This window comes from Chthonomonas sp., assembly GCF_035294165.1.
Lineage (GTDB): Bacteria > Armatimonadota > Chthonomonadetes > Chthonomonadales > Chthonomonadaceae > Chthonomonas.
The window spans coordinates 57,130-100,954 of sequence record NZ_DATGLN010000256.1; the positions used below are offsets into that span (position 1 = coordinate 57,130).

Sequence of the window (43,825 nt, forward strand, 5' to 3'; positions counted from 1 at the left end):
TTCCGTGCTGTTGATTTGATAGAGTAGACGTTGTTATTGCGCGAAGCGTTTCACGGCAACTCGGCATACCGACAAAAAAACACAATAATACCGTTTCAATGCACGGTTTTTGCGCATTGGAGGCCGTCGGGAACAGGTTACAGACGATTAGGCACTTACATAGCCGCCTCCTCAAGGGTTATATTGGGAAAATGGCAAACCTTATTCTCTATGGCCGCCTCCTCAATAAGCTCGGCTACAGTAGTGGAACGAAAGGCCTCCTCGATGAGGGCCACGGCGCCATCAATGCGCCTATGTAGCGGGCACAGGTTCTCCCCATGGACGGCCAGCTGCAGCGGGCAGGTGCGTATGCGCGGGATGGGGTCTACGGCATTGACTACCTCGTAGATGGTGATTTCGTAGGGGGCTTTCAAGAGGCGTGAGCCACCATAGAGGCCGCGTTGCGAGCTGATAAGCCCCACCCGACTTAGGTTTTGCAGCACCTTTGAAAGGTAGCCTACCGGTACTCGAGTAGCCTCTGCAATCTCTTTGGTTGTTTTGGCGACACTCGGCTCCTTTGCGAGATAGACAATGGCACGCAGAGCATATTCAGCAGTCTGTGAGATCATGGTCGTCCAAATCGTTCTCCAAAAATTTTTTTACCAAAAGGTTGACATGTAGTGTACCCCAAAGCGTATAATATTGATAACTGGATAAAAATATCCATAAATAAGTTGCTCATCATCCAAATACGGAGGTCATTGATGCGTTACGCGAGGTTATGGACTGTTTTAGGGCTTGTTGTCGCGGGATCGTTTGCCGTTTTAGGCCTGTTAGGACGTGAGATATATCAGCAAGCGCCACCGCGCCCTAAGCGTGTGATAACGACAGATGGAAAACTGCTGTTTACACGTCAACAGATTCTCGACGGTCAAAACGTTTGGCAGACCATAGGAGGGCAGGAGCTTGGAACGGTATGGGGACATGGAGCTTATGTAGCGCCTGACTGGACAGCAGACTATTTGCATCGTGAATCTATGTGGATTCTCAATACCTGGGCACGGCAAGAGCATCAAAAACTTTACGATCAGCTGACCCCGGAACAGCAGGCCGGGTTACGGGCACGTTTGCAGACGGTATTGCGAACGAACGGTTATAACCCACATACTGGTGACCTTATAGTGCCGCCTATCGTTGGCCAGGCGATAGAGGCCATGAACAAATACTATGCAGAGCTTTTTGGAAAGTACCCGGGGCTTGCCGGCGTTCGGAATGCCTATGCTATGCCCGCCGGAACGGTGGACAATGCGGTTCATCAGCAGGAATTGAATGCGTTTTTCTTCTGGGCTACCTGGGCTTGCGTCGCCAACCGGCCGGGGCAGACGATATCCTATACAAACGACTGGCCTCCAGAGCCTTTAGTGGACAATCGGCCTACCGGCTCAATGGTGGTATGGTCGGTTGTTAGCTTCGTCCTTCTGCTTGCCGGAATCGGAGGGCTGGCCTGGTACTATGCCATTCAGTATTATCATGGAGATGAAGAGGCCTTAGCCAGCATTCCCAATGAAGACCCCTTCCTCCGCATGCCATTAACGCCCTCGATGAGGGCCACTCTCAAATACTTCTGGGTTGTCATAGCCCTATTCGTGATTCAGGTTATCATGGGCGGGATTACGGCACACTACGGAGTGGAGGGATCGGGCTTCTATGGGATTCCATTGGCGAAATGGATACCTTATGTCATTACCCGCACATGGCATCTGCAACTCGGCATCTTTTGGATTGCGACAGCATGGCTTGCAACAGGTCTCTTTATTGCTCCGGTCGTATCTGGAAAAGAGATGAAAGGCCAACGATTCGGAGTTAATCTTCTATTCGTCTGTCTGCTTATCATCGTGGCTGGGTCGCTATTTGGGCAGTATTTGGCGGTTCATCACGATCTGGGTCTAAAGACCAATTTCTGGTTCGGACATCAGGGCTACGAATACTTAGATTTAGGCCGTTTTTGGCAGATATTCCTTCTGATCGGGCTATTTCTATGGCTGTTTCTCATGGTGCGAGCGTTATGGCCGGCCCTCACTAGGCAGGATGAATCGCGTGAGTTGCTTACGCTCTTTGTGCTTTCCGCCGTGGCTATTGCGGCTTTCTACGGGGCGGGGTTGCTGTATGGCCGACAAACAAATCTCGCCATAGAGGAGTATTGGCGATGGTGGGTTGTGCATCTGTGGGTAGAGGGGTTCTTCGAGGTCTTCTCTACTGTAGTCATCGCATTTCTGTTTGCACGGATGGGGCTTATTCGAGTTCGAACGGCCACAGCCTCTGTGTTGTTCACAACGATCATCTTCTTGGCTGGCGGAATTATCGGAACGTTCCACCATCTTTACTTTACCGGAACTCCAACCGCCGTTTTAGCTTTCGGGGCCACGTTTAGCGCACTGGAGATCGTTCCTTTAGTGATGATAGGGTTTGAGGGCTACTCCAATATTGCGCTACATAAAACGCTCTCCTGGGTGCAGAAATATCGCTGGCCTCTCTACTTTCTCGTGGCTGTCTCCTTCTGGAACCTCGTCGGCGCCGGTCTTTTTGGGTTTCTCATCAATCCGCCGATTGCGCTCTACTACATGCAGGGGCTTAACACAACCCCGGTGCATGCGCATACCGCCCTCTTCGGGGTTTATGGGATGCTGGGATTGGGTCTGATGCTCTTCTGTTTTCGGGCTTTTACGGCACGGAAGACCTGGAACACACAGGTGCTCGGTTTCGCCTTCTGGGCTATCAACATAGGACTCATGCTGATGGTGATCTTGAGCCTATTGCCAATAGGCTTGATACAGACCTGGGCGAGCGTTACTCACGGCATGTGGTATGCACGCTCGGTGGAGATCACCCAGATGCCGGTGATGCAGACGCTGCGGTGGATGCGACTGATAGGAGATACCACATTTGCCGTAGGCGCTCTGGCACTTGGATGGTTCGTGCTAGGTTTGAAGACCGGTTGGTCGTACGTAAAGGAGGTTGCCTAAAATCGCTTTCGGCACTCACGGAGTTGGGGTTTGACCTTAAACCGAATCTCGAAGGAGGTAAGAACATGGTTGAGATTGATGTGCAAAAGACGATAGGGCAGCTTGTAGCCGAGCAGCCAGATAGAGCACGTGTGTTCGAGACATTTGGCCTGGACTACTGCTGCGGGGGTAAGAAGACCATCGGCGAGGCCTGCGCCGAAAAAGGCAAGAATGCGGACGAGGTAGTTGCAGCCCTCCGAGAGCACGATGCGGCGACACCATCAACTACAGAGAGGGATTGGAGCCAAGCTTCTTTGGGCGAGTTGGTGGATCACATCGTTACAACCCATCACGAGTACCTACGCCGAGAGCTTCCGCGTCTGCAAGAGATGGCTGCGAAAGTGGCTTTGGTACATGGCGATCGGCACCCGGAGATGGTGCAGGTGCACGAGCTTTTCGAACGTTTTAAGCCCGAGCAGGAACTGCACATGGCCAAAGAGGAGGCCGTGCTCTTTCCGATGTGCAAGCTGCTCGATACCGCTACGGAGGTGCCACGCACCTTTTGCGCCGGCACATTGCGACATCCCATCGAGGCTATGGAGCGTGACCATGCCATCGCCGGAGACGATTTGGCCGAGATGCGCCGATTGACGAACGGTTTCACTCCGCCGGAAGATGCCTGTAACACATTCCGCGTGTTGCTGGCCGGGCTTGCCGAGCTAGAGGAGGATATGCACCTGCATATCCATAAAGAGAACAACATTCTCTTCCCACGGGCGCTGGCGAAGGAGGATAGTCTTCGAGCGGCAAAAGCCGACTAAACCGTTATGCAAAGAGGGCTGGAGGGTTCCCCTTCAGCCCTCTAAAGAGAGTAGAATCTTTGTGAGGAGATAGAAGATGGCAATACAGATTGGGAGGAAGGCCGAAGGCAGCTTCCGCGAGCCGCTGCAACTGCTAAGCGATTGCCATCGGCGCATCGAGCGGTTTCTGCAAGAGCTCATTCATGTGGCCGAACAGACACAGGGCGATGGATTGAACGAGGCCTATCGGGATGAGCTCGATACGGCTTTACGCTATTTTGAAAACGCCGAGCCGCTTCATACGGCCGACGAGGAGGTCTCTTTGTTCCCCCGTCTGCGGGCAAAAAAGAATGAGGAGGCCGATCGCATTATCGCAACGTTAGAGGCCGATCATGACGTTGTAGGAGAACTGCAGAGGAGGATAGGGCAGATCGGGAGAAAGTGGCTGGAGCAGGGATACCTGGAAAAACAGGAGTTGAGGGAGCTTCTGGAAAAACTCTATTTTCTGCGCACCACCTATCACCAGCACATCGGAATAGAGGATCGGGTACTTTTCCCGGTAGCGGCAACGTTATTAAGTGCGGAAGAGTTAGAGGCAATCGGGCGTGAGATGGCCGACCGACGTGGAGTGTCGTTTGATACGCCGCCGGGGACGCGCTGCGCAAGCCGCAGAGCAAAACAGGGGTCACCAAAATAAGGCAGAAATAAAGGAGGAGTGTTCTCTTGCGCGAACGTGTGTTATCTATTCGCCTGACGCCTGAAGAGTACGAGTGGTTGCGACGGCGAGCCTATTGGGAAGGCTGCTCCATCGCTTCTTTGGTGCGAAGGGAGATTCATCAGCGGATTGCAGAGGAAGGGTATCTACGCCCGCCGGATGATGAACCGCAAGACTTCGGCTACGAAAAAGAGATGATGCAGTTTGTGTTGGCCGTCCAAAATGGGGAGTTATCACCCTAAGGCTGCTGGGCATTAGGGACGGTTTCCAACTCGGGTTTGTCGCATGGGGTTAGAAACATCGCCAGCGGCCGATTGCCAACCCGGGCTAGTGCAAGCGTTACCGGTCGGGCTGTGCAGTCGGTTACGGCACGCAGTTGCTTGAGCAGCGAGCGCGTGTCGAAGGGCAGTCCCCGCTGTTTGATCTCTGCTATGTACCAGTGTTGTTGGCGCAAATAGGCTTGCACGTGTTTTAGGTTGTAGGGCGTCCAGTTCACTATGCGATAGCAGCGGGCAAAGGGAGTATTCACCTGTCGTGCTGAGGTGATGTAGGCGATATGGGGATCGAGTAGATGGCCGCTGAGTTGGCAGGCAAGCTCCTCGACCAGTCCGGCGCGTATTATCGTTGGGGCGGGTTCGTAAAGCCATTCAAGAGGGTTTGAGCAAGCTGCCGCAAACGGCTGCCTACACGAAGGTTTCGAGGTAGGTAGAAGCGTAGATGCAGCGCCCGTTTTATGAAGCACGGTGGCGCAGGTGAAAGGAGGCATGTAATCCGTTTGATCGCATAGTCTGCTTATGGCCTCTCCCCACCATAAAGTCGCCTCTGAGCATTCTCCAATTTCTCCGACATACTCCACGATGCAGTGTTCATCGAGAAGAGGCGCGAGATCGGCCGTAGGCGGAAGCTTCATCGCACCCCATTCAAAGTACTTCTTCAGCTCCTTAAGCCAGGGTAGAGAGGGGCTAAGAGCCTCCAGATGGCGAAGACGGTGCGTTCCCTGTAAAGTTGAAATGCGACGTGAAGGATCGCAGAATACCGTAGAGACTCCTTTGCGACGCAAGCGCACCAGATCGAGCGTGCCGACATCCTGGCATAGGAAAGTAGCCGGTGCCTTTGGAGCTACCGCGGCGAGGTTGGCATGGGCACATGTAAGCCGTAGCAACGAACGATCCACAGCGATAACTGGCCCACGTCGAGCGAGCGCGAGGGTATCGCTGCCGATGGAGCAACAGGCGTCAAGTATGAGAGTGTTCTTTGGAAAGTGGGAAGTGCGCCAGGTCGCCAAGACTTCTGAGGTGGCCTGTTCCAAAGCTTCAGGGGTAAAGAACAACACTTCGGAATTTGAGAAGCGCTGCTCGGCACGCCGACGCAACTCCAAAAGCTCAACTATCGCGGCAGCAAGGGCAGGCTGACAAAACCTTCGCAAACGCGATAGGCGCGTGAGGCGTTCGGAAGGTAGAGTGCTGGCGAAGTGTAATAATGCTTGCCCTTCGCCCGTGGCGAGAAAGCGAACAATCTCAGGGGTGAGTGCGCTCCCTTCTTCCACCGCTAGCCTTTCAAACCGGTGACGGCGATTCCTTCAATGAACTGTTTTTGGGTGAAGAAGAAGAGCACGATAACCGGAGCTACCACAATGGTGGAGGCGGCCATAAGGAGGTTCCATTGGGTACCCCCATTTTGACTTTGGTAGTTTTGCAGGCCTAAACCGAGTGTATACATGTTCTGATGTGCTAGATAGATAAGAGGGCCGAGGAAGTCGTTCCATACTCCCATGAATGTGAAGAGGGCTACAACGGCCAGGGCCGGCTTTGCCAAAGGAAGAATGACCTCGCGGAAGATGCCCCATTCGGAACATCCATCTATTTTTGCGGCCTCTGAAAGCTCGAAGGGAATAGTGAGAAAGAATTGGCGCAACAGAAAGATATAAAAGGCGCTCCCAAACCAGGCCGGCACCCAGAGGGGGCGATAGGTGCCTGTCCAGTGAATCTTTTCAAAAAGCACGAACGTGGGCACCATGAGGACGGGGAAGGGTATCATCATGGTGGCAAGCGTGAGCTTAAAGACGATGTCGCGACCAGGCCACCGAAGCCGCGCGAAACCATAGGCTACTAGGGCATTGGAAAAAACGGTGCCGCTGACCACAAGAATTTCAAGAATGAGGGTGTTGCGACCATAGATAAGGAAGGGGATATAGTGTAACTGGTTGCTTTCGTAGGTGAAGGCGGCAACATAGTTTTGCCACTCGATGGGATGCGGTATCCAGATGGGGGGCATGTGCATGGTCTGATCAATCGGCTTCAGCGATGTTGAGATCATCCAGAGCAGAGGGAAGGCGAACACAAGGGAAAGCGCGATAAGCACCATATGAATGAGAAACGCGGTGAGATAACGTTTTTTGTGCATGGCGAATGACGTTCTCCGTGTATTAAACAGATTTTGATTTGGCTGCATCTAGAATTTCGCGCACTCTGCGGGCTAAAGTGGAGGGTGTAAAAGGCTTTTGTAAGAAGGCGATGCCCTCATGGACGAGGCTCTGTATTTTGGTGTGCTCTTCCGTATAGCCGGATATGTAGAGCACCGGCAGGTTGGGGCGAAGGCGATATGCCTGAGACACAAGTTCAAGTCCGCTCTGTTCGGGCATAACCACATCGGTGATAAGCAGGTCAATAGGTTTTGGATATTTTGCGAGAATTTCCAGAGCTTCCTTAGGGTTTTCGGCGGTAAGAAGATGGTAGCCTTTGCGGGTTAGGGAAAGCGTTAAAGTCTGCAGCACAAGCGGCTCGTCCTCAACAAGCAGAATCGTCTCGGTGCCACTTGCCGGTGGGGAGGAAGCAGTAACAGACGACGCCTCCGGCTCCTCTTGGCTGCGCGGCAGGAAGATATGGAAAGCGGCTCCCTCTTGAGGGGCGCTATCTGCGGCGATGTATCCACCCGCTTGCCGAATGATGCCATAGCAGGTAGAAAGCCCCAGCCCGGTTCCCTTACCTACCTCTTTCGTAGTGAAGAAAGGCTCAAAGATGCGTGCCAGCACATCGGCGTTCATGCCCTCGCCATCATCTCGGAATAGGATATAGACATACTCCCCAGGTGGAATCACGGTTTGGGCGAAGGTGAGCTGGTCGGAAACGATTCTATTGTGAGTCTCGATAAGGATATGTCCGCCGTGTGGCATGGCGTCACGCGAGTTAACGGCCAGATTCATAAGCACCTGTTCCATTTGACTCCGATCCGCTTTAACCGTCCAGAGGCTGCTGCTAGGTCGAAAAGTCAGTTCGATATCCTCACCGATAATGCGTCGCAGGAGTTGCCCGATGTCTACAATAAGACGGTTAATGTCGAGATTTTGCGGACGAGTGATCTGTTTCCGGGCGAAGGCGAGAAGCTGGGAGGTAAGTTGCTTTGCGCGTTCGGCTGCTTGCAGGGCATGGTGCAGATGGGTTTGCGCTTGGACATCCGTTTGGACATGGTCTTCTAAAAGCTCTAGGTATCCTACAATGGCTGCGAGGAGGTTGTTGAAGTCATGTGCGATGCCACCGGCAAGTCTCCCGATACTTTCCATTTTCTGTGCCTGCAGCAATTGTGTCTCGAGGCGCTTACGTTCGGTGACATCGCGGGCCAAAACGATGCGGGCTTCTCTGCCGGCATAGATCGTATCGTGTGAGGTGATCTCCACGTCAAAAATAGTGCCATCTTTGCGTTTATGCCTCCAAAGGGTGGGGGGAGAATAGCCTGGTTGCAGGTGTGCAAGGCGCGCTTCCAATGCCTTCCAATCTTCCGGAGGGCGAATATCGCGGATGGTCATGTTGAGGAATTCGTCCCGACTATATCCATAGTGAGCGATCGCCGCATCGCTTACATCGAGGAACTGAAGGGTGTGGGTGTCGTAGACCCAGACGGGGTCTGGAATGCTTCTGAACAAGGAGCGATACCGCTCTTCGCTCTCTTGTAAGGAGAGTTGAATTTCCAGCCGAGTAAAGAGATGGCCGAGAGCGTTGGCGTAGAGACAGAGCAGCTTGAGGCGCTGCGGAGTAAAATGCTGCCCGGAAAGCAGGTTATCGGCACTCAGAAAGCCTATACAGCGGTTATGATTCCAAATGGAGGTAAAAACCAAAGTTCCATGACCAACCGGCTCCCCAAGAGCATTATAAAGAGTGGTATTTTCGATGACGGCGATGGCTTGGGGGCTATGCCGTATTTGATCCACAGCCTCCAGGGGAGGAATGGGGCGTCGAACGGAACGTTCATCTATGGTCTTACCTCCTTCATCTGTGCCAAAAGTGCCATGGATGAAGTTCTCTTCTTTTAGGCACCAGATGCCCAGCCTGTCGAAGCCAAGTTGTTCTCGTCCCAGCTCCACGGCAAGTTTATAGAAGGTCTCTTTATCGGGTGCAAGGGCGAGTTGATTGGTTATCTCTTGAAGGGCGGTGAGTTTCTGAGTGAAGAGGCGATCCTCTTCATGCGCTCGTTGCAGAAGCTCTTCCACGCGTTTTCGGTCGTTGATGTCGCGAAAATAGACGGAAAGCCCGTGGGAGTAGGGATAGGCGTGGACTTCAAACCAGGTTTCTAAAGGAGGGTAGAACTCTTCAAACGCGACAGAGCATCTTTCTTCAATCGCCCGATGATACTGCACATGAAATGTGGAACCGACCGCTTCGGGAAAGACCTCCCAGATATTTTGCCCAAGCAGCTGCTGGCGGGAACGGCGGAGGAGCTTTTCTGCATTGCTGTTAACGTACACAAAGCGCCAGCTCGTATCCAATGCGAAAAAAGCATCGGTGATGCTGGCCAAAATAGCCTGAGCCTGCAGGCCATCTTTATCGAGAAAGCCTTCCAGGGTTTGATGGTTTGCGGAGGTATTGGGAGCTTGCTGTTCGTTCATCCACAAACTCCTCTAATTACCGCCGTAATGCACGTGGCGTTCGCTGAATTTAAGGGCGATAAGGGTGAGGATGAGGATGACAACAAAGAGTATCCACCCCATAGCGCAGGCATAACCCATTTTATGGTAGATGAAGGCGTTATCGAAGAGGTACATGGCATAGAAATAGATAGAGCGGGCCGGAGCGCCTTGAGGCGAGATGACGTAGGGCACGGTAAAAATTTGGAGGGTACCGATGATTCCCATGATGACGTTGAAGAGGATGACCGGGGAGATCATGGGAAGGGTAACGTGAATCGTTTTTGCCCACCAGCCCGCTCCATCGAGGTCTGCGGCCTCGTAGAGTTGTCGGGGCACGTCCTGCAATCCGGCCAAATAGATCACCATGGCGTTGCCAACGCCCCATGCCGAAAGCACGACGAGCGCCGTTTTTGACCAGGCGGGGTCACCCAACCAGTTAGGCCCTTTAATGCCCAAATCCTGCAAGAAGGCGTTGAGGATGCCGTATTGTCCGTTAAATATCCATTGCCAGAGAATGGCGAGGGCTACCATGGGCACAAGGGAAGGAATGAAGAAAATAGTTCGATAAAAGGCCATCCCACGCACTTTTGTGTTTAGTAGCAGAGCCAGCGAGAGCGCCACCAGGGCGCTGATGGGCAACGCCCAAAGGGTATAGACGATCGTGTTTTGAACGGTTTGCCAGAAAATGGCGTCGTGAATGAGGTCACGATAGTTGGCAAGCCCGATGAAGACGGGAGGATGGAGAACGGAATAGTCGCAGAAGCTGAAGTAGATGGAGGCGACCACCGGGTAGAGCATGAAGGCAGTAAACCCGATGAACCAAGGTAAAACGAAGAGAAGCGCTGTACGCGTTTCGCGTCGGCTCTGTTTCATCGGTTGTCTCCGTGTGCTAGGTTGGACTGAGCCTCATACATGGCTTTTTGGCGTAAATGGAGGCGTCGAAGGTACTCATCCAATTTCGGCTGCATCTCTTGTTGTACCTCTTCGAGGGCCTGTTCGGGCGTTTTCTCCATGAGGGTTACCTCGTCTATTGCGTTAGAGAGGGCGCTGCCGTACTCCGGCCATATGCCCATCTTTGGCGGAGTGATCACGTTTTTACTATAGGCTAGTCGTACGAAAAGCTTGATATAGGGATTGGGGTGGGTCGCATAAAACTGGGGGTCTACGTGGCGAAGGGGAGAAAACTTTCTTTGAAGGCCACACAGCATTTCACTGCCCTTACGCGATTCGATGAACCGAATAAACGCAAATGCAGCGTTCGGATGTTTTGCACCACGCGGGATCACCAAAACATCCTCGTCAGCCACAGAGGTATTGGCCAAATCCGGGCGGTCGGCGGGATAGGGGAACGGCACAACGCCCCATATACGCTTTGGTTTTTCCATTTGGGGGGCAAAGCGACTTATAAAGTTGTACATCCAAACGCCCTGCAGTTCCATGGCGACCTTTCCATCGAGAAAACCGTTCTGAGGAGAGGAAAAGGTTCCGAGGCCACTTCGGAACGACTGCAGATTGCCGGGCCCATATTTTTTAGAATACGATTGTATCCATTGATAAGCGCGAACGTTACCGGGATCGGTTGCTGTGATTTTATCCGTTCCGTTCCACAGTTTTCCACCGAAGAAATAGCCCCAAGCCCAGTTCCACCATCCGGGTTCCGTGGGCAGAAAGCCGACCTTCTGTATGTTGCCGTTTGCATCACGAGTGGTGATTTTGGCGGCATCGGCATCGAGTTCTTTTATGGTCTGAGGTGGGTGGGTGATGCCGGCAGCCTGAAGCATCGCCATATTATAGTGCAGAGCGGTTGTTGCAGGTGTGCTTGGCAAAGCGTACTGATGGCCGTGATAGTGCCCCATGTCCCAGAAGACGGGGATAAAATGGTTTCGATCAAGACCGTAGCGCTTGCAATAGCTATCGAGGGGAATAATTGCGTTATCATCGGCATACTGGGCCACATTAGGGCCGTAGAGGCCGGCCACGTCGGGTGGGTCGCCACCGGCTATTGCCAGCAGCGTTTTATTCTCAATGCCACTGACGGTGAGGAGGTCTACATGAATGCGATTTTGAGATCGGTTAAACGCTTCGACCGTCTTGCGGATGGCGTCGCCCTCGAAATCGGTCCACTTCTCCCAGTAGATGACGTGGATTTTACCGTCATGGTAGGTAGGATGGGCGATCATCTCACTATAGATGGCCGTCACGACGATCAGAACGGCCAGGAGAGGCAGCCCGAAGCGATTCAGCGATAGCGGCGAACGTTTCAAGCGTGGAATTTCTCCTCAGAAAGTTTCAGACATAATGCTATTGTACCCTTCACACGGTATAAATCGGGCGTGCTTTGCGTTTGTGTGCGCCTCCTATGTCACAATGTTAGGGACGTTTGGATGGGAGGGACGCCATGCAGCAGGTTGCGCGCCTTGTGGCGCCGGATGAGCGTTTTTGGGCCGATATAGCGGCTATTGAGAGGGCTTCAACCGGAGTGCTCTGTTTTGCCGCCGAAGATTTGCAGACTGGGACCGTTGTGCACCGCAATGCAGAGCATAAATGCCGCACGGCCAGCGTCATCAAACTGCCTATTTTGGTGCATGTGGGGTTGAGCATTGAAGAGGGAAGGTTGGCGTGGGATGAGCCTTTGGTGCTGACCGACGAGGAAAAGGTGCCCGGTTCGGGCATTCTTTCGCAATTAACGGCAGGCCTACAGCTAACTTTACGCGATGTATGTGTGTTGATGATCGTCCTTTCAGATAACACCGCCACAAATATGATTATCGAGCATGTGGGCGGAGTGAACCCCATTAATGCGCGGATGCGAGCTATTGGGCTGGAGATAACAACTTGCTTTCGCAAAGTGTATGCCAGAGATGCCCTGCCCAATCCCTACGGATTAGGCGTGACGACGCCTTGGGAGATGTTGCGACTTCTTAAGATGATCGCGACCGGCAAATTAGGAAGTGAGGACTTGTGTGAAGAGTTTTTAGCTATCCTTTCCAAGCAGCACTATCGCGATTGCATCCCACGCTATCTGCCGGAGGAGTGGCGTTATGCCGGCAAGACCGGTTCGATAGACGAGGCTCGCAACGATGTGGGCATCGTGAGCGACGCCGAGGGCAACCGAGTTGCTTTGGCACTGTTCTGTCAAGACCTGCAGGTGGTACGCTGGACGGCAGATAATCCGGGTGAAGTCGCTCTGGCGCGTTTGGCAAAGCGGCTTCTTTTGGAGTAGCCAGTTCGGCTCATAAAACATAGGCAGCAGACACCCATCAGGCCATGGTGTGATCTGCCGTACATGCAGAGGCTTACACCCACGCATCGTTCTTTAACAAACCTAACAAAGAAGGGCTTTCGCCAGCGGCGAAAGGCTAGGCATCGGTAGAGATAGGTTAGGCACAAGGCCTACCCTACTATGTTTGTTTAGTCCGCAGGCACCTGCGAGAAGCCGCCGGGTTTTAGACCTTACGGAGTGTCATTGATTTTATTCGGACTTCGTTTCGACATGCCAAGGGGTATCTGCAACAGGTGCATCTTTGGGTGGAGGTGGGACAAGGTCGTAGCGCGCAAGCAGAAGGCAGGTGGCACGCGTGACAAGTTGTAGAGGAAGTGCGGGGTAAAGCAGTATCCAAGCGATGCCGGTAAGAAAGCAGAGCAGCACGAGCAGCGCGGTGATGCAGAGAAGGCCTACAGTATAGAGCGGATTCCCTAGGGTGAGAAAAAAGGAGCGGCGGATGGCAGCTAACGCTCCACGACGCGCACGTCGGCTCTCTTCGTCGAAGACCCCATTCTCCTGCAGAACCAGCAGTGGGTATTGATAGAGCAGAAGTAGCGACCAACATAGGAGAATGTAGGCCCAAAAGAGGGAAAAGAGAGAACCGAAAGGGTGATGCCAGTAAGTATAAAAAAGAAGATTTGCAAGTAATCCAAAGGTAATGACCAGCTGAAAGAGACCGAGGCGAACGGCCGCCCAGTAGTGCTGACGGAAACCTTGGAGCAAATAGACCCAAGATACCGAGCGTCCTAAGCAGATACGGTAAGCAACAAAACAGTAGCCCGCAAAAAGAGGCGGAAAAATAGGGAGTGCAAGTAGGGTAAGCAGCAGGTAGCCCGGTTTAGGTGGGAGGTGAATAAGCTTCGTGAGACTGAGGGGAACGGAGAGCAGTAAGGGGATAAGCAGACTGTGCAGGAGGCTGAAGGAGATGACAAAGCCCAGATGATCCCAAAGATCGCGCATAGCAAGGCGCAGTGCACGAAGGAGCGTGGGTCGAAAAGGGGCTTGTCCGGTTGAGGCGATCATTGTTGACTTCATCTGTTCCTTTTTGTGTGCGTTTCTCTTGACAGCGACCTTTTTTCATTGTATCATATAGGCATGTAAGGAGCGTGACAGGCGTTAGGTAAATAATAAAGAAAAGGTGACAGAAAGCTATGGGGGTTACGATTCGCGAGCTGGCAGAAGCAAGTGGGGTGGCACCATCCACCGTATCCTACGTTATCAACAACGGCCCACGTCGCATTAGCGCTCGCACACGAGCGCGTGTAGAAGAGGCCATGCGCCGCCTCAACTATACCCCCAATGCCCTGGCGCGTGGCTTGGTTCAGAAGCGCATCCACACCATTGGGGTCGTCTATACGCACTACGATCATCTGATTCCAAGCCTCTACTTTTTGGAAGTGCTGCAGGGCATTCTCGGAGCGACGATGGAGCACGACCAGAGCGTGTTGTTATTCACCGAGAGCTTGCAATGCGACGTTACAAAAAACCTCATGCGCTGGTGTGATGGGCGCTGTGATGGACTTTTAGTAGTGGCCTTGCCCCACAACACAACCGTTATAGAGGAGCTGCGTGCGCGCGAAGTGCCTTTTGTGCTGATCAACTATATGAGCGATCGCAAGGATGTGACATGCCTGGATGTGGACAACGTTTCGGCTGCACGCAATGCAGTGAACTATCTCATTCAGATGGGGCATGAACGGATTGCTATTTTTTGCGGTCAGGACAATCTAGATAGCACCCATCAGCGGCTGGCCGGTTACCGCCAGGCGATGGCAGCGGCGGGCCTTCCGGTTTGTGATACGTGGGTATTTCCCGGCAAGTATTTTGAAGAGTTCGGCTACCAGCAGGCGGAAAAGCTCCTGGCAATTCCCTTTCATGAGCGTCCCACTGCTGTGTTTTGTACCAACGATGTGTTGGCCATTGGGGCTATGAAGGCCTTTATGGAGCATGGAGTGCGGGTACCCGAGGATATTTCTCTGATCGGTTTTGACGATATTATCACGGCCTCGACCATTCAGCCTCCGCTAACAACGGTGCGGCAGCCGTTAGCTCAGATCGGTGCCCGCGCAACGGAGTTGCTTTTGGAGCAGATCGAGCAGAAGCGTGCGCCCGGCATTAAGGAGCTTCTCCCTACAGAACTGGTCATTCGGGCGACGGTGGCCAAGCCTTCATGTCGTTAACGCGCTACAATTGTGCATAACATCGCCTCGTGAAGTACCACACTGACGAGCCATGTGGCTTCCTGTTTCATCGCAGACTGCTTGACGTGTCAAGTCTACCGTTTGCTCCACAGGCATTTCGCGTGTCGGCACGTCCTGCCGCCAACATTATCGAAAACGCAACCTTGTTCGTAGGGGGCGTGGCACACCGTCACCTCGAAAGGGCAACCAACCTTGTGTTCCTAGCCCTGCTTGGTGCTCGCAAAGCGCAAACACAGGAAACTTTGCCTTCGCAGACCGGTTTGACCACTCAAACGAACAGAGCCATTCTCCCGCAAACGAAAGGAAAAGTCCTGCTAAGCAGGACGCGGTTTTTTATCCCAACGGACAAGCAGCGGGGTTTTCAAAGCGTAAATTACTATAAAATTGCGGTGTGAGGCCCCCCTGCCTTTAGGCGGAGGTATCTAACTCATAGGCTAGGGGGGTTATCGTCTTTAAGTAGACAGTAGCCGCCATCTGTGTTATAATGCCTATCAATCGGTTGAAAAACGCGGATGTGGCTTCTGTCTAATATGCCCATCTCAAGGAGGCGATGGTGAACAAAAAAGTCTTTTTTCAGGTGGCCTTTTTCTTTTCGGTCTTTTTCCTCCTCACAGGTTGCAACAGCAACTCCAACCCGTCAGGCCCGACCGTTCGAGGGGCATCGGCATTGGGGAACCACACCCTGGTTATTGCCTGGGCCCAGTGGAAGCCTTCCGACTATTTACAGACTCTCTCGGAAGATTTCACACGACAAACGGGTATCCCTGTGAAGGTTGAGCAGATTCCTTGGAGCCAGTATCAACAGAAGATACAAACGGATGTTTGGGCGGGAAAGAGTGACGCCTACGATCTCATCGTCGGGGATAGCCAGTGGTTGGGACACGGGGCAACCGAAGGCCACTATGTAGACCTAACCGATTGGTCTAAAACCAACGTTCCCTGGCAGGACTACACGGACAATATTAAGAAGTTCTATTGTGAATACAACGGCAAAATTTGGGCGCTGCCTTGCGAGGCCGATGCGCTTGGCTTTGCCTATCGCAAAGACCTCTTTGAGAACCCCACCGAGCAGGCCAATTTTAAAGCGAAATACGGGTACCCGCTTGCACCGCCTAAGACCTGGCAGCAGTTTCGTGACATTGCCGAATTTTTCACACGCCCTCAACAACACCTCTACGGTTGTGCCCTCTTCTATGCCGGGCCGGTCTCTTACGATGGGGTAACGATGGGATTTATGCAGGTTCTGTGGTGCCTCGGAGGTGAGTTCTTCGACCCAAAGACGGGCGCAGTTGAGGGCTATGTCAATTCCCCTGCCTCGGTAAAAGCGCTAGACTTCTATACCCGCGAGCTTAAGCAGTTTACGCCCCCACACTCGGAGAACTACTACTTTAACGAAACATTGGATGCCTTCAAGTCGGGCGAGGTGGCTATGGCGCTCGATTGGTTCACCTTTTTCCCCGCCTTAGTAGATAAATCTCAAAACCGCTATGCGGATGTCACCGGGTTTTTCGAATCGCCTGCCGGTCCGGCCGGACACTGGATCAGCCTTGGCGGCCAGGGCATCTCCATCTCCGCCTACTCAAAACACATTGACGAGGCAAAAAAGTTTCTGGCATGGTTCTCCAGTGAAGATACCCAGCGAAAGTGGGCCTTGCTTGGTGGTCTTACCTGCAATAGCAAAGTCCTCAGCAGCCCAGAGTTTCTAAATGCCACTCCCTTTAATAGGGTGTTTGCCGAAAGTGTGCCTCTATTACGCGATTTCTACAACAACCCCGCCTATGCAGACCTCCTCAATGTGACACAAGAGGAGTTTAACGCGGCTGCCACAGGCCAAGTAACAGCGCAACAGGCGATGGATATCGTGGCCCAGAAACATACAGAGATACTGAAACGCGCCGGTTTGTTGAAATAGAGGCGAGGAGATAGGTGAAAGCTCTTATAAAGGACGGCATAGACGCGCAGGCTCGTTCTTTGAAAGGCCGATTGAGCGATCGCACCGTGGCGAATCTCTTCCTGATTCCTACGGTGATTCTGTTGTTGGCCATCAACATCTTTCCGCTACTCTGGTCGCTCTTTCTCTCGTTTTGTGAATATGTGGACACGGCTAGTATTCCCCCACGTTGGGTAGGGACGGCCAATTATCATCAGATTCTTCATAGCACCGATATTTGGAACACTTTTCAGGTTACAGCACGTTTCACGCTGCTCGCCATTGGGGTAGAGTTAGCTGTCGGGTTTGGAATGGCGCTACTGCTGCATCGTACGTTTCGTGCACGTGGCATGATAACCACGCTTCTTCTGGTGCCGATGATGCTTTCGCCCGTGGTGGTGGGCCTGTTTTGGAACTATATGTTTCAGTCGTCGAATGGCCTAATCAACTGGCTGTTACAGCAAGCGCACCTTCAAAACCCGCTTGCGCCAGCAGATTGGCTTAATAATCCACAAAATGCGCTTTGGTCTCTCGTCATCGTAGATGCCTGGATGTGGTCGCCCTTTGTCATGCTCATCGCGCTGGCCGGGCTACAGTCGGTGCCACCCCATCTCTACGAGGCCGCCGATGTGGACCGAGCCTCGCCCTGGTTCAAGTTCCGTTATATTACACTGCCTATGGTCGGTCCACTCCTGCTCATCGCACTGCTCTTCCGAACCATTGACTGCTTCAAACTGTTTGACATTGTGTATGTGCTAACAGGGGGCGGGCCGGGAACCTCAACTCAGACCGTCTCTTATCGGCTGTTTAAACTAGCTTTCGACTCGCATCGCACCGGCTTAGCCTGCGCCCTCGCCTATGTCATCTTGCTGCTGATCATCGGGTTGACGAATCTGTTCATAAAGTACCTCGGTCGCCTTCGTGGAGAAGGCATCGCAGATGCGGAGAGTCTCTGGCAACTACTTCAGGTCAAGGCCGCTCCCATCCCCGGATTACGATGGCTACTGGAGACTCCGGGGCGATCCATAACGATAGTAGTGGGAATGGGAGTTCTATGGTATGGTCTGATGGCCCTTCGAACACACCAATGGCCAACTCCATTGCTCGTATTTGTAGGCCTGGTTGCCCTTGTTGGATTTGTGGCGTTAGGCGTAAGTAGACTGCCGCAACTGTTACGCAATCTGCTGGCGTACGGGGCTATCGGGATCGTGGTGGTGGTGTATCTTCTTCCTATCTACTGGATCGTTGTAACGAGCATTACCCCTCCGAGCCTCATAGCCGCACTCACTCCACGACTTATTCCAACCCATTTGGCAAGGCCGGATGAACCGTTGACGAAAGAGACTGTGTTCTTTGGAGCGACCTTTCAAAACTACAGTATGCTGATTTTTCAACATGAGGGCAACGAACCATCGGGCCGTATCTTAGGGTTGTCGGATTTTCCTCTGCAGATCGGCAACAGCCTCCTCATAGGCATACTATCCACTCTATTTTCAGTGGGGCTGGGAACGATGGCGGCCTATGCGTTCGCCCGTTTTCGGATCAAAGCCGGTGGCGATCTGTTGTTTTTCGTTTTAAGCACGCGCATGCTACCTGCCATTGCGGTGGTGATACCGATTTTTCTTATGTATCGTGCGCTTGGGCTGCTTGGCACGCGCACCGGCCTCGTGCTGCTCTACACGGTTTTCAACCTCTCTTTTTCGACATACCTGTTAAAAGGATTTTTCGACGATATCCCCCACGAATACGACGACGCGGGGTTGCTGGATGGGTATACGCGGCTACAAGTCTTTCGCAAAATCTCTTTGCCGCAGGCTGTAACGGGGATTGCGGCAACCGCCGTGTTTTGTTTTATAACCGCCTGGAATGAGTTCGCGTTTGCACAGATACTCTCTACCCAATCGCCCCTTACCGCGCCTCCTTCTATTGTGTCGCGTACGGGGGCTGGGGGAACCGATTGGGGGCAGATCGCAGCGGGAACGGTTATCTTTCTCATCCCTGTGACGCTCTTTACGTTTGCGATGCGAAAACATCTACTGCGAGGGGTTACGTTCGGGGCAATTAAGCGATAAACGAAAAGATAAGCGTTTAACTAGAGGAGTCGGTATGGCTTCGGTTGAGGTGAGGAATCTCGTAAAGCGGTTCGATCAGAACGTTGCAGTCAATCGGGTCAATTTATTGGTTCCAGATGGGACGTTTCAGGTTTTTCTGGGACCGTCGGGCTGTGGCAAGACGACGACGCTTCGCTGCATTGCGGGCTTGGAGCTGCCCGATGAGGGGCAGATATTTATAGATGGGCAGGATGTTACCAAATGGCCGCCGTCGGCAAGGGATATTGCGATGGTCTTTCAGCAGTATGCCATTTACCCACATATGACGGTCGCGGAGAACCTTGCCTTTCCCTTGAAGGCTGTAAGAACGCCGCGGGAGGTGATTCGGGAGCGTGTGCAGGAGACGGCGCGTAAGCTACACATCGAGCGCCTACTCGACCGCAAGCCTGGAAAACTTTCTGGCGGAGAGATGCAACGGGTAGCCATCGGCCGTGCTATCGTGCGGCGGCCAAAGGTGTTTTTAATGGATGAACCGCTTTCTAACCTGGATGCGAAGCTAAGAACGGAGATGCGAGCCGAGATTAAGCGCTTACAGACCGATTTGGGGGCAACGACTATCTACGTAACGCACGACCAGTTAGAAGCGATGAGTATGGCCGACCGCATTGCCGTGATGTATGGAGGCATCATTCAGCAGAACGATACTCCGGCCAACGTCTACAACCATCCGGTCAATCTCTTTGTGGCGGGTTTTATCGGTTCTCCTGCAATGAACTTCGTGCCCTGCTCTCTCTCTGATGACCGCAAGGCTCTGATTCTGAAGGGCGGAATCGCATTGGGGATACAGGCAGAGGCTCGCTTACGGTTTCGTGAGGTGCCTACGCAGAAGCCGCTCATCCTTGGGGTGCGCCCGGAGGATGTTCTCTTACGCTCCGATGCTCCCCCTGACTTCGAGCCGGTGGAGGTCTATTTAGTGGAGCCTTTAGGAGCCGAGACCATTGTGGATGTAAGCCTTGGGCCGCATATTTTTAAAGTGCGAGGTGGCCCCACGTTTCGGGCGCAGATAGGGCAGCGCCTCTATATGCGTATTGAGCAGTGCCGAGCGCACCTGTTCGATGCAGAAACGACGCTTTGCCTCACCAATTCCGGGGGGGTGGAGAGTTAGATGCTTGCGGGGCGCTTCGCACAGTTTATGGAGTTCCTCTCTCTGTTGCTCATCGTTTTTGGCATCTTTGCGCTTTGCCAATGGTTTTCTCTGGCTTTGTACAGCCATGGCTTGGCGATACTTTTTTTAGGCTGGGTAGGCTACTCCATCTGGTCGCATCGAAAACCGGTACGACCGGACTTTGCCGAGGGCAACCCGCAAAAGACCATTGACGGCCGACCGCCTTTAGAAGTAACGATAGCCGGAGGGGTGGGCAGTGATCAAAGTGAAACGTGTGTATGATCCAGAAGAGCCAGATGACGGGAAGCGTTATTTGGTGGAACGCTTGTGGCCGCGAGGGGTCAAGCGAGATGCGCTTCATCTCTATGGCTGGCTAAAGGATTTAGCTCCGTCAACCGAGTTGCGACGGTGGTTTGGGCATGATCCCTCGAAGTGGCAGCAGTTTCAGCAGCGTTATCGCTCTGAGCTGGAGCAGGCCGATGCCATCGCAATAAAGGAGTTAATCACAGCGGCTAAGGCGGGCAACATTACACTGCTTTACAGTGCGCGCGATAGGGAACACAACAACGCGCTCGTGCTAAAATCCTTTTTAGAGGAGCAACTAGAGGTGAAGGGTTGACAGAAAGCTAGAAAAAATGTCTTAATCTGTTATCCTCGCAGCAAGAAAGCGGCTTCCCGGAAGCTAGCTCTGAAGGCTTATGATCGAGCTCCGCAATGTATCGGTGATCTATCCGGAAGGAGTTCCCGCGTTATCACACATCAATCTCTGTGTGAAACGGGGGGAGTTCGTTTTTGTGGTGGGGCCGAGCGGCGCGGGCAAATCCACACTGCTAAAGCTGCTCTATCGCGCCGAGGTACCCACACAAGGGGAGGTCATCGTAGATGGCATTAGCGTAAGCGCCCTTCGACCGCGCGACATCCCCTTTTTCCGTCGCCGTTTGGGAGTGGTGTTTCAAGATTTTGGGCTGTTGCCCGATCGCACAGTTTATGAAAACGTGGCCTTCGCACTGCGGGTTATTGGGGCCGGGTGCAGCCAAATTAGGCAACGTGTGCCCAGGGTATTGGAAATGGTGGGACTAGCCAGTCGCCCCGATGCCTTCCCACACCAGCTTTCCGGAGGTGAGCAGCAACGTGTAGCCATCGCACGCGCTCTGGTCAACGAACCACACCTTCTGCTTGCCGATGAGCCAACCGGCAATCTAGACCCCGAAACCTCGGCGGGCATCGTTGACCTGTTAGCCTACATCAATGGGCACAATGGGACGACGGTGGTGGTGGCCACGCACGATGTGGCGATCGTAAACCGCTTGCAGCGCCGTGTGGTCGAGTTTTCCGATGGAAGATTGGTGCGGGACGATTCACAAGGCGCATATGCAACCGTTATCGTGAGAGGAGACAATGAGGTTCGATAGTCTCTTTTTCCTCATACAAGAGGCGTGGTTGAACATCCGTAGGCATGGCCTGATGTCGTTGGCAGCTTTAGGGACGGTGACGGTGGCCCTCACCGTGTTTGGAGGGTGCTTGTGGTTGGGGTTTCGCATCAATGAGTACATCGCTGCACAGCCCCAGAAGTTCAACGAGATCGATCTTTTCTTACGTGTGAACGTACCGAGGGACAAAGTCATTGCCTTGCAGCATCAGATTGAGGCGCTGCCAACCGTAGCCTCGGTACATTTGGTGACGAAAGAGGAGGCGTGGTCGCTTCTGGAGCACGAGGAACCAAAACTGACCCAAGCCATGCCGATGAACCCCTTAATGGACAAGCTGACCGTGCAGGCGCGCAATAGCGCCGATGTTGGTAGGTTGGCGGCTTTCTTCCGCAATAAAAAGCATTTTCCTCAACTGCAACAGGTGAACGACGCCAATGCAGAAGTGCAGATGCTAAGAGGGTTTGAACGCATGGTGCGTGTTTTAGGGGGAACAGCGGCGATCGCGCTTTTCGTAGCAACCCTGTTTAGCGTTCAGAACGTTATCCGCCTAACGGTGTTTGCCCGCCGACGCGAAATTCGCATCATGCAACTCGTTGGGGCGACCGCCTCCTTCATCCGTTTTCCACTGCTGTTAGAGGGGGCTTTCCACGGCGTTCTAGGGGGAACCATCGCCGCGAGTTTGCTCATTTTTGCGGCACGTCAGGTAAGTAGTTTTGTAAGCAGCCTACATTCACCACTTGTAGGAGACATTCCCTCGCAGATAACACCCGTCGAGGTGATCGTCGGACTTATCTGTACGGGGGCCTTTATCGGCATCATAGGAAGTCAGCTCGCAATTCATCGGTTTTTGAGGCAAACATGAGACACGCCTCCTCTATCCTCCTCATCTTCTGCCTATTCCTGTGCTCTTTGGCCGGGCGTAGCTGCATTGGGTCTCCTGGTCGTCATCTATCGCACCCTACGAGGCCGTTGAAACGGTCTCACAAAAAGGCTCAGAAGATAACGGCTGAGCTTGCACGCGAAGCGATTAGAAAAAAACAGCAATTGGCCTCTCAGCTGCACGGGTTACGAGGTCATATCGCTGTAGTGCGTGCAAAAATTCATGCCACAAAGGTGAGAGAGCACCATCTGCACGTCGTCCTGCACGTAACCAAGCAACAGGTAGATGCGGCGCGTGCGCGTCTGCAGGATGTTAGCGACCGGATGAGCGCCCTAGAACATCAGCATCAGAGGGTGTTGGAACATTTAGCGGCCACCCAGAAGAGACTGGCTTTTCAACGAAAAATGTTGGCCGAGCGCATCCGTGAGAACTATATGCGGGGCCAGATAAGCTACGCGGAGGTTTTATTGCGGGCGGCCAGCGTTTCCGACCTTCTGTCGCGCGGAGTTTATGTGCGGCAGATCGTTCGGAGCGATATGGCCCTGATCAACTCGGTGCAGCGCGATATCGTGCAGATTCAAATAGATAAGCGTCGGTTGGAGGCCCAAGAGGCTCAGCAACAGCAGCTCGCCGCGCTTTATGAGCGGCGGAAGAAAGAGTACTTGGCGCTGCAGTGGCAGCAAGAGGAGGCTTTGAGCCACACAGTAGCCCTGAGAACGCAAGAAGAGGAGGAATTAGACGAGCTGGAAGGCGAGGCCGAGGCGATGACGGCGCGAATTCAGTTTCTATCTGGGCTGTTGGAAGAACGACGCCGTGAGGAGGAGGCCGCCTGGCGTGCGGCGCATCCCAATGCTCCGAGGCGTGAGTTGCGCCAAGCCGAGGAGCATTTTGCTATTGCCCCCATCTGGCGAGGGGAGCTGATAAAACCTGTGAATGGAGTGATCACCTCGGAGTTTGGAATGCGCTATCACCCGATTCTACACCGCTATCGCATGCATACCGGTGTGGATATCGCAGCACCTGAGGGAACGCCCATTCATGCGGCAGGAGACGGCACTGTTATTGTGGCCTCCTATTTGAACGGCTACGGTTATACGGTGGTAATAGACCATGGGCGCGGCTTGACAACTCTCTATGGTCACTGCTCCGAGTTGTTGGTGCATGTAGGCGAGACGGTGCATCAGGGGCAAGTTATCGCGCGTGTGGGCGCCACCGGTTTGGCAACTGGTCCGCATTGCCATTTTGAGGTGCGAGTAGACGGAAAGCCTGTCAAACCGTTCTAGTGGGAGTGCCTCTAGGAAGCGGTTATATAGGACTTGGTTTTTTCATGTCTCCTTGAGGTCGAGGAGGTTCATGAACTCCATTCGTGTACTACGGTCGGTTCGGAAGACGCCCAACACGTGACTTGTTACCATATCGCTGCTCTTCTTTTCCACTCCACGTGCCATCATGCAGAGATGCTTTGCTTGCAGAACAACCCCCACTCCTTTCGGTTTGAGAATCTCTTGTACGGCCTCGGCGATCTGCACCGTGAGACGTTCCTGAACTTGTAACCTGCGGGCAAACATTTCGGTGATGCGAGCGAGTTTGGAAAGCCCGATAATTCGCCCGTCCGGGATATAGGCGATATTGGCGTGGCCGAAGAAGGGAAAGAGGTGGTGTTCGCACATTGAAAAGAACTCGATGCCTCGTACAATGACCATGTCGTCAGAATCGGCCTTAAAAATGGCACCGTTAACGATGTCCTCTAGGTTCATTCGATAGCCGCGTGTAACAAATCGCATGGCTTCAGCAGCGCGATGCGGAGTTTTGATAAGCCCTTCACGTTCTGGGTCTTCGCCTATCTCTTCAAGAAGTGAGGCGTAAATCTCTTCAAGTTTCGATTTCATTGTTATTCCTTTTGATCTGCTTCTGAGTACTCGAATAGGTTGCGCGGCGTCTCGTAAAGACGCAACCGATAGAGACGCGCCGGCGTCGGAATGCACGGGCGCAAGCGCTCCCATATGGTTTTTACGATCATCTCCGCCGAAGGTACCACATGAGCGAACTCTGGCACATCTAAATTGAGATAGCGATGATCGTAGCGAGAGAGGACTTCGCGCTCTACAATCGCATCAAGGCATTCCGGTGGAAGCACTCGGCCGGTTGTCGGGTTGATGGGGCCACAGATCGTTACTTCGAGTTCGTAATTATGCCCATGTCCGTTGGGGTTGTTGCATTTCCCGAACAGATCACGATTCTCTTCTTCTGACAGATGATCGCTATGAAGACGATGAGAGGCAGAGAACTCATAGATTTTTGTCAGGAGCATGTTGGCAGCCTCCGTAAGTTGAGAGAACCACTCGGTGTAGAGGACGGGAGTTGGTTGAAGCCGTATGGAGTGCAGTTGCACTTCAGAAGGGAGAAGCGGCTGGATGGTTTCGGCGATATAGGTGGCGATATTTTCCGGGGTTGCCGGTTGCGTTTGGAAAAACGATATACGGTCATTCAAGCATTTCCCATCTATTTGGTTGAGAACGCGCTCTTTTACAATACGATCCAGCTCTTTGATATTGACAAGTAATCCGGTGCGTTCGTTGATAGGGCCCCTTACCGCTACATCGAGGGTGTAGGTATTTCCGGTTAGCTCCGAGTTGGGAAGTTCTCGGTGAGCGGCAGCAAAATAGAGACGGCGCGTCATTATCAGCATGGGTGCTTCATTCCTCCATTATTCTTTACGATAGGGGCGACCAAGTGCTGCAGGGGCACGCGTGGAGCGGCTGCTGCCGAAGAGAATAAGCATGGTGACGACGTAGGGAAGAGCAAGGAAAAGTTGATACGGAAAATGGTCGAGGTTAAGCCGATGCAAGAACATGGTGAGATGTAGGGTTGCAGCTGTATGGCGATAGAGTGTGTCGAAGCCAAGCGTCTGGGCTTGAAACTGCAGAGAATTGGTGAAACCGAACAGCAGCGAGGCCACCAGGCAGCCGATAGGGTTCCAGCGGCCTGCTGTGACGATGGCGAGGGCGATAAAGCCCTTACCTGCCGACATGTTCGGCACGAAGGTGTTGGAGTCGGCAACGGAGAGAAAGGCGCCGGCAATACCGGCCATCGCGCCATCAAAAATAAGGGCAATGGCGCGTGTTCTGCGAACGGAGATGCCGGCTGCGTCGGCTGCAAGCGGCTGTTCGCCGCAGGCGCGCAGCTCAAGCCCACTGCGCGTAGAGTAGAGCCACCACCAAACAAAGGCAACGGCAGGTAGAGAGAGCGGTGTAAGGATGGTTACCGTGTGATGGATGAGGGGAAGCTGGGAAGTAATAAGGCTTTTATCGTGTAAGGCGAAAAGAAAGCGGTAGAGCGTGCCCGTGATGCCAAGCGCAAAGAGGTTAAAAACGACCCCGGTAACAACTTGGTCAGCATGCAACACAAGAGCGAAAAAGCCGAATAACAGTGCGAAAGCGATGCCGGTTAACATGCCGATACCTACACCGATATAAGGGTTTCCGATATGATACGTTGCGAAGCTGGCGGTGAAGGCGCTTGTGAGTAAGATGCCTTCTAGCCCCACATTGATGACCCCGGCCCGTTGGGCTACCGTTTCGCCGAGTGCGGTATAGAGAAGGGGGGTCGTCTCCGCCAAGGTACCTAGGAGAACTCCTGCAACGATGCTCATTTCTGTTTCTCTAATCCTTCAGTTCGGTGGGGTAGCGTTGGCGCCAGGCGTTGACGCCGATAATGGCCAATACAGCAGCTGCTTGTACGATGGCGATGAGGCTGGCAGGCACCTGTAGGGTCTGTTCAGCGTTCACCGAGCCGGCCTCAAGGGCGCCAAAGAAGAGGGCTGAAAGGAGCGTGCCGATGGGGTGTAAACCACCGACTAAGGCCACCGGAATGGCCGTATAGCCCCATCCGGGAGAAAAGTTGGCGCTTAGGCGCTCGCTTGTACCAAGAAGCTGAACGACACCGGCCAGACCGCAGAGGGCACCGGAGAGCGCCATGGCGCGGACACGAGTTTGGTTTACCGATATCCCTGCAGCGCGTGCGGCTTCTGGGTTTTGACCTACAATACGAAGTTGGAAGCCTTGGAGGGTTCGATAGAGATAGAGCCAGACGATGGGCACTGCGAGGAAGGCAAGAAGCACGCCGCTATGGAGCCGTGTTATAATGCCTCCAGACCACGAGGGGGGTAGAATGTGGGCGAAGAGAAGCTTATCGGGCAGCAGGTTGGATTCGGGGTTGCTATGGGAGGATTCTTGAAGCGGCCCCACCACCGCAGCGCCCACGAGATAGAGGGCGATGTAGTTGAGCATAATGGTGCTGATAACCTCCTGCACGTTGCGCCTTACCCTAAGCCAGCCGGCAATGGCCCCCCACAGGGCGCCAACAAGGGTTCCACACACCAGCATGAGAAAGATAAGCAGATTCGGGTTGACCACATGTTGTAGTTGCGCAAGGACGGTTGCGGTAAGCGCCCCCATAAGAAGCTGGCCATCGCCGCCGATGCTGAACATACCAGCTTGCCAGGCCACAACGATGCTCAGTCCGGTGAGCAGAAGCGGGGTGGCTCGCACGAGAGTTTCAGAGATGGCATAGGCAGGCGAGATGGGGCCACCGCCGAGTGCGCCCTGTTGCAACGCAAAGAGCGCTTTGTTGGGAGCAACACCAAAAACGGCAAAAGTTGCGACCAAAAGAATAAGAAAGCCGATGATGTAGAGAAAAGCGATGACAAAGAAGCGCACTAGGAGGGAGAACGGCGTGAGTTTTGCGGGAAGGCGCTTGGCGAGAGACATTAAGGCGTCTCCTTGATAGAGGCGCCACCGAGCAGAAGACCGATTTGGGTGGCGTCGCGTTGGGTGAGGTCTATGGGATGCATTTGATGGTTGGAGAGAATGACCGTGCGGTCGGCCAAAGCAGCCAGTTCGTCGAGATCGGTAGAGATAAGCACGATAGAAGCACCACGTTGTTTTGCATTGAGGAGTTGGGCATGCACGAACTGGGTGGCGTTAATATCGAGACCACGTACCGGGTTGACGGCGACAATCCATTCGGCACGGTGATGCAAAGCACGGGCAACGACGATCTTTTGCTGGTTTCCGCCGGATAGGGCCGAGGCCGGAAGCTTTGCACTGGGGGTTCGAATATCGAACTCGCGAATAAGCGTTTCGGCCAACTCATGTAGTGCGGCACGACGCAGGAAAGGGCCGAAACGATATTTGGCCTCCTTCACCGCTTCAAAGAGAAGGTTCTCTTCTACCGTCATAGTGAGGGCTAGCCCATGGCGTCTTCGGTCTTGCGGGATATAGCCGATGCGAGGATGTTGGCCGGGCTGAAACTCGCCTTCATACCAAAGCAGTCGGCCGGATTTCGGAGTTCGTAACCCCACAATCGTTTCGGCAAGCTCCGTTTGACCGTTACCATCCACACCACCTATGCCGAATATCTCTCCAGGATAGACCTCGAAGGAGATATTTTGCAGAACGCTCTCTCCTTTATCTCCAAGCACGGTAAGATTTTCGGCGCGGAAGGCGGGTGTTTTGGGGAGGGGGCGTGAAACCTGTTTACTTTCCGACAGAGGATGTGCTTTGGGTGCTTCGCCAACCATCCATTGGGCGAGGAGGGTCGGATTGACCTCATGGATAGAGGCAGTGGCGATTTTTTGCCCCCTACGCAGCACGGTAACGCGATCGGCAAGGGCCATCACTTCGGGCAGTTTATGGGTAATGAACACCACCCCTTTCCCGGAATTCCGAAGTGTGCGGAGGACGCGAAAAAGCTCTTCGATCTCTTCACCGATAAGCACGGCGGTGGGTTCATCGAAGATAAGCCATTGTGCGTTGGTCGCCAGTGCTTTCGCGATCTCGATGCGCTGTTGGATGCCTACAGGAAGGTCTTCAACACGAGCGTAAGGATCGAGCTGCCAGCCGAGCGCGGCAGCCTGGTTTAGGGCCGGCTTAGCGGCCTCTTCCGTGCGGTAGCGAAGAGCATGTAGGGGCACGTCGGCATCGAGGGCTAGGTTTTCCTGTACCGTAAAGGCCGGTACAAGGGTAAAGTGTTGATGCACCATCGTGATGCCAAGCCGACGTGCCTCTTTAGGAGAGGCGATGTTAACCGTGGCGTTGTTGATGCGAATGGTTCCCGAATCGGGCTGGGTCATGCCCGAGAGAACGTGCATGAGGGTGGATTTGCCGGCGCCGTTTTCGCCTAGCAGGGCATGGATTTCGCCTGCCTGAAGGTCGAAGTCCACCGCATTCAGCGCGATCGTGGCGCCATAGCGCTTGACGATCTGCTGCATCTGCACTGAGGGGACGGTAGAAGATGGCGCTGCAAGCGGAGTTGTTGATGCCGCGGTGTCACGCGCTAAGTTCATGGCTAATCCGCTTTCGGTATAACGAGGGTTCCATCTATGATCTTTTGTTTGGCCGCATCTATTTTTTGTTTTAGCGCTTCAGGAATCTTAGGCTCTAGTTTAGGGTTATACACGAAGCCGATCACACCGGATTTGAGGCCATAAGGGGTTGCGTTTGGTTTAAAAGTCCCCTCTTTGGCAGCCTGTATAATATTAAGGAAAGCCGGATAGAGATCGATCGGCGCGCTTGCCAGGATCACATCTGGGGCGTTGCCGTTTTGGTCACTATTCGTTCCGAGCGCATAGACGGGGTGGCCGGGCCGATTGCTCTGTTCTACGGCATTGAACACCCCTTGAGCGGCGTTATCGAGGTCTTGGATGATCACATCGGCACCGCGGCCAATGAGGGAGAGAGTGGCCTGTTTCGCCTTGCCAACGTCGTCCCAATCGTTGGTATAGAGGGGTTGGAGGACATTGATCTGAGGGGAGATGGCCTTGGCGCCGAGTGCGTAGGCGGAGAAAACGCTTTTGACCGGGCCGATGGGATCGGCACCGACGGCACCGATGATGCCGCTTTTGCTCATTCCGGCAGCAAGCATCCCTTCGAGATAGGCTCCATCTTCCAGCTTGAAGACGATAGGGGTGACGTTGGGCGCAACCTGACTGCCTGATGAGATAACGAACAGTGTTTTCGGAAATTCGGGTGCAATGCGCAGTGCCGGCTGTTCGTACTCCTCACCATGACCGATAACTACATTGTAGCCCTGGGAGGCGAAGGCGCGAAGGCTTTCTAGTTGGCTATCGGCAGAGGTTGCTTGCTCCTTAAAAGCGATTTGGCTATCGCTAAGCCCGAGCTTTTTAGCCACTGCTTTTAAGGCTTCGTAGGCGCCCTGGTTCCAGCCATGATCGGTCGTTGAACCGGACATAATGAGGGCAACTCGAAAAGGCTGTTGCCCTGAGGGCGCTCCTGGAGAGGCGTTTGTGGGGCCGGAAGTGGTAGTCTGTTGGCGGCCACAACCGATAACCCAGAAAGCGAGCAGAAGAAGAGACGCAAAAGCCGTTTTTCGCAGGGATTTGCCGGAAACCATGTTGCTCTCCACACAGTGATGTTTAGTGTACATTATACGCCAGACGATGCCGTTTTTATGCATTACTAGATGGTGATATGGAAATAACGGAGGAGGAAACCGGACTTAAGAGACAAGATGATTCACAAACAACAGAGGAACCCAATCCGATGTAAGCCGACCCGACCAGATATTATATTGTTTCGATAGGCGGTCTGGTCTTACGAGATAAACGGCTTTGAGAAGAACGGTTCGTGAGTGTTGAGGAGAGGGAAGAGGGAAATGCGTCCATTCGTCGGTAGCGCAGTAGATATCAAAAATCTGTAGCTCGCTAGGGTTTAGAAGGATGGAATCAGGGATATTTTGTTTCCAGTTGGTGGGCTTACGCTTGATAGCAACGATGCCATTCGGTGTCTGCATTTCAAAGGACAAAGCCTCATAGCCCCAAGAGCAGGCCTCGCTCCAAAGGCGAATAGGGTGCTCTGAAATGTTTTCAAGGGCGATATGAAAATGGGACGCACGATCGGTGAGAAAGACCGTACGCGAACCACGCCAACTAGGAACAGCGATAGTTAGGCGGAGGGAAGAACTTTTCATGCTTCTTCCCTCCGGGAGAATGTCCTGATGGATCGAAGGGTAAACCTTTTGGCTGAAAGCATGGTTTTGCTATTCGAGAGATTTATCCTTCAGAGTGTTTTGTGGCCATCGAGCGTCTGCTACGACATCTATGCCACAGAACCACGCTCAATAGAGCGATGGTCAAGCTAAGACCCGCCGAAAGCTCGGGAGTAGATGCCGCGGGGCAGTAGAGTGCGAGGTCTTTTCCAAAAGCCCATTTCCAGCCGCTGAAACCCGAGTTATTCAACGCTTCATCCAGATAGTTTACCGGAGGTGTCTGGGTGACGTCTATCTGCTTTGTAGGGTCAATGCCGTTCCCATTATTATCGTAGCTATTGAAAACCGGATTGCCATTATTATCTCTACCGACCGTCCACTGGTAACCGAAAAGGATGTCGAACTCGTTTTTGATCTTAGGGCCGGTGAACACAAGATAGGTTTGCCAGGTGGTCTTAACGTTCTTCCCATCACAGATGCCTGGGTAGTCGTCTGTCCAACTCATCCCAAGGAACCCGGGGCCGCCGTTGTAGTTTTTATCATGTCTTTGCGCATAGTTAGGATAGGCATAGTTTCCATTATCATCATTCTCGTAGTAGGGTGAGGTGTCGGCTCCTCCATTAGGTTTCTGGTAGTCCCACCCACCGGAAGGAGGGTCTACTGCGACTGCTAGTGGCTTGCCTTTGTACTTTGCCGGACAGTCATCTTGGATGATGATTTGGAACCACCGGAATTGACAACCCATTTTGTCGTCCATGAGGTAGTTGTACTTCTGTTTAAGCAAGAAAGTCCCTGTCTCCTGCCCTGTGTTGGCATTTGCGATTCCCACGGAATAGCTTAAATCTCCGATAACGACCTGTTGATTGTTCAGGGTGGCCGTTACATCGAAGGCGTAGGCCGTTTGTTTTATGGATAAAAGAAAGCCAAGCAAGAAAGCAGAAAGCACTATTTGGTATGTGCGCCTTACAAACATGTTGATTGTCTCCTTTCCACGATGTTAGTAGATAGACGCTCTAGACGGCCAAAACTGTTGCAAAGAGCAGATCATCGCAGAAACCGACTTTGCGTATCGCGACTGCTACGGAGTAACCTCGCCTGTTCAATCGTAAATTGAGCAGAAACTCACCTATTTGAAAATGCTTGCATCCGTTCTCCTGTTTTGACAATCGGAACAGATGCTGGCATGCAGAAGGAGGATACAGATTTGAACACCATACCATGGGTTGGAAAACCGAGTAGACGAAGAAGCGGCCTACTCTCTATCGCGACCTGCCTTTTGGCCGTGCCGCTGGCCACTTATGCGCAGACGCCGCAAGAACAGGCACAAGTGAAACCGTTGCCTGTGCCAACGGGTGTGGTGCCCTTGCCCCAGCAAGCTCCGCCAACAACGCCGTTAGGCCCGGTGCCGAAGCCGGCTCTCCCCCTACCGAAACCCTCCCAACCGCTGATGAACTCCCCAGGCCTCGACGCCTTGCAGAGCTACCTACAGGGAAAGCCGGTAACAATAGACCAGGCGGTGGCCATCGCATTGGGTACAAATCGGGAGTTGGCTCAGGCGGTGGCCGCCCTTCTCACTGCCGAGGGGCGCACAGAGGAGGCGCGCACCGCTTTCAATCCAACGGTGGGAGTAAACGCCCAGATCACGGAATTCAACCGAGGAAACAAGGCGACCTTCGGCGGGGTTACACTGCCGCTACTCTACACATTCAACCCGATTGTGGTTGCACAGGCATCGCTGCCGCTCGACGTTTTTGGCACGCTGAAGGCGGCTAAAACCCAAGCCCAGTTCCAAGAGGTGGCGGCGCGGCTGGAGGTGAATCGCATCCGCAACCAGATCGTTTTTCAGGTAAGAAATGCTTTTTATCAGGTGCTTCAGGCGAGAGCACAGCTGGCCGTTGCTGCCGATACATTGCAAACGACTCTCCTGCGGCTGGATACAGCCCAAAAAAGCTATGCAGCCGGTGTATCACCGCGCTTTGATGTGATTCAATCACAAACCGACGTTGCCGCCGCGCAAGACGCCTACCTTCGCGCCCAGCAGCAGCTGAGCCTAAGCCTTACCAATTTAAAGAACGTGATGGGGCTTTCCATTTCGGCGCCGTTGGAGATAACGGATGCCGGCGCTATAACGACTCCACCAGGGGTGCCTCTCTATACGGCAGCGCCTCAGAACGCCTCATCTACCGCCCCATCGGGAGAGGCGAATGCCGACAGCGGGCAGGGGGTACTTTCACCTACCCAGCAGATGCAGAAGATCGTGCCGGGAGCGGCCACCTTGGCGGAAGAGGGTATTGGTGGGGGCAAGCCGTTGACCGTTGCCGACCCTCTTAACCTTGGGCCGGAGTACCAAAAGCTGGTGCAAGAAGCCCTGCACCAACGGCCGGAGATATTGGAGGCAGAGGCGCAGATGGATGCCGCAAAAGCAGGGTTAACCCTTGCTAACGCCAGCGAACTGCCTACCTTTGGCCTTGGCTTCAGCTATACGCTTAATCCCAACGCAGCCGGCTTTACCTTGTTTAACCAAGCGGCGGTCACGCTCAATGTGAACATCCCCATCTGGGATGGCGGTTTAGCACGTGCGCGAAGAGAGCAGGCTCACGGCCAGTTAGCACAGGCTGAGGTGGCCTATCGAAACGCGGTAGACTTGGTAAGCGCCGATGTGCGGCAAGCCTACATCAACCTTATCCAGGCTCAAGACCGCGTTGCGGTAGCCAATGTGACGCTTGCACAGGCGCAAGAAGCCTACCGTCTAGCCCAGGTGCGCTATAAGGCGGGCGTTTCGCAGCAACAGGGAGTCTCGCCCATCTTGGAGCTGAACACCACCCAAACTTCGCTGACACAGGCCGAGAGCGACCAGGTGGCAGCACTCTACGCCTACAACATCGCCCGCGCCCAGTTGGATGCGGCCCTCGGTCGCGCTGCCTTCGTTGGGCAGGCACCAGGCTATGCCTCTGTTCCCTCTACCAAAGAGGTGCCTCCCTCCAAATAGAGCCTGCCGCGGTAGCCGCGCCTAACTACGCACAAGCGCGGCTACCGCTAAACACAACCAGCCTGCCAGAAAACAGAGACCCCCAAAAGGCGTAATGGCCCCTAAAACTCGGATGCCGGAGATGGCGAGTACGTAGAGACTGCCGGAAAAGAGAACAATACCCACGATGAAAAGCCAACCTGCCAAAGCAAGGTAGCGAGGCGGCTTCATGCGTTCCATAAGAAGAGCCACGCCGAGAAGCGCCAGCGTGTGCGCCATATGGTACTGAACAGCCGTATGATAGACTTCTGTCATCTGTAGGGCGGCCAAATGCGCCTGCAGTCCGTGAGCACCAAAAGCACCTAAGGCCACCGAAAGAAAGCCGCTGAAACCGGCAATCGCGGTAAAAATCCTCCCTAGATTGGACACGGTCTCTCCTTCCACGAAAACGCTTGACTCTATTCTACCTTTTATTAAATGCCGCCCATGGCCGGTAGCGTGTGGCAGGAAAAAGCACGGTGTTTGGCTAACAGAAAGCTACTCTCTAAAACAAGTAGACAGAAGGAGTAGATGACCAATAATGGTCTGTCGTCAGGGTAGCTTAAGTTCCCTTGTTGTGTTGGGGCTTAGTCTGCTAAGTGTCTCTGCCGGTGCCGTTCCCACCATTCAGCAACGGCGTGATGGGCATGTCATCACCATATTGGCTTTGGAACGTTCGGGGCATTATATCGGCTTTGAAGTGCTAGAGGACGGTCGGCAGATCGCCCCCGTTCACTTTAGTTCTGAAGGGCTTATCTTTGCTTCGCACATCGAAGTTCGGCAAACGGGAAGTCTCTCTCGTATGCTTTTTCCTGAGCTGCAGGCCCCGCCCCATAGCGGTCTCGAACTTTCTCACAGTCGCATTGAGGTGGTGTTGAGGGCGGGACATTTTCCAAAAGTGTTTTTCGACCTCACCTTAGCGCATTTCTCCCCTGCCGCATGGCAGCAAAAGGTGGGGAAGCAGCCGTTTCATTTTCTCAAAATCCTCATGCCGAGTGCGCTTCTGTGGCAACATGGCGGATGGCTTAACGCCACACCCCGTGCCGACCTGTTTCCCTTGCTTTTGGATGTACATATAGGCACACCGGAGCTATCGGCCTATCCTTATAACCGCGAATGGTCTACGACCCCTCCCTTTTCAGGGCAGCCGCTCCCGCTGACGGGTTTGTGGGACCCAGACCATGGCCTCTATGTAGCGTGGGATTTTCAGGAGGCACGACTCGCCGACAACTCTGAGCGAGATATCGCATCGGGCTTTTGTAACCGGCTGATCACGCCGACCAATGGGGAAGTGCCACCCACCGACGCCCTTAAAGAGGGGGTTGATGACGACGGGGAGTCCGCTCTTACTCCGTTGGAGCGTCGTGAGCGTCAGGCGGATAGAGTGGGAAAGAGCAAATTTGTGGCGCTGGTCTATCCCTATGGAGGAGTAGGGTACCAGCAGTGTGTTTATCCGACCGATGGCACACACATCGCTTCTTTCGCCGACCTAGTGTTCAGTAGGAACCTTGGCCCTACCACCGATCCAAACTCCTTCAACTGGCACCGATGGTGGAGGAACCCCTTTGTACGGGCAAGGCTGCCGCGAGTTCCCACGACGGTAGACCTCTCCTATATCGGCGCAGCCGGTCACATGCAGACGCCACCGGAGGCACCAGGCGGTAGTCTTTTGGCGGGGCCGGAGGGGAATTTTCAGATTTCGGGAAGCTTGCTGATCAACGGATGGTATTGGCACAACGAGAGCGCCGTGGCGGCGCCGGCTAAACAGGGGGATAGCGCGCGGATAGAGGAGCTTGAACGGGAGGCGGCTATCTTTCTAAAGTACACCAAGCGGTTCACCGTGAACGGAAGGCCCTGTACCTATTGGGAGAAGCCTCTGGTGGGGCGTTGGACAGACCCTTGGGGAGGAAAGCCGGTAACCACAATGCACAATGCTAACGGCTTTGCCGCGGCTCGCCTGCTGCTCGATCTCTACCACTATGAGGGCAAGAAAGCCTATTTACCCTATATTGATGGGGCTTACAACTGGGCGATGCAGATGGTGTGGACTCGTTGTGAGTTTGCCGATGTGCCCTCCTCTCCCTTTGCCATCGGGGCCACACTACCCATCGCCTTCCTGTTGGACTACTATTTCACCTTCAAAAGCGACCCTACCCGCCACGATCGGGCGATTCAGGCGCTGCAATTAGCGCGCTCCTACGTCTATCGGTATATGGTGATGTGGACGGCCGACAGCAGACGGGATGATAGCGTCTCCAGCGCCTTTTTATGGGAGCCGAATTCGGGAAGAGATTGGACGGGGGCGGCCTGCGCCAACGAGGTGTTCTGGGACTTGGATACGCTCGCACAGGTGGCCGTACACACGGGCGATCCCATCTTGATGTGGGCTTTGCAAGGCTCTCTTTCTCGTTGGTATCGGCTCTACCAAGATAACTACCATCCTTCTCTCAATGACTATCTGCCATCCGAGTTCGCCGAAGAGTATGGCTTGGCGCCCGGCAGTCCCTTCTATCCCGGTCATCATGCCCACTACGGCTTCGGCGTGGATTTTGCCTTGATGGACCCGGTGGGCGATACCGTAGTGCGTGTGTTGGCCGGAGAAAAGGCGGCCATGGCCTTTGACCGAGAGAACTCCCAACTCCGGCTCGCACGCTATGTTTGTACGGGAGATGGCGACTTCGCATTTCGTTTAACGGGGCCGCAGTCGGGGCCGTTCGGTGTTACCATCACCTTTCCCTATGGAGATCTCTCTGCAGAGCCTATTGTCGTCCGTGCTCCAAATGGGGAGGAACGTGCTGTGGAGGTTCAACGCGATCCGAAAGCGCTTTGGACGGTGATCGTGCGTGGCGTGTATGTTGGCGATACGGTTATTGTTGGTCGCCCCGATCTGACTCACGCGAAGTCGCTGCCGGTGCTTCCGCCTTTAACGGCTGCCGACAATCCCATCTCTCCGCAGGCTTACGTGCCTTTCGTTCCATTGGCGTTGCCTACCGACACGACTCTGCCGACGAGTTGGAACGATAAGCAGGCCTTCGCCGGCCTATGGGTAGGATTGAAATGGATAGATTGGGTTCCGTTTGTGCGTTCAGAGGGACCTTTGAGAGGCGCATCGCAGCCTGTTCGTTGGTCGCACCCACTTGCCGGGCTTCGGAACGTCTACCTATTGTATATAGCCCTTCCTGAAGGGCAAGATACATCGGTGGCGCCGCAGGTGCTTTTGGAGAACGGCCAACAGGCACAGCCGATCTATACAACCCCTGCGCTTGCTTGGGAGGCATGGCCGCCCGTTATGACGGCTCGGCTGCTATTGGCAGGTTACGAGGTACCAGCAGGACAGCGTGTAGCGAGCATCAATCCAAATGGGAGGACGATTATCGCGGCTATGGGGTTGCCGAGCACGGCAAGCCAAGCGATAGCACGCCGAGTGGCGGGGGCCATGCATCAAGATGTGCTCCGGTGGACGGCCATGCTTCGTTCTGAACAGATTGCAGAATCGATCAAACAACTAGCAGTGCAGGTGCCTGAAGGCGCACTTGCCATCCTTCCCTATACCGAGAACGGAAGCCCTATAGCGAACCTTTTGGACTACGGTGATTTTCGGCCTCGATGTGACCAACTCACGCCAGAGCAGCTTGTGAACCCGCAGGCGTTCAATGCCGAGAAGTACAAGGTTGTTTTTGACCTCGACGGTGAAGACTACCTAGATACGGTACAACAGCCCCATGATGCGGCAGAAGCTCTGCAAAGTTACCTTCAACAAGGCGGAACGCTTGTGCTGCTAACCGGCCAGCCCTATCCTCTTTATTACGCTCAGGCTTCAGAGCAGCCGGCTCACGCCGATCCTTTGCTGCCCCGCCTTGGATTGCCACTCTACAACGCCATTGAGACCATGCCGCAAGATAGACTTGAGGTGCAGGAGATCGAGGGGCAACATGTGCTGAGCGGTTTGCCCCAACGGTTCGCCTATCCAGATGGCGACCCCCGTCTGCGCAGCGTAGATATGGCATCCGTGCCTGCCGGTTCGACTGTGGAGCCGATCTATCGGGTAGTTGGCGCCTCCGGCAAGGACTACGGCGTTGCGGCCGCTCTCGCCACGTTGCCCCCGGGACCGGATGGAAAGCGTGGGCGAATTCTCTACATCTCCGACGTGCTGCTACGTGACGATCAGAATGGCCCTCGCATCCTTGAGGCGGTGTTGAAATGGGTAGTACAGGAGGCAAAAGGCTTGTAACCGGCCGTCTGTGCTCCCGTTATTCAAAACAGACCCAAATAGGGGTAGGCTTTGTGCCTACCCCTACGGCCTATCCGCCGCTCCTTTGTCTATAGCCGGCAACCCTTTTAAGCGAAGTCAACCCGTTAGGGCCACTGGTTATTTTGGCTAAGGCTCCAATAGTTCCCGTTGGTGGCGAGGTCAGAGGTGTGCATGGCTTTGGCGTGCCCGTCGCAGAAGAAGGTGTTGTTGGTGGATTTGGGATCGGGAAGCGAGGGGTTGCCGGAAATGCTTGTGCGCACATAGGCGGCACTATGGCGACCCGCTAGCGTCCACCAAGCTCCATTGGAGCCGGAGGGAATGTTGGAACCGGAGACATCGAAGTAGCTCAGCAGCAGGGCTGCTCCAGGTTGTTTGCCGCTGCAGAGCCAGTCGAAGGTCTCGGAGAGCAGCACCGTGTTAGCCGGAGCCGCTACGGCGGCTAGAGGTGCGGGCAGGTGGGTTCCACTATGCGAGTCGGGACCGCGCCAGTTGACGATATCATCGCTGATGCCGTAGGAGGCGATATAGCCGTTTCCGGCACAATCGGCCAGTTGGGAGTTTTTATCCGGCGTGGTGTCGGGGCAGGTGAAGATGGCCGGTAGGTCGGTGATAAGCGCCTGCCCTAAATGACCGTGACCGATGACGTTTCCCTGAACGTAAGGGCAAACGAGTTGCGGCCAGAACTGGTTGGGGGATACAAAGTTCGGCTGATTGTTAATGTAGACGAGAGTGCTGTAATAGGGACAAAAGACCTCGTCATAGTCTTGTGTGTACATCAGCACGGCTTGGCCTACTTGGCGCACATTCGAGAGGCAGGCTGTAGCCCTCGCGGCCTCGCGCGCTCGAGCAAACACAGGAAAGAGCAACGCAGCCAGTAGTGCGATGATCGCTATGACCACAAGCAGCTCGATGAGGGTGAAAGCTAATCGTTTCATCTTGGTTTTCCTTTCCTATCAGAAACCAGCAGCGCTATTCGGTATGCTGTTGTGCAACATGTAGGGCGGAGGCGTTGGCGCCGGTGGGCGTGGCCCTCGCACCTCACAATGGAAATGGGTTTGATGTTTTGAGGGATTATTTTGCCAATCCAAAACGAGGTCGAAATGGCGTTTGAGCAGTTGCTCCACCTTTAACAGCTTCTGCTTCACAATTGGATTATCGTGATCTTTAACCCAAATTGTTGTCCCATTCGCAAAGACAAAGCCGGCGATATCTATCGCCTGACCATAGGCATGGGCCGAGAGATGTTTTAGATCGTTTCGGATGGTACGGTCGTTATAGACTCCCAGATGATGGATGCCCTCCAACCCCAGTGTTTTATGGGCGGTGAGGAGGAAGGAGGCCAGGTGTTGTTTCAGGCATGGTGCAACGAAGGGGATAGGGGCAGGGGCTTGCGGGTTCACGAAGCTGTAGAAGGCCACGCCTAGCCAGTGTGGCGGAATCGAATCGGTGGCGCCTCTATCGTAGGCATCGCGGTAAGGGCGCACGAGATGGTCTAGCGGCGTTTGGGCGGCCTGCTGGAGCTGAGAGGACGGATAGCGGTTTCCAAAGAAGGCGCCGAGGCGACCGAGCGCGATCTCTTGCCAATGCGCCAACTTATCGAGGGGGATATACTGCACCTCACCGGCGGCAGCCAACCGGGGGTCGGGTTTGGGAGGATGGGGCACAAGACCTGCAAGAAGGGCGCTTTGGGCCAGCGTTAGTTTATCGGGCGTTGTATAGAAGTAGCCCCATGCGGCTTGTGCGATGCCATGATATCCCAGTCCATAGTCAATGGTGTTAAGGTAGAGTTCCAGAATCCTTTGTTTTGGCAGCATTCGGTTCATGAGAAGAGCGATAACTATCTCCTCCAGTTTGCGGGATAGGGTTTTATGCGGCGTGAGAAATAGGTTGCGGGCGAGCTGTTGAGTGATGGTGCTGCCGCCGAGCTTAATCTCGCCGGCACGGATATCTATGCGCATAGCGCGATCGGTGGCATCCCAATCCACTCCGTAGTTTTGGTAGAACGAGCCATCCTCCATGGCGATGGTGGCGTCTTGCATGGCTTGAGAGATGTGGTTAAGCGGCACGTACACGCCGTAGCCCGGCGGCTTTCCATGCCCTTTATAGGGCAGAATGAGGCGATAGGCATGATAGAGAAAGGCGATAAGCCATGCCATACATAGGCCGCTTAGCAGAGCTGTAAAAAGAAGCCACCTGCGGCGTCGGGCACGGATTTTTGCAAGCGTTTCGGCGGAGGGAGCCGGCTTTGGGGAGTGTATGAAGCCGGGCAGGGCTAGAGCGAGGGCTAGCGGCCAAGTGCCGAGGGCCGCATCGGCGGTAAGGAAGGCAGGCCGAATGTCATTCACTGCGAGGAGAGCCAAAAGGGTAGCCGAGGCGCTAGCGGCCAGCCGCGATTCATGGGGATGCGCCTGTGACCCGGGAAAGAGCGCGAGGTGCAGAGCCAGCAGGCCGGCTACCGTCAGTAGGAGGGTGAGACTGATAGTGGCGAAAGGCCCTTGTTCTAGAAGATAGGTACCGGCAAAGGAAGAGGTTGTATTGGTGTCGAGGCCGCTGCCAAAGGGGTCGGCGTGCAGGAGGTGAAGAACCGGATGCGGCAGCACCGTTTGCCAGACCAGCGTAGCAAAACCGGCCATAGAGCAACAAAGCAAAGCCACGCGAAGCCCGGTTGGCGCTTTTTGAAACAGAAGCAGTAGGGCGGTAAGCGTTGGGGCGAGCAACAGGAGGAGGTGTTCGAGGAGGGGAAGCCTGCAGAGCAGGGTAACCACCCCTCCGAAGAGAAGAAATGGCCAGGCAAACTTCCGTGCCTTGGTGTCCCACAGGCTGGCGACGGCAAGCGCTGTGGGCAAGGTCGTCCAAAGCCCCAAATTGGGCCCGCCGTGAAGAAAGAGGCCGATTACGGTAAAAACGTTAAGGGCTACCAACAGACCCATCCAAACTTTGCGAAGGTCGTGCACGGTGAGGAGCAGAGTGAGGCCGGCGAATGCGGCCAACGTGAGGTACCCGGCCAGGCGGTAGGGATAACTATCGGCGGTGGAGAGGAACCAGTCTTTAACAACGCTTTCCGTCCAGAGCAAGTAGAGCAGAGGCAATACAACCGCTCTTACGAAGCTTTGCGCATTTGCGACAGCTTGACTTCGTTCGGGTACAGACATAGAAACTTCAACTTTCGCTATCGAGTGCATGTCTAACTATCTATAACAGATGAAACGGCACCGTTCGTTTCCAAACGAACCGATTCGACATGGTAGCCTTCACGCAAGGTTTCGTCGCCTTGCAGCGCCATCAGGAGGGTCGCTCCGAGTAGTGCAGAGGCGACGGTAAAACCATTGGCTATCAGGGGCGCCTCGAGCTGACCGTTGATCAAGACACCCAGCCACACAGCGGCCAGGCCGGATTTCAGGGGATGCTGTGCTGCCTTCAGCACGCGACTGAAGCCGTAGATGAAGAGACCGAGCAGCAGAAAACCGGCTATGCCCATTTGTGCCAGCCAATCCAACTCCATATTGAAAGACTGGGAGGCGACGGTGTGTATCTCCGGATCGCCCCCAACCGGCGCCCAGAGATGGAGCATTCCCAGCCCCACACCGGTGAGGGGGTGCCGGAGAAATTGGTGCCAAGCAGCGCTCATTAAAAACTGTCGGCCCTGCCACGAGCCTTCGGAGGAGGTTAAGTTCGCATGTCCATGTGTGCGAAGATAGGTTGTAAAAAGCACCAGACCTAGAAGACCACAGGCTGCAACGAGCATATAGGCCCGTTTGGGATATTTCGCAGCGATAACCCAGAGGATGGCGATGGCGGTAGCAAGAATGCCCCACCGGTACAAAGTAAGTAGATCGGTGAGGAAGAGGAGCACGGTGCTTAGCGTCCAAAGCCATGTTTCCCATCGTTTTAAGGCGTGAAGTGCTAAGGCGAGCGCGATGGGCGTGCAGAGCAGCATCACGGTGTGAAGGGCGCCGGGATCGTCGAACGTCCCCGAGCTTCGGATAACGGTGCCAGAGAGAAAATGCTCCCGACCCAAAATACGTAAAGTAATGGCGAGGACGGCCTGCACCGTTCCAAGCCCGGCAAGCAGACGAAAGAGGGTTTGGGGCGAGCCGCAGAGTTTGGCGCAAAGGAGACCAATCGTCATCGCGCTTATTGCCAACGTGCACAGCACGAGCGGCAGCCCCTGCTCCGTGGTGAGGAGCGCGGTGAGGCAGTAGGCCATTAAAAGGGTGCCGGTTGCTCCCCAAAGATACCATCCATCTCGGTGCTTTGAGGTGGGGAGGTACCAGAGCCACGTCAGCGTGGCGGCAGCGATTAGCAATACGAGAGAAAACGAATCGTGGAAGCCCCATCGTAGCGGTTGAAACCGATATTGGAGGGTTAACTTTTCGATGGGGGTGTGGCCCAGCACATCATCGCACAAAAGCCAAGCGGCAAGGGCGATGGCAAAAGAACGAAGAGGCCACCGTTGTCGGAGAGAGGGATGTTGTGTCGTATTCGGCTTATCAGATAAAGCAGAATGCCGAAAGCCCCAAAACGCCAACAGGCAGAGGGCAACCCACACAACCATGCCGCTGACCGCACTGTGTGTATAGGAGCGGTACAAAGAAGAAAGTTTGTGTTGTGCTGCAGACCACTGTTGAGCGAAGGAGCCATTTTCTGGGTAGAAAACGAACTCGGTAGAGGGATCGGTATGCAAATCCATTACCGTCATTCCCGGTTGCAGCAGTTTCTTAAACGAGAGCGAGCAGCCGGATGGGAAGGTCGGCAGGGCTTGAAAGAGCCGATAACGCCGTTGTGCAAGAGGGATCGGATGCTTATTTGGGTCGGTACGGAAAATAGTGAGAACGACCAGTGAGGCCAACCATGCATGTTGGAATGGGATCGGCTTTTGATAGTCCCACTGCTGCAGGGTGTTATCGGGCCCGAAAAGGGTGCATTGGGCGAGGAACGGTTTCTTTTTAAGAAAAACTCCCTCCTCCACACCTCGCAGTGTAAGAGGAGGGGCAAAGCGTTCATTTTCGTTGCAAACGTCTACGCGAACGGCTCGTTGCCAGTGTGCAGACGGGTGCGAGGTCGGAACACCCACCGCATCGGCCGCACGGAGATAGGGAAGGGGGATTCCGGGGAGAGGATAGATGGTGTTTGGGATGGAGGCCAGGCCTGGGGTGATCTGTAACTGGTTTGAGTAGAAAACAAAGCTCTGTTTGCCGTCGTAGGCGAGGGTGATGGTTACGGTGCCGTCGTCGGAACGGTACCATAGGTAACGCCCATCGTAGGCTATGGTGATCACAGAGTGGGGATGATTCCCTTCGGGAGGCGTGCCATGAAGTGGGGTCGCTTGGCAGAGATACTTCAGCAGGAAAGGACTTGGTCTGCTCGGCAGCACTTGGGCATAACCCCTCTGCAGCGGTGCCAGCCAGCAGCTACCAAATAGGAACCATGCCCACCAACTTGCGCTACCCATTGGTTGCCTCGTGCATTTAAGAAGCAGAATAGCCCAGCTCGGCCAGCACACGCTTTGCCTTCGCCCTCACCTTCGCGTTAGGGTTTTTGAGGAGGGGGAGGAGATAGGGAATGGCCCGATGGTCTTTCAATTTTTCCATCAGGTCGAGGGCGGCGTTCGCCTCCATGTAGAGATCATCCTTCCCCATATCGTTGCTGGCTAAAGAAGGGAGCGTGGACTGAAAGATGGTCTCCTCTTGCTTCGGGGTGATCTGCTTAAGGCTTGAGAAGAGAGCAAGGATGGGCAGATGAGCGAGGGGAGGAGCTTGGGAAGGGGCTTTCATGAGCGCGGCAGCCCAGGCGATCTCCTGGTCAGACAGGTGTCCCTGTGTGTTAGCCTTATCTTGGAGTTGAGCCAGTCGGAGGTAGTCATTTTTGCTCATTATGCCCATTTTGGCGAAGTTTTCGGCATCATGTTCTCGAGCGACGGGGTTATCGGATGGGCCACCCGTATTGATAGGTACGCCCGTATGCTCGGTCTCCGCATGGCTTCCATGATTTCGCAATGCAAAATAGACGATGAAGGCAATGCCACAGAGCGCTGCCACAATCAGAGCGATTTCTCTTCGTTTCATCATGTTAGTTGACCTCACTCTCGACTAAATTGCAGATCAGGATACCGCATGGTAAAAACATTATGTACACCACGTTGATAGTGACAGGTGTAACATTCCAGAGTCTGTAGGGAATACTGCATGACAGGTTGTTTTACTGGCTTTCTCTCGTCAAACAGCTCACGAATAGCAGAGAA

At 54.1% G+C, this 43,825-nt stretch carries 37 protein-coding genes and 1 pseudogene (1 of these 38 cut by a window edge); 18 read left to right on the plus strand and 20 right to left on the minus strand.

Features of this window, described 5'->3' with window-relative positions; all coding sequences use genetic code 11:
* Positions 1–19, plus strand: partial view of a hypothetical protein gene (locus VKV29_RS14495; RefSeq protein ID WP_324202032.1) — the 3' portion only. Its footprint begins 134 nt before the window's first position; the window shows 19 of its 153 coding nt (coding positions 135–153); the start codon falls outside the window, past its left edge; its stop codon occupies positions 17–19.
* Positions 20–155: 136 nt separating this feature from the next.
* Here the strand turns inward: VKV29_RS14495 and VKV29_RS14500 are convergent, their stop codons facing one another.
* The gene (locus VKV29_RS14500) at positions 156–608 is read right to left on the minus strand and encodes an Rrf2 family transcriptional regulator (protein ID WP_324202033.1); all 453 of its coding nucleotides are present in this window, start codon (positions 606–608) and stop codon (positions 156–158) included.
* A 135-nt stretch (positions 609–743) separates the two neighbouring features.
* Between VKV29_RS14500 and VKV29_RS14505 the strand changes: the two genes are divergently transcribed.
* The 4 genes from VKV29_RS14505 to VKV29_RS14520 all read left to right on the plus strand — a co-directional run bounded on the left by VKV29_RS14505 (position 744) and on the right by VKV29_RS14520 (position 4,738).
* Complete coding sequence (locus tag VKV29_RS14505; RefSeq protein WP_324202034.1) at positions 744–3,002, plus strand: nitric-oxide reductase large subunit; 2,259 nt, start codon at positions 744–746, stop codon at positions 3,000–3,002.
* 65 nt (positions 3,003–3,067) lie between these two features.
* The gene (gene ric, locus VKV29_RS14510; RefSeq protein ID WP_324202035.1) at positions 3,068–3,802 is read left to right on the plus strand and encodes an iron-sulfur cluster repair di-iron protein; all 735 of its coding nucleotides are present in this window, start codon (positions 3,068–3,070) and stop codon (positions 3,800–3,802) included.
* A 76-nt stretch (positions 3,803–3,878) separates the two neighbouring features.
* Entirely contained in the window at positions 3,879–4,478 is a 600-nt protein-coding gene (locus VKV29_RS14515) for a hemerythrin domain-containing protein (protein ID WP_324202036.1), read from the plus strand.
* 26 nt (positions 4,479–4,504) lie between these two features.
* The gene (locus tag VKV29_RS14520; RefSeq protein WP_324202037.1) at positions 4,505–4,738 is read left to right on the plus strand and encodes a hypothetical protein; all 234 of its coding nucleotides are present in this window, start codon (positions 4,505–4,507) and stop codon (positions 4,736–4,738) included.
* Here VKV29_RS14520 and VKV29_RS14525 read toward each other — a convergent pair.
* Genes VKV29_RS14525 through VKV29_RS14545 form a run of 5 tightly spaced genes read right to left on the minus strand, consistent with a single transcriptional unit; the run spans position 4,735 to position 11,660 of the window.
* On the minus strand, positions 4,735–6,042 hold the full coding sequence (locus VKV29_RS14525) for a THUMP-like domain-containing protein (RefSeq protein ID WP_324202038.1): 1,308 nt from the start codon (positions 6,040–6,042) through the stop codon (positions 4,735–4,737). The genes VKV29_RS14520 and VKV29_RS14525 overlap by 4 nt on opposite strands.
* 2 nt (positions 6,043–6,044) lie before the next feature.
* Positions 6,045–6,899, minus strand: coding sequence for a carbohydrate ABC transporter permease (locus tag VKV29_RS14530; RefSeq protein ID WP_324202039.1), 855 nt, complete (start codon positions 6,897–6,899; stop codon positions 6,045–6,047).
* A gap of 22 nt (positions 6,900–6,921) precedes the next feature.
* Positions 6,922–9,375, minus strand: coding sequence for a PAS domain S-box protein (locus tag VKV29_RS14535; RefSeq protein ID WP_324202040.1), 2,454 nt, complete (start codon positions 9,373–9,375; stop codon positions 6,922–6,924).
* 12 nt (positions 9,376–9,387) lie between these two features.
* Entirely contained in the window at positions 9,388–10,269 is an 882-nt protein-coding gene (locus VKV29_RS14540) for a sugar ABC transporter permease (RefSeq protein ID WP_324202041.1), read from the minus strand.
* On the minus strand, positions 10,266–11,660 hold the full coding sequence (locus tag VKV29_RS14545) for an ABC transporter substrate-binding protein (RefSeq protein ID WP_324202042.1): 1,395 nt from the start codon (positions 11,658–11,660) through the stop codon (positions 10,266–10,268). Before VKV29_RS14545 ends, VKV29_RS14540 begins: the two co-directional genes overlap by 4 nt.
* A gap of 134 nt (positions 11,661–11,794) precedes the next feature.
* Between VKV29_RS14545 and VKV29_RS14550 the strand changes: the two genes are divergently transcribed.
* Positions 11,795–12,619, plus strand: a complete 825-nt coding sequence (locus tag VKV29_RS14550) for a serine hydrolase (RefSeq protein WP_324202043.1) — start codon at positions 11,795–11,797, stop codon at positions 12,617–12,619.
* A gap of 249 nt (positions 12,620–12,868) precedes the next feature.
* Here the strand turns inward: VKV29_RS14550 and VKV29_RS14555 are convergent, their stop codons facing one another.
* A complete protein-coding gene (locus VKV29_RS14555) occupies positions 12,869–13,696 on the minus strand; it encodes a hypothetical protein (protein WP_324202044.1) in 828 nt (275 codons plus the stop codon).
* Positions 13,697–13,812: 116 nt separating this feature from the next.
* Between VKV29_RS14555 and VKV29_RS14560 the strand changes: the two genes are divergently transcribed.
* From VKV29_RS14560 to VKV29_RS14600, 10 genes and pseudogenes are all read left to right on the plus strand, one after another.
* Positions 13,813–14,841: a LacI family DNA-binding transcriptional regulator gene (locus VKV29_RS14560; protein WP_324202045.1), complete on the plus strand. Its 1,029-nt coding sequence runs from the start codon at positions 13,813–13,815 to the stop codon at positions 14,839–14,841.
* Between the two features lie 571 nt (positions 14,842–15,412).
* Complete coding sequence (locus VKV29_RS14565) at positions 15,413–16,774, plus strand: sugar ABC transporter substrate-binding protein (RefSeq protein WP_324202046.1); 1,362 nt, start codon at positions 15,413–15,415, stop codon at positions 16,772–16,774.
* Between the two features lie 182 nt (positions 16,775–16,956).
* Positions 16,957–17,667 (plus strand): annotated as a pseudogene (locus VKV29_RS15410) (carbohydrate ABC transporter permease); the annotation flags it as partial.
* A gap of 285 nt (positions 17,668–17,952) precedes the next feature.
* Positions 17,953–18,864, plus strand: a complete 912-nt coding sequence (locus tag VKV29_RS15415; protein ID WP_414647357.1) for a carbohydrate ABC transporter permease — start codon at positions 17,953–17,955, stop codon at positions 18,862–18,864.
* A 34-nt stretch (positions 18,865–18,898) separates the two neighbouring features.
* Complete coding sequence (locus VKV29_RS14575) at positions 18,899–20,008, plus strand: ABC transporter ATP-binding protein (RefSeq protein ID WP_324202048.1); 1,110 nt, start codon at positions 18,899–18,901, stop codon at positions 20,006–20,008.
* The gene (locus tag VKV29_RS14580) at positions 20,009–20,290 is read left to right on the plus strand and encodes a hypothetical protein (protein ID WP_324202049.1); all 282 of its coding nucleotides are present in this window, start codon (positions 20,009–20,011) and stop codon (positions 20,288–20,290) included.
* Positions 20,265–20,627, plus strand: a complete 363-nt coding sequence (locus tag VKV29_RS14585) for a DUF488 domain-containing protein (RefSeq protein ID WP_324202050.1) — start codon at positions 20,265–20,267, stop codon at positions 20,625–20,627. The genes VKV29_RS14580 and VKV29_RS14585 overlap by 26 nt, the downstream gene beginning before the upstream one ends.
* 79 nt (positions 20,628–20,706) lie before the next feature.
* Entirely contained in the window at positions 20,707–21,420 is a 714-nt protein-coding gene (gene ftsE / locus VKV29_RS14590; protein WP_324202051.1) for a cell division ATP-binding protein FtsE, read from the plus strand.
* Positions 21,407–22,300: a permease-like cell division protein FtsX gene (locus VKV29_RS14595; protein WP_324202052.1), complete on the plus strand. Its 894-nt coding sequence runs from the start codon at positions 21,407–21,409 to the stop codon at positions 22,298–22,300. The genes ftsE and VKV29_RS14595 overlap by 14 nt, the downstream gene beginning before the upstream one ends.
* Positions 22,301–22,524: 224 nt before the next feature.
* Positions 22,525–23,601, plus strand: a complete 1,077-nt coding sequence (locus VKV29_RS14600) for a murein hydrolase activator EnvC family protein (RefSeq protein WP_324202053.1) — start codon at positions 22,525–22,527, stop codon at positions 23,599–23,601.
* Positions 23,602–23,643: 42 nt separating this feature from the next.
* Here VKV29_RS14600 and folE read toward each other — a convergent pair whose 3' ends face one another.
* The 8 genes from folE to VKV29_RS14640 all read right to left on the minus strand — a co-directional run bounded on the left by folE (position 23,644) and on the right by VKV29_RS14640 (position 31,298).
* Positions 23,644–24,207 carry a GTP cyclohydrolase I FolE gene (folE, locus tag VKV29_RS14605; protein ID WP_324202054.1) on the minus strand — a complete coding sequence of 188 codons (564 nt, stop codon included), beginning with the start codon at positions 24,205–24,207 and terminating at the stop codon, positions 23,644–23,646.
* Positions 24,208–24,209: 2 nt separating this feature from the next.
* Entirely contained in the window at positions 24,210–25,007 is a 798-nt protein-coding gene (locus tag VKV29_RS14610) for a 6-carboxytetrahydropterin synthase (RefSeq protein WP_324202055.1), read from the minus strand.
* A gap of 18 nt (positions 25,008–25,025) precedes the next feature.
* Positions 25,026–25,970 carry an ABC transporter permease gene (locus VKV29_RS14615; protein ID WP_324202056.1) on the minus strand — a complete coding sequence of 315 codons (945 nt, stop codon included), beginning with the start codon at positions 25,968–25,970 and terminating at the stop codon, positions 25,026–25,028.
* A 10-nt stretch (positions 25,971–25,980) separates the two neighbouring features.
* A complete protein-coding gene (locus VKV29_RS14620; protein WP_324202057.1) occupies positions 25,981–27,087 on the minus strand; it encodes an ABC transporter permease in 1,107 nt (368 codons plus the stop codon).
* Positions 27,087–28,664, minus strand: a complete 1,578-nt coding sequence (locus tag VKV29_RS14625; RefSeq protein ID WP_324202058.1) for an ABC transporter ATP-binding protein — start codon at positions 28,662–28,664, stop codon at positions 27,087–27,089. The genes VKV29_RS14620 and VKV29_RS14625 overlap by 1 nt, the downstream gene beginning before the upstream one ends.
* A gap of 2 nt (positions 28,665–28,666) precedes the next feature.
* The gene (locus tag VKV29_RS14630; protein WP_324202059.1) at positions 28,667–29,731 is read right to left on the minus strand and encodes a BMP family protein; all 1,065 of its coding nucleotides are present in this window, start codon (positions 29,729–29,731) and stop codon (positions 28,667–28,669) included.
* A gap of 105 nt (positions 29,732–29,836) precedes the next feature.
* On the minus strand, positions 29,837–30,307 hold the full coding sequence (locus VKV29_RS14635) for a hypothetical protein (RefSeq protein WP_324202060.1): 471 nt from the start codon (positions 30,305–30,307) through the stop codon (positions 29,837–29,839).
* A gap of 82 nt (positions 30,308–30,389) precedes the next feature.
* Entirely contained in the window at positions 30,390–31,298 is a 909-nt protein-coding gene (locus VKV29_RS14640) for a hypothetical protein (protein WP_324202061.1), read from the minus strand.
* A gap of 231 nt (positions 31,299–31,529) precedes the next feature.
* Between VKV29_RS14640 and VKV29_RS14645 the strand changes: the two genes are divergently transcribed.
* Entirely contained in the window at positions 31,530–33,314 is a 1,785-nt protein-coding gene (locus tag VKV29_RS14645; protein ID WP_324202062.1) for a TolC family protein, read from the plus strand.
* A gap of 21 nt (positions 33,315–33,335) precedes the next feature.
* Here the strand turns inward: VKV29_RS14645 and VKV29_RS14650 are convergent, their stop codons facing one another.
* Positions 33,336–33,722 (minus strand): DUF423 domain-containing protein, encoded by a 387-nt coding sequence (locus VKV29_RS14650; RefSeq protein ID WP_324202063.1) that lies wholly within the window; start codon positions 33,720–33,722, stop codon positions 33,336–33,338.
* 151 nt (positions 33,723–33,873) lie between these two features.
* Here VKV29_RS14650 and VKV29_RS14655 point away from each other — a divergent pair, with 151 nt between their 5' ends.
* Entirely contained in the window at positions 33,874–37,563 is a 3,690-nt protein-coding gene (locus tag VKV29_RS14655) for a hypothetical protein (RefSeq protein ID WP_324202064.1), read from the plus strand.
* A 125-nt stretch (positions 37,564–37,688) separates the two neighbouring features.
* On the opposite strand, the gene VKV29_RS14660 is transcribed toward VKV29_RS14655, so the two are convergent.
* From VKV29_RS14660 to VKV29_RS14675, 4 genes are read right to left on the minus strand one after another with little or no spacing between them, the layout of a single operon-like run.
* A complete protein-coding gene (locus VKV29_RS14660; RefSeq protein ID WP_324202065.1) occupies positions 37,689–38,519 on the minus strand; it encodes a DUF1559 domain-containing protein in 831 nt (276 codons plus the stop codon).
* 18 nt (positions 38,520–38,537) lie between these two features.
* Positions 38,538–40,736 carry a transglycosylase domain-containing protein gene (locus tag VKV29_RS14665; RefSeq protein WP_324202066.1) on the minus strand — a complete coding sequence of 733 codons (2,199 nt, stop codon included), beginning with the start codon at positions 40,734–40,736 and terminating at the stop codon, positions 38,538–38,540.
* Positions 40,737–40,768: 32 nt separating this feature from the next.
* On the minus strand, positions 40,769–43,036 hold the full coding sequence (locus tag VKV29_RS14670; RefSeq protein WP_324202067.1) for an O-antigen ligase family protein: 2,268 nt from the start codon (positions 43,034–43,036) through the stop codon (positions 40,769–40,771).
* Positions 43,037–43,052: 16 nt separating this feature from the next.
* Positions 43,053–43,652: a hypothetical protein gene (locus tag VKV29_RS14675; RefSeq protein WP_324202068.1), complete on the minus strand. Its 600-nt coding sequence runs from the start codon at positions 43,650–43,652 to the stop codon at positions 43,053–43,055.
* Between the last annotated feature and the right edge of the window lie 173 nt (positions 43,653–43,825).

Bases quoted from the DNA above. Each gene is read 5' to 3' on its own strand.
- VKV29_RS14515 (WP_324202036.1), top strand. From the start codon at position 3,879: ATGGCAATACAGATTGGGAGGAAGGCCGAAGGCAGCTTCCGCGAGCCG.
- VKV29_RS14575 (WP_324202048.1), top strand. From the start codon at position 18,899: ATGGCTTCGGTTGAGGTGAGGAATCTCGTAAAGCGGTTCGATCAGAAC.
- VKV29_RS14555 (WP_324202044.1), bottom strand. From the start codon at position 13,696: ATGAAGTCAACAATGATCGCCTCAACCGGACAAGCCCCTTTTCGACCC.
- VKV29_RS14500 (WP_324202033.1), bottom strand. From the start codon at position 608: ATGATCTCACAGACTGCTGAATATGCTCTGCGTGCCATTGTCTATCTC.
- VKV29_RS14530 (WP_324202039.1), bottom strand. From the start codon at position 6,899: ATGCACAAAAAACGTTATCTCACCGCGTTTCTCATTCATATGGTGCTT.
- ric (WP_324202035.1), top strand. From the start codon at position 3,068: ATGGTTGAGATTGATGTGCAAAAGACGATAGGGCAGCTTGTAGCCGAG.
- VKV29_RS14535 (WP_324202040.1), bottom strand. From the start codon at position 9,375: ATGAACGAACAGCAAGCTCCCAATACCTCCGCAAACCATCAAACCCTG.
- VKV29_RS14595 (WP_324202052.1), top strand. From the start codon at position 21,407: ATGAGGTTCGATAGTCTCTTTTTCCTCATACAAGAGGCGTGGTTGAAC.
- VKV29_RS14615 (WP_324202056.1), bottom strand. From the start codon at position 25,970: ATGAGCATCGTTGCAGGAGTTCTCCTAGGTACCTTGGCGGAGACGACC.
- VKV29_RS14630 (WP_324202059.1), bottom strand. From the start codon at position 29,731: ATGGTTTCCGGCAAATCCCTGCGAAAAACGGCTTTTGCGTCTCTTCTT.
- VKV29_RS14560 (WP_324202045.1), top strand. From the start codon at position 13,813: ATGGGGGTTACGATTCGCGAGCTGGCAGAAGCAAGTGGGGTGGCACCA.
- VKV29_RS14565 (WP_324202046.1), top strand. From the start codon at position 15,413: ATGGTGAACAAAAAAGTCTTTTTTCAGGTGGCCTTTTTCTTTTCGGTC.
- ftsE (WP_324202051.1), top strand. From the start codon at position 20,707: ATGATCGAGCTCCGCAATGTATCGGTGATCTATCCGGAAGGAGTTCCC.
- VKV29_RS14610 (WP_324202055.1), bottom strand. From the start codon at position 25,007: ATGCTGATAATGACGCGCCGTCTCTATTTTGCTGCCGCTCACCGAGAA.
- VKV29_RS14635 (WP_324202060.1), bottom strand. From the start codon at position 30,307: ATGAAAAGTTCTTCCCTCCGCCTAACTATCGCTGTTCCTAGTTGGCGT.
- VKV29_RS14580 (WP_324202049.1), top strand. From the start codon at position 20,009: ATGCTTGCGGGGCGCTTCGCACAGTTTATGGAGTTCCTCTCTCTGTTG.
- VKV29_RS14640 (WP_324202061.1), bottom strand. From the start codon at position 31,298: ATGTTTGTAAGGCGCACATACCAAATAGTGCTTTCTGCTTTCTTGCTT.
- folE (WP_324202054.1), bottom strand. From the start codon at position 24,207: ATGAAATCGAAACTTGAAGAGATTTACGCCTCACTTCTTGAAGAGATA.
- VKV29_RS14550 (WP_324202043.1), top strand. From the start codon at position 11,795: ATGCAGCAGGTTGCGCGCCTTGTGGCGCCGGATGAGCGTTTTTGGGCC.
- VKV29_RS14660 (WP_324202065.1), bottom strand. From the start codon at position 38,519: ATGAAACGATTAGCTTTCACCCTCATCGAGCTGCTTGTGGTCATAGCG.
- VKV29_RS14670 (WP_324202067.1), bottom strand. From the start codon at position 43,036: ATGGGTAGCGCAAGTTGGTGGGCATGGTTCCTATTTGGTAGCTGCTGG.
- VKV29_RS14625 (WP_324202058.1), bottom strand. From the start codon at position 28,664: ATGAACTTAGCGCGTGACACCGCGGCATCAACAACTCCGCTTGCAGCG.
- VKV29_RS14505 (WP_324202034.1), top strand. From the start codon at position 744: ATGCGTTACGCGAGGTTATGGACTGTTTTAGGGCTTGTTGTCGCGGGA.
- VKV29_RS14620 (WP_324202057.1), bottom strand. From the start codon at position 27,087: ATGTCTCTCGCCAAGCGCCTTCCCGCAAAACTCACGCCGTTCTCCCTC.
- VKV29_RS14665 (WP_324202066.1), bottom strand. From the start codon at position 40,736: ATGTCTGTACCCGAACGAAGTCAAGCTGTCGCAAATGCGCAAAGCTTC.
- VKV29_RS14675 (WP_324202068.1), bottom strand. From the start codon at position 43,652: ATGATGAAACGAAGAGAAATCGCTCTGATTGTGGCAGCGCTCTGTGGC.
- VKV29_RS14655 (WP_324202064.1), top strand. From the start codon at position 33,874: ATGGTCTGTCGTCAGGGTAGCTTAAGTTCCCTTGTTGTGTTGGGGCTT.
- VKV29_RS14540 (WP_324202041.1), bottom strand. From the start codon at position 10,269: ATGAAACAGAGCCGACGCGAAACGCGTACAGCGCTTCTCTTCGTTTTA.